A 57,671-nucleotide genomic window follows, 5' to 3' on the forward strand; every position below is an offset into this window, starting at 1 on the left:
GGGTGAGGACTGCCCACGTGCCGTCAGCAGCGAGGAAAAAGTGATGTCTCTTGCACGTGCTTGCCGTAAGGCTCTGGGCTTGATGGTGTTGGCGCTGCCCACCGTGGTGCTGGCGGCGCCCAGCGGCGTCAATGGTCACGTCGAGGCGGCCAATACCCATGCACCTGTCGCGGGTGCCCACATTGAACTGCGCGAAGCTCAGCGCACCGCCACCACCGACCGCAACGGCAATTTCAGCCTAGCCAATGTGGCGCCGGGTGTTTACACCTTGGTGATCAGCGTGCCGGGGCAGGGTGAGCTGGAACGGCAAGTCACCGTGCAGGAGCGCAAGCCGGCGGTCGAGAATTTTGTGGTCGGCAACGCCGTGACATCGCTCGGTCAGGTGAGTGTGTTTGCTGCGGCTACGCCCGACGAACAGGCGCGCGCGCAACAGCAGCAAGCGCCAAACATGATCTTCGTGCAGCCGCAGGCCGCCATCGAGCGTTTGCCGGACGTGAACGCGGGTGAAGCCGTACGCCGCTTGCCCGGTGTTTCGCTGGAAACCGACACCGGTGAAGGCCGCTTCGTCAACATCCGCGGCCTGGACGCCGACCTCAACAGCACCACCTTCGACGGCGTGCGCATGATGCCTACGAACGTCGCCACGCCATCAGGTGGTGGCCGTGCCGTGGCGTTCGATTCCATTCCCGCGGGTCTGGTTGGTTCGCTGACTGTGACCAATACCAATATGCCTGACCAGGACGCCGAGGCGCTTGGCGGCACCATCGAAATCACCTCCAAGCAGATGCCCAAGGACAAGGACCAGTTCATCGACCTGCAACTGGGCACCGGCCTTGAGAATCTGCGCGATACACCGATCCACAATTACGAAATGACCGGCGGCCTGCGCTTCGGCCCCAGCGCCAACTACAAGCCGTTCACGGTCATCGGTACGGTGAACTATTACCAGGATCATCGTGCCATCGACGATGTCGAAGCAGGCTATGTCGATCAGCAGGGCGCAGGGGTGCCGGACAAGGCGTTTTCAGCGCTGGACCAGCGTTACTACAACTATCAGCGCTCGCGCCTGGGCTATGGCGTGGAATTCGACTTCCAACCGGATGAAGACAACAAGTGGTTCGCGCGTTACTTCGATGCCGGCTATACCGAGCGCAAGAGCCGCGACAATCTGATTTTCAATTTTGCCGGCGCACCGGTGGTCGATCCCAACAATCCGAATGGCCTGATCGACGATGCCGCCTATCAACGCGGCAATGAGCACGAAAAGGAAACCATTGATTCGCGCGTCGCCATGATCGGCGGCCAGAACGATTTCCACAGCTGGCGCACGGATTATCACGTGGCGATGTCGATCGGCTCGTACAACAAGCCGTACGACTACAACTCAACCTTCGTCAGCGGCAGCCCGAACCCCGGCAATCCCGATGGCTCCGGCCAGGCGATCATCGCGTACGACAACATCACGCGGCCTAATTACCCGAGCTACAGCATCCTGCAGGGACAGAACCCGGCCAACCCGAGCGGCTACACCCTGAGCGACTTCAGCAACGGCAGCGAACACGATCACGACCAGGAATACAACCTTGGTGACAACGTCACCGTGCCTACGCATTGGTTTTCGACCAGCACGGACGAATTCATCAAGTTCGGCGTGAATGCACGTGTGCGCAGCCGCCACAACGCGCAAGACAACTTCGACTACAACCCGCCGGCCTTGCCATTGTCCGATGCCATACAGGGCGGTCCGATCACCTACTACGACGGCCACTACGACATCGGTCCGCTGATCAATCCGCAAACCATCATCAATCTGCTCACCAGCAACCCCGGCATTTTCACGGAAAATACGGCGAATGATTTTCTTGCCGACCTGCAATCGCGGGGTCGCGACCGCGAGAACATCTTTGCCGGCTACGCCGAATACCAGTTCCAGCCGGTCGACAAGTTGAGCATTCTCGGCGGCGTGCGCTACGAGGCGACGCGAGCGCGTTATGAAGGCATGAACGTCATCACCAACAATGGCAATCTGGTCAGCTACTCGCCGAACATCACCCAGCGCAATTACGGCAATGTGTTTCCTTCGCTGCAGCTGAAATACAGCTTCCAGCCGGACCTGATCGGCCGCGTGGTGTATTCGAAGACCATCGCTCGCCCGGGTTTCCAGCAGGTGACGCCCTCCACGCAGGTGGACGACGTCAACAATGTGGTGTCGCAGGGCAACCCGGCGCTCAAGCCCACCTACAGCGACAACATCGATGCCTCCTTCGAATACTACTTGCCCGAAGGTGGCCTGGCTTATGCGGGTTTCTTCGACAAGGAGCTGACCAATTACATCGTGCCGCTGGCGTCGGTCCAGACCATCAACAACCCGGTAGGCATCCTGGACGTATTCACGCCGGGCACATTGGTCACGTTCAGCAGCTATGAAAATATCTCTTCGGCATTCGCACGCGGTCTCCAGCTGGTCTATGTCGACCGCTTCCGCGGGTTGCCCGGTGCGCTCAGCGGCCTTGGCGTGAATACCAACTTCACCTACGTCGATTCCCGTATTCAGATCCATCCCGGCTTGTATTCGATGCTGCCGTCCACGTCGCGCGATACGGCCAACTTCTCGTTGACCTACGAGTATCAGGGCCTGCGTTTGGATCTTGGCGCTTATCACGAAAGCAAGAACATCTTTGCGCTGGGCGGGCCGCTGTACACCAACGCGGATGGCACGCCGTCGAGTGTTTATGCCGATCAGTATTCGTCAGCGCGCACGTCGCTGGATTTCGGCGCCAGTTATGCCTTCAACGACACTCTGTCGGTGTACTTTGGCGCAAAGAACCTCACCAACACCAAGCTGCGGTTTACGGAAACTTCCAACGACAACCGCCCGATTCAGCGCGAGTTCTACGATCAAACCTTTACGGCCGGTGTGCGCATCCACCTCTGATGCGCACGCCGCGCAGGTTGGGTGCGAACCCTGATATCTCCACGGTTTTTTCCGTCCACCGCGGCACATTCCGCATTGGCCGAAATGAGAGTCGTAGGGGAAGCGTATTTTCATCGCGTGGCCGCCGGCACGCTGATCTACGCGTGCCAAACCCATGCAACAATACGCGGATCCTCGCAGGAGTCCCGCATGACCACCAAGCCCAACGCCGACACCAGCATCAACAAGGAAGGCGGCACGGATGCAGTCAACCCGCCGGGTGGCATGCATGGTCCGCATCACAGTGCCTTGGATATGGAAGAAATCGCCGCTCACGACGAAGCGCAGCACGAAGACGCGCTGCGCAACTCTTCCTTGCGAGTGCCGCGTTAGTTGATCGCCGTGTTGTCGGACAGCTGATCCGGCAGCACGAATTGAAAGCCACGCTGCTCGAGCTGGGTGAGCATGTCATCGAGCACGGCGGCAGTGAGAGGCGTTTCGTGCATCAGCAGAATGGACTGGTCTTCCGTCTGCGTAAGGCTGAAATACATCATTTGTTCGGGCTGTTTGACCCAGCTGTCTTCACTGTTGGCGTTCCATAGCACCTGTTGCATGCCGAGCGACTTCACCACGGTGGTAATCGCTGGCGTGGTCGAGCCGAACGGCGGCCGGAAATAGTTGGGGCGTTTGCCGGTTACGTCGGCGATGCGCTGGTTGCAGCTTTCGATCTGATTCCTGATGTCGGGCTGCGAAAGCTGCGCAAGATTCGGGTGATCGTACGTGTGGTTGCCGATCACATCGCCGGCGCTCTCGAACTTGGCAAGCTCGCCGCGCGTATCGTTATTGATGTGGCTGCATACCAGGAAAAACACGGCATGGGCATGATGCTTCTGCAGCGTTGCCAGGATCTGCTCATCCAGGCCGTGGCCGTAAGGGCCGTCATCGAAGGTCAGCACCGCATATTTGCGGCCGGCCAGCATGTCGCTGACCTTGCGCAAGCTGAAGCTGCTCGCGTGCTTGATGCCGTTCATTTCCGGATCGAGCACGAAACGCGGCGTCGCCATGTGATACGCGGTCAGCAACATCGCGTAAAGCACGAACGTCATCAATATTCCGCAAAGTGCGACATAACGGCGGTAGATATACAACGCCAACATCATGGCAGCTTACTCATCAGGTAGAGTCGTCACTCACCGCGCCTGCGCGAAAAGCCGGCGCCGGGAGTCCTGCCAAAGGTCGTAGTGTCCGTGCCCCTGATTCATCGTCTTACGTCGTTGGCAACGGCGTTGATGCACGTGCCATGCCAAGGCATGTTAACCCTGCCTCCAGGATGTCAGGAGCGGCCTTCACATCGCGAAGACGTGACGAATTTGACAAGAAGATCTTCGAAGGCAATCGGCGCTCGGCACCGTCCTTCACATAGCTGACTGCGGTGGCCTGCTGTGACTTGTGTAGAAGACGTGAAGATGTGACACGCCGTGTCTGTTAGTGCCCAACACGCCCCAGCCGCAGATCCGCCTGCAGCATGAATTCCCGCCCATAAATGTTGTAGTTCAGGTCGTTGAAATAGGGATATTGCACGTAGCCCATATCGTTGGGCGGCATCTTGTTGGCGAGGTTATTGATCAGCAGGGATAGCGCAAGGTTGCGAGTGGGGTGATAAGTGGCGCTGGCATTGAGGGTGATCCACGGGGATACGCGGGCTGCGCCAAGCGAGCCGATGCCCACGTTGGTGGCGACATAATTGGGCGATGGCCCGTAGCGGTGTCCATACACCGTGCTGCTCCATCGCCCACCCGGGCTGGTCCATGTGATGCTCCCGCTGGTGATGCTCTTGAATTCCGTGCTGTACAGCGCGTTGGCAAGCTGGTTGATCGGTGCCTGGCCCGGTGCAAGCTGATAGGTGTGGTGCAGCATGTCGTTGTAATCGAACTGCAGCGTGACCATGCCGAGATGAAAGAGGGCAAAGCGGTAGCGTGCATTGCCCAGGATGGATTTCGTCACTTCATTGGCGAGATTCGCGTAATACGTAGTGACACTGTCAATCGAGCCATGGCTGCCTTGGCGCTGCACCTGGTTGAGCGCAGCACGGCATGCGGCCGAGGTGGCGTCAAGCTGGCCGAGCAGGCATTGCGCATCCGTGCGCAGCAGCAGATCCACATCCTGCTGCACCACTTCATTCTGAATGGCGATGTGCAGGTAATCGAGGCTGAGATCGACGCCATCCATCGGTGACCACACCACGCCGGTGGTCCAGCTTTGTGCCGATGTGGGCTGCAGCTTCGGATTGGCCAGCGTCGTGCCTTGGATGTTGTATTGATAAGCCGTACCGCAGGTCGCGCTGTGCGCTTGGGCGCAGAAGTAGTAGTCGGTGGCGGTCGTGTAGAAATCCGTCGGCCCCAGGAAGATGGAAGAAAGATCCGGCGCCTTGAACGAGGTGGTGTAGTTGGCTCGCAACAGCAAGCTATCCACGGGTCGGTATTCCACCCCCATCTTGTACGTGAACTTCCGGCTGTCGCCGCTTCGGTCGACCGAGTAATAGTCGTAACGGCCGGACAGATCCAAGGTCAGTGACTTCAACAGCGGCAAGTTCAATTCAAAGGCGGTCGCCGCGTGGAACCGCTGTCCGCCACCACCGGTGGCCGCATGCTCGAAGATGTCGCCTTGTGTGAATAGCGGATTGAGCGGCTCGTACCACGCTTCGCTACCGCCCTCGGCCAGCACGGCAAACCCCGCGTCGCCGCCCGGCAGCGCAAACAGCGATGCATTGCTGAGCGTGGCGCGCGTATCGTTGATCCAGGTATTGCTGAATTCATCGACGCCGCGTGCGAAGCTTGCATATTGCGCGGGCGTGATGGGCCGAAAGAAGGCCGCATAATCAGGGTTATACATGTTCACACCGCTTTGCGGATCGACACCTACCAGCGGCCCGAGCATGTTTCCGAAGACCGCATCGATCTTCGATTTGATCCACAAGGGTTCGACCACTTCGGTGCGGTCGCCAGTGCGCAGGTAATAGATATCCCAATCCCAGCCCGAATCGCCCCAGCGTCCGTTGGCGCCGATATCGGCCTGGTAGAGCAGATCATTCTGCCGATCCATCTGTCCCACCACGCCACCAGGCATTTCTTCCGGCGCAAAGGATTTTTCGAAATACAAGTAATGGCCAGTGGTGGCGTCTTCGACCAATTGGTGCGGAAAATCGTCAGTCGCCCAATCGGAAACACCCGGGAACCAACGCTGCTCCTGCCAATTCACCATCGCGTCGCCATAAAGCCGGACGTGGTCGGAGACCTTGTAGGCAAGCTTCAGCATGCCATCCACATTGCGCAGCTGATTGCTGTATGTCGTGTAGCCATCGACCTTGCGAGAGCCGCAATACGTACCTGGAGGGCTAGGCGGCTGCGCGGGGAAAGGCATCGTGCTGCCACCAAAAAGCTGACTGGCACAACCGTTCGGTGGCGTTAGATTGCCAAGCGCGTTACCCGTAAACGTATGAGCCGTGCCGTAGTCGAGAACGGCAGCCTGCAGCCCCGGCACGCTATCGTTGGCCGTCAAGGAACGCTGATAACCCCAAATCGGCGATGCGCTGTCGAATTCGAGCGCGCCGAGCACGCGCCACTTTCCGAAATCATGGCCATACACGCCGCTGATGCGTTGATTGGCGCCGCCGCTGTTGGAGTAACCGCCGGCGCGCACCGATATTTCCCCACCATCCAGGTGCGATTTGGTGACGATGTTGATCACGCCGCCGATCGCTTGCGAGCCATAGATCGATGAAGCACCGCCCGGCATCACATCGATATGGTCGATGAGGCCCACGGGAAAATTCGCCACGCTGGCGAAGTTGATGCTGCCGTTGTAGAGGCGTCCAAAGTTCGCCACCGGTTTGCCGTCCAGCAGAATCAGCGTGAACTGCGGCCCCAGTCCGAACAGGCTCACCGGCTGGGCGCCCTGCGTGAATGTTCGTGCCGCTTGTGGCCCTTGCACCGAACCGGTCGCCAGCACCAGGTTCTGCAGCACGTCGGACAAGTTGTTGAAACCGCGCGCACGGATGTCGGCAGCGGTAATGGTGATCGTGGGTGTTGCCGTCTGGATGTCGGCGTTGCTGATCAATGAGCCGCTAACGGTGACGGTGTTGAGCGTCTTGGGTTGTTCGACAACGGCGTGCTTGGCCGCCGCCGCTTCGGACGGTTGATGAAGCGCCGCGACGGGCTCCAGCACGAAGGTGGCGGCATTGATGGATTTCCAGCTCAGGCCCGTGCCGGCCAGCAATTGCTTCAACGCATCGGCCGGCAGCAGGCGCCCGGATACGCCGTGCGTGATCTTGCCAGCGACCAAGGCCGGATCGTAGACGAGCTGGATATCGCCTTGGGCGGCGAGCGCGTCCAGTGCATTGCGCAAAGGTCCGGCGGTGACGGTATAGGTTTGTGCCTTGGCCGTGGATTCGCCGGCAAGCGCCGGAGGCGGCATGGACATCACGGCAATGCCGCCAAACAGCAGCGGACGCAAGCATGCGACGCCGCGACGAAGCAGGGAGGCGGGCGCTCCAACGTGATCCCTGATGCGCGGCAAACGAATCCGCGGCATCCATCCCCCACTGCTCCCGCGCATTCCGCTCTTCAGCCTCCCCGTCCCATCCCCGCAAAGGGACATGTCCCCGCCCGCATGTCCGGGCAGTTCGATAATAGGGCAAGGCGGGACGTTCGTGCGGTCTCATCGCCATAAGCTAAGAGCCGGTCCGCGCGACGCGCACGGACCGGCTCAGGGCAGCCGCAGATGACAACCTCAGCGATGGATCGATAGAAAAAAGCTGAGCTTGCCGTCCCAGCCACATGGCCAAGCTTGGCACGCGTCCCTGCGTGCCCAAACTCAAGATCAGAACGTCAGGGTCCAGCTGTTGAGCGTGCCGTAGTCGCCGTAGTACTGCGGATCGTTGTCGATCACCTTCAGCTTCCACGTGCCATTGGCCGGTACCGACGAGGCATTTACCGTCCAGGTAGTATTGATGTTGCCGTCATCGCCGTAGTCGGGGTTCTGCAGCACGGCGTAGGCGCCGTTCGGTGCCACCAGCTCGATGGTCAGGTCGCCCGACCAGTTGTGCGTGATGTTGGCGTGCACCTTCAGCGCGGACGGTGCACTGCCGGACAGACCGCTCACCGCGATGCTGCTGGTAATGGTGGCGTTGTCGTTGATCACCACTTGCTTGGTGTTGCTGAACACGCCGCTGGTGCCACCACTGCTGCTGCTCACCGTCACCGACGTGGACTTGGTATTGGTCGCGCCGGTGCTGTCCGTGACGGTCAGTGTGACGGTGTAGGTGCCGGCAGCCGTATAGGTGTGGCTGGGGCTGGCCGATGTGGACGTGCTGTTATCGCCGAAGTTCCAGGCATACGAGCTGATCGTGGCACCAGTGTCGGTGGAGCTGTTGGTGAAGCTCACCGTCAGCCCGTTCACCGTATCGGTGAAGTTCGCCACCGGCGTGCCGGTGCTGCCGCCACCGCCGCTGCTCGTGCCGCCCCAATATTTGGTGACGTAAGCGTTGAACTTGGCGATGTCGAGGCTGCCCCAGCCGGTGGTGTTGTCGTAACCCGCGGCGGCGTTGTAGCCATAGCCGTTGTAACCGTTGTTGCCCGAGGTCACGTCATGCAGCGGCGTGGCGTCCTTCGGGAAGTAGGTGTACATGTTCTGCGTCGGCAGGCCGAGCGTGTTGTTGTTGGCCGATTCGACACGTGCCCACAAACCCACGAACAGCGGCGAGGCAAGGCTGGTGCCACCAACCTGCTGGTTGGCCTGGCCGTTGATCACGATCAACGCGCCCGAACTGGATGCGGCGTCGAACGCCACGTCAGGAAGCTCGCGCTTGGTGACCGATGCGCCGAGCGCCGTGCTCTGCCATGCGGGTGCGCTTTCGAACAAGCTCACGCCGCCACCGGTGGCCCACAGGCGTTGGTTGTTGTCGTTGTTGTTGGGATCGACGGCGGCCAGGCCTTCGTTCCACACCGTTTCACCGGACCACGTGGTGGTGCCGCTGGTACTCAGGGTGGTGCCGCCGACAGCGACCACGTTCGGCGACGTCGCCGGTTCGCTGACGCCATAGTGGCTGAGATCGATCTCTACCGTGCCGCTCGAATTGGCGATGTAGCCCGGTGCGCCTTCGGTCGGATCGCTCGACCACTGATACACGCCTGCGTCGCCCGCGGCGATCGAGAACACCTGACCCTGTGCAACCGCTTGCGCGAACACCTTGTCGTCCGCGGCCTGCGTGCCGGAGTTGTTGGCGGCGGTTTCGTCTTCGCCCAGCGATACGTTGATCACCTTCGCCACATTGTCGGTCACGGCCTTGTTGTAGGCGGCAGTGATGGCGGCATCGGTCAGCTGGCTGTCCTGGCTGTCGCCGTTGATCGCCGCATAAAAAATCAGCTGCTTCACGCCGCCGGACATGGCCACGATGTCCTGGCTGTCCAGATCCCATTCCGAGGGATCGCCGTCGTTGGCCAACGTGCCGCTGCCGCCTGCAACGGTGGCCGTGTTCACCGTCGCCAAGCCTGCGCTCTGGGTGAAGCTGTTCAAGTCGCTGATCGTCTGGGTCATGTCGCCCCAGGTGATGATGCCGACCACGGTGTCGGAAGCGGTCGGCGTGCTGCCGGCGTCATAGATCTTGGGAAAATCCGTGGGGTTGTGGCCCACGACGCCAGCGGCAGCTTGTGCCTTGGCGACATCGCTGCTGATGCGATGCGACATCACGTGCGGCTTGGCGTAATCCTGTAAGCCCAGCACGCCATCCACGATACCGCCGAGCGACTGCGGAACCGTCACGTCGGTGCTGTTGGCGAAATGCTGCTTGCCCTTGAAGCTGAAGGTCTTCATGTTGGCGTTGAACGCGGCATTCGCGTTTGCAGCGGTGCCGTCTGCAGAGACCAGCAAGTTGTTCGCCGCAACCTTGATGTTCTTGAAGCCGGAACTCTTCAGGTGCGTGACTACGGCCTGCACCTGTGCATCCGTCGGTGCGTATTGCGCCTTGAACTGCGCCGGCGTCAGAAAGTGATGGTAGTTGCTGCTGCCGGGCTGGTTCACCGACGCGAGAAAATTCTGCAGCTGATCAACATTGCGCAGATTGAGGCTGACTTCCACGTGCATCGCCTTGCTGGCTTCCAGCGGCGCGATTTGCGTGGCGTCGATGGAAGGATGTCCGGTCATCACCAGCGTGGAAAGGTTGTTGCCAACGTTTTGAATGCCGGCATGCGTGCGCGTGGCCACCCGCATGTCGGTGGCGTGCGCCGTCGACAGCAAGGCCAGCGACAAGGCTGCCGGCAACAGCAGTGGACGAATCCCCAAAAGCCCGAAATGTTTCGACATGTATGAACTCCCTCGATTTTTTAAGGGCGAACGAAGCCGATGCGGCTCGCAAGCCCCATGCGATAGTTGTTGCCGCACGTGCGGCAGGTCGATTCACAGCGATGCCCGGCGACGTTGAATGCACTGCACGACGGCTGCGTCCCCTCGATCCCTCCACGCAAGCCGTGTTGTAGCGTCGCCGGTTTTTAAGACGTGGGTGGAGAAGACAACCCTACCTGACAGGTGCAAGCTTGCTAGGAGTTTGCGTGATATGTCATGGACTGATACGCATGAAGCGCGAGCGATGTCGTGCGCAGGCATTAACATGATTCGCTGTCATATTTGCGAAAAAGGCGACACTCACATCGATGCTGTTTCAGCGCGAATCGTCATTCCGGCGAAGGCCGGAATCCATCGCCAGTACGAAGCATGGATTCCGGCCTTCGCCGGAATGACGTACGGTGATGAAATGCTTTGCGGCGGACTCTTAGGTGCGCGGCATTCGCGCTAGGTGAACCTTCAACGCAACAACACAACTTGCGTTTCACTCACCCGCTTCGCGCGAATCGCCCAACCCTGCTGCAGCAGCTGCAAGAACGTCTGCTGATCGTTGGTGCGGAAAATACCGCTGACATGGATGTTCTGCAGCGATGGATCGCCAATCGAAAGCTTCGTATGGCTATAGCGATTCATCTCGAGCACCAAGCGCGACAGCCGCCAGTCGTGCACGAACAGCTTGCCTTGCGTCCAGCCTTGCGCCTGCTGCAGATCGAGCGGATACACCGGCGTGATGCGTCCGTCTTCATCGAATGCCAGGCCTTGTCCACCGATCAGCGACGCGCTTTGCATCGCGCCGTCCGGTGCCCGCGTGGCAATGGCCAGCTTGCCTTGCAGTAGCGCCACATCGGTGGAGCCATCGTTGAGGCGCACCTGGAATTGCGTGCCGACGGCGGTGACGGTGCCGCTACCCGCATGCACCACGAATGGCCAGGCATGATTCCCATGCACGCTGAATTGCGCCTGCCCGTGCAGCAGATCCACGCGCCGCGTGCTTGAGCTATAGCTCACCGTGATCTGGGTATCGGTGTCGAGCAGGATCGACGAGCCGTCCTCCAACTGCACCGTGCGCTGCTGGCCTGCTGTGGTCGCATAGGCGGTGCTGGCCACGGCAGCGGGTGCCGCAAGCCAGCGGGGCAGGGCAATCACTGCAATGAGTATGGCCAGGCCGGCGGCCATGGCAGGGAGCAGCCAACGACGCGGCGCGCGCGTATCTGGCTCGGTACGCAGGGCGCGCCATGCTGCCGCCATGACGGCGGGATCCTTGACCGCCGCCTCGCTGCGCTTCCATAGCTGTTCCAGCTCGCGGTACGCCGCCGCATGCGCGGGATCGGCGTTGCGCCAACGCTCGAATGCGGCGCGTTCTTCCGCCGGGCAGTTCCTGTCGAGCAGGCGCGCGAACCACTGTTCCGCCTCGTCTTGCGAGCCGGTTGGTATCCGCCCGTTGGCATTTTCCCTGTCCATGCTCATTAAAACGTTTCCGTCGAAGAATCACCTACCTTGCGCCGCAAATGCGCAAGGGCAGTGGCCAGGTGTTTCTCGACCATCTTCACCGAGATGCCGCACCGGCTGGCGATCTCCGCATGGCTCATGTCGTGCACGCGCTTGAGCAGGTACACGCGCTGGCATTTGGGTGGCAGCTCCAGAATCGCCTTGGAAAGGCGCGCTACCTGCTGGTCGTAAAGCGCGCGCTGCTCGGGGGTGTGCTCGCCCGCGGCGATATCCAGGCCATCCAGCGCGACGTGGTCTTTGTTGTGATGGCTCAGGGCAACGCGGTACTGGTCGTGGGCCACGTTCACCGCGATCCTGTACAAAAGCTGTTTCCAGGCTGACGGCGGCTCCGACTCGCGATACCGCAGCAGTTTGGCCATGCTTTCCTGCGCCGCATCTTCCGCATCCTGCTCGCTGGCCGTGCGCGCACGCAGGAACTGCAGCAGGCCACGGAACTGGCCGCGCAGGAACGTTTCGAAACTATGCGTGTTGTCATGTGCTCCGATAGCCGGCATACCCGGCCCCCCGATCGGCGCACTCTCCCGCTTGTCTTTCATCCCCGTCTTCTTACCTGCCCCACTCAGCGTGGGACGAATGTGGCGCAAAACGGGGTGGTATGCAAATCGGGTGGTTGCCGTGGCCGCTGCTTCAAACGCTTGATTCCCTGCCTGGGAAGCACCTGAAGTACTCCCGTTGGCACCACTTCGGTTTCACAAGCCGGGGAGGATTTTGTCACACATGCCGATGCAAGCTTGATCCATCCAAGGTTGCGAGACGATGCCTCCGTGAACGTGGCAATACAGCTTGAAAAACATGAAGTGTCAGGCCTGGAAAGCGTGGCGGAAGGGCGCACGTCGGCCGTATCCGAATCGATCGCCTCGCGTTTGCTTGCCATGGGTTTGGTACAGGAACTGGGTGAAGCAGGACGTGGCGTGAGACTTCAACTCACATCCAAAGGTTTGTCCTTCATTCGTTCCAGCGACCAGTGACATCCGCTCAACTCAGAATCACGATTCCGCCAGGCAACGACGTGACTTTCGCACCGTACGCATCCTGGATCAGCGCAGCCACGTCGGCGAGTTGATTGAGCGAAAACCGCGCCTGTACTTTGCGCGCGGCAAGATCATCGTTGGCAAGGATGATCTTGCCCGGACGGTAGCGATTGATTTCACGCACCACGTCAGCCAACGACTGACCGTCGAAAATCAATACGCGCCGCCGCCAGGCCATCGTGACTTCAAGATCCGCCGGCATCACTTGGCCGACGCTTCCGTTCCCGAACTCGGCGCGTTGCGCCGTCTTGAGCACGGCGGTTTGTCCTTGATAGCGCAACGTGGTGGTGCCGTCCAATCCGGTGACTTGCACACCGGCGTCATCACAACGCACGTTGCACTTGCCCATGGTGCTGACATCGATGCGGCCGCCGCCGGCAAACACGCTCATCGGGCGCGTGTCCGGTGCAGTGGCCTTTATCTGGATTTCGCCGCTCAACAGATCGATGCCGGTGACCTGGCCGTTCGACTTGCGCAAGTTCATGGTGGTTTGCGTATTCATCTGCACCACGATGCCCTGGCCCAGATCCACTTCGCGCTGTTCACCCGTCGCGGTGCGATAGTCGGCCGCCATGTCGGACAGCGAGGGCCACAGCTGCAGCGGTGGATGCACCACCACCAGCGCAGCCGATGCGGCAACGGCCGCACCGAGAAAGGCGCGGCGACTCATCCGCGGCCGGCCTGCCGCGCGTTGGGCTTCGACCGCGCTGCGTGTCCGTTCGCTGGCCAGCCAGGCCTGCGTGGCCGGTCCCAGGTTTTCCCACAGACGACGGGTTTCCGCGAACGCTTCCACATGCGCGGCGCTTTGTCCGCACCAGTGCTCAAAGGCGCGCGCATCCTGCGCCGTGGCCGCACCCGACGTCAGGCGCAGCAACCAATGCTGCGCTTCCTTGTGCAGCGCGGCACGACGATGGGCCATGTGATCGAGTATCGGCATACCTCTATGACTCTTTTCCCGCGCCAGGACCGAACCGCTGAATCACTTTGCGATCGAGACGCTTGCCGCAATGTTCCAATGCTTTTTTCAGCTCCTTGCCCACCATGCGCACAGAGATACCGAACCGGCGGGCGATGTCCTCCTGCGATACATCCTCGACGCGGGCGGCAATCAGGATGGCGCGCTGGCGTTCGGTCAACTCGTCCAGTGCCCGTTCCAGTACGTGCACTTCCTGCTGGGCATGCACCACCCTGGCCGGATCCAGCATATCCGCGCCGACGTTCAACAGATCTTCCACCTCGGTGCCGGTGAGGTAGCGTGCTTCGGCGTGACGCTGGTCCGACGCGACGTTGATGGCCATGCGGAACAGATAGCCGGCCGGATTGCTCGATACGCAGGAACTGTCACCCATGCGTTCGATGCGCAGATACGTTTCCTGCAAGGCATCGTTGGCCAGTTCGTCGGAGCCCAGCCGGTTTTTCAGGCGCCGCCGCAGTTCCTGACGGCGCTCCATGAACAGGCGAAGCAGCGGTAATGACGAGGTTTCCATGGCTAAAGCCTCAATGCGCAGCCGGTAGCGCCGTGGCGCATACCGAAGCATCGTTCGCGTGTTCGGGCAGCAGCAGCAAGGTCATCGGTTGCGGCATGCCTGGCGGCGGCGGCTCGAGCACGAGCCGGTTCAACGCATGATGCAAGGCATAGTCACGCTGGCTGTCGATGGGGCTGAGCAACTTGGCTTTTTCGATGTGACCCGACGAAGCGATCCATATCTGCATGGCAAGCCGATACGTGCCTGGGCGCGTATCGTCGGATTGGCACAGCGCCGCTTCGATGGGTTTCTGGATTTTTCCTGCGTAGTGTTCGATCACGACTTCGCTTTCCTCCACCCCAAGGCTCTCCGGTATGTCACGCACCGTTCTGCCGACGGTTGCGTCCGGCTCCGCGCGCTTCAACGTGAACGCCTGGTCGCTGGAATACATCGCGACCAGCCCGGTCCCTGCGAGCAGCTTTTGTAATGCGTCGGTCTTGTTGAAACTCCCGTGCACGCCGGGAGATTGCCTGTCCTCCGCCAGCGTGTTGTCGACGAGCACCGCCTGTCCGGTGATCTCGCTATAGGTTCGCAATGCCGTCAGCAGCGGCTGCGGCGGTATGTCGAACGCGATGCTGTCATCGATGCGGAGCGGGCCGGCCCAGCCAGTCGAGGGCAAAGTTGCCTGAGACGCAGGGGAAGCTGTTTCCGCGGGAGATGCCAAGGGCAGCGTCAAACACCACACCCCACATAGAAGCCGCACACATGTAAACCGCACGCACGCAAACCGTGGGAATACGTAATCAAAACCCTTTGCTACGAAAGCGCTGCACGTTGTGTGGCCTCCTTGGACAAGTCATAGAGACTATGCGCGCAATATGACAGTGAATCGCGCGAAAACGTTTTTATCCCTCTCCCAAGGGGGAGGGTACCCGATGGTCTGTCGTGTGTCCGGACACATGACATCCACATGTCGAAAAACCCTGTCTACGCCCGCTCCATGAATTTTTCGTGACAAGGTTCAGTCCCGAAGTGAGAAGCGGGTCTATTCGGGCATGGATGTCGTGGACGGGCAGGGACGCCGCCTCAAATTTTTTGTTTCACGCGCAGCGCCCGGCGTTCGCGCGAGGGGACATTTTGACTCTTGCAAATGGACGGCCAAATGCCGTCGCGATCAGGATGTGCATGGCGTGATCAGGCAAACGAGACATCGGCTGCAAGGACCGCGAATGCCACAAGGACGTGGCAGGGGGACATCAAACACGCATCTGCCACGTGTTGTAGAGCCGACACGCTGCTGTCGTGATTCGGTTATCTGCGGCGCGGAAGCTTCGTGGCGCCGATCGGGAACATATCGGCGGCGCCTTAGGTCGACGCAAGCACGGGGCAGCGAATGAGCATGCGGCAAGGGGGAAGGATTCCGGCGCGCCTGGCGCGTCCGCTGACGGCACTGATCGGCCTTGCGCTGGCATGTCCGCTGGCCGCGCAAACGCATAATCAAACCGCGCCGGCCCCTGCGTCCGCGCCGGCCAAATTCCAGGTCAACGAATACCTCGTACGCGGCAATACGCTGCTGCAACCGGACGACATAGAAAACACGGTTGATCCCTATCTTGGCCCCGGGCGCAGCATGGATGACGTGCATGGCGCGCGCGACGCGCTGCAGAAGCTGTATCAGTCCAAGGGCTACCAGTCGGTGGTGATTGAGATTCCGCCGCAGCAAGTCAAGAACGGCGTGATCCTGCTGCAGGTGGCGGAAAACAGCATCGGCCGCCTGCGTGTAGAAGGCGCGAAGTATCACTCGCCGCAGGAAATCCGCGATGCGGTGCCATCGCTCGCGCAGGGCACCGTGCCTAACTTCAACCAGGTGCAGAAAGAGCTCACGGATCTGAACCGTCAGCCCGGCCAGCAGGTGGTGCCGTTGCTCAGTCCCGGCAGCATGCCGCAAACGATGGATGTGACGCTGAAGGTCAACGACACCTATCCGCTGCACGCCAGTGTCGAAGTCAACAACGACCATAGTGCCTACACGCCAGATTTACGCACCATCGCCACGGTCCGCTACGACAACCTGTGGCAGCTGGGGCAGAGCATTTCAGCCACCTATATCGTGGCGCCGCAGGACCGGCACGCCACCGAGGTTTATGCGCTGTCATACCTCGCGCCTTTGAGCAAGAACTGGAGCCTGCTCGGCTCCGCTTACAAATCCAACAGCAACGCCAACACGCTAGGTGGCACCACGGTGCTCGGCAAGGGCAATGCGGTAAGCCTGCAAGCGACCGATCAACTGCCGGTGCTGGGCGGGGATTACACGCAGATGGTGTCCTTCGGCGTCAGCCGCAAGCATTTTGAACAGAACATCACGCTCGGTGGAAACACCTTGCAAGCGCCACTGACGTACTACCCGCTGTCGGCCGCTTATACCGGTCAGCGCACGACGGACAAATCCACCACCAGCCTCACCTTCACCGGCACCTTCGGCTGGCGTGGCGTAGGCAGCAGCAATCAGGCGTTCGATAACCAGCGTTACAACGCGCGCGACAACTTTGCGGACCTGCGGTTTGATTTCAACTACGTGCACAGTTTTGCCGGCGATTTTGCCGTCGCGACGCGAGCCAGCGCGCAAGCCAGCGACCAGCCGCTGATTTCCAGCGAGCAATTCGCGGCCGGCGGCATGAGCAGCGTGCGCGGTTATCTGTCGGCGGAAGAAACCGCCGACAACGGTGCCATCGCGTCCGTCGAGTTGCGTACGCCATCGATCCACGCGTGGGTCGGATCGTTCGCTGACGACTGGCGTTTCCACCTGTTCGTCGACAGTGCGCGCCTGATGTTGATCGATCCGCTGGCCGAGCAGCGCGGACGCTTCACCTTGCTCAGCACTGGCGTCGGTACGTCGTTCACCGTTTTCCACGACCTGAGCGGTGACGTCGAATACGCCTACCCGTTGCGGGCCGGCGTGCAGACCAGGGCGCACGACGGACATCTGCTTTTCAGCGTGAAAGCGGGCTTGTAACCAGTTTGCTGTAACCACTTTGCATCATCCGGATAGAGGCTCAACGACCATGCGGTACTTCATCCTTCTCTGCACGCTGTGCCTGCTGCTGGCGCCACGATTGAGCATGGCCAGCGAGGCTTCCTGGTGGAACGACGACTGGTCGTACCGCAAACCCATCACGCTGGATACGACGCCGAAGGGCGGCAATCTTGCGCAGCCGGCCGGTCGCATGCCGTTGTTGATCCGCCTGCATCCCGGCAATTTCCAGTTCGACGGCGTTGCCAAGACCGGCGCCGATCTGCGCTTTGTCGGTCCTGACGGCAAGACGCCGCTGAATTACCAGATCGAAAACTTCGATCCGGTGATGGGCGTGGCGCAGATCTGGCTCGACGTGACGGACCTGCCGGCCAACGGCCAGCAAACCATCTGGATGTACTACGGCAACACCAAGGCACCCATGTTCAGTGATGGCGCCGCTACGTTCGATGCGGATTACACCCTGGTCTATCACTTCGACGAACAGAGTGGCCAGCCGCCGAAAGATGCGACCGCTTACGGCAACAATGCGCAAAGCGGTGCACTGCGCACGATGGATGACGGCATCGCCGGCAATGCCGGACGCTTCGATGGCTCCAGTGTCGTCGCCTTACCGGCAAGCTCGTCGCTCGATATCAAGGATGGTGGCAGCTTTACCTTCAGCGCATGGATCAAGCTGGATGCGATGCCGGCCACGGCCACGTTGATCTACGGTCATCGCCAGGACAACAAAGCCCTGCTGATCGGCATCGACAACGGTGCACCATTCGTGGAAGTGGATGGTGGCAGTGCGCCGCAGCGTGCCAATGCCACGGCGCCGTTGAAGGCGGGCCAGTGGACGCATCTGGCGGTGACGGCCGGCAACGGGCAGGTGACGTTGTATGTGAATGGGCAGCCCGCTGCCAATCTCGCCGCTGCGCTGCCTGCCTTGAGCGGTTCGGCCACGCTCGGCGGTGATATCGCCAGCGCCGGCAATACGCCGGTGCCATTCGCCGCATTCGTCGGCCAGATGGATGAACTGCGTCTTTCGCGTGTGGCGCGCCCGGCAACGGTGATGGCCGCCGATGTGCTGACACAAGGCGCGGAGTCGAAGCTGGTGTCGTACGGCGAGGATGAAAAGAAATCCGGATTCGGCTTCGGCTACTTCGGCATCATCGTCAAGTCGGTGACGGTGGATGCATGGGTGGTCATCGCATTGCTGGGAATCATGGCGGTGATCTCCTGGCTGGTGATGTGGCAGCGCGGCAGCTACGTATCACGAGTCACGAACGCGAATGAACGTTTTCTGCATCGCTATCGCGAACTCGGCAGCAATTTGCTTGGCCTTGCCGGCAACCACGTATCGCCGGCGATCAAGGGTGAACTTACCGGTTCGTCGCTGTATCGCCTCTACGAAACCGGCACCAAGGAAGTATGGCGCCGCCGCGACGACGAAGGCCGGCTGGTGATCGCCTCCGAATCCATCGAAGCCATTCGCGCCGTGATGGATTCCACCCTGGTACGCGAGAACCAGGCGCTGTCACGCTCGATGGTGATGCTCACCATTGCGATTTCGGGCGGCCCGTTCCTCGGTCTGCTCGGCACGGTGGTCGGCGTGATGATCACCTTCGCCGCCATCGCCGCCGCGGGCGACGTGAACATCAACGCGATCGCGCCGGGCATTTCCGCTGCGCTGCTGGCGACGGTAGCCGGCCTGTTCGTCGCGATTCCTGCGCTGTTTGGCTACAACTACTTGCTGACGCGCAACAAGGCGGTCACCGCGAACATGCAGGTGTTCGTCGACGAATTCGTGACGCGCCTGGCCGAACTGCATCGCGCCGCCGATCTCTCTACGGTGGAAAGCTGAGGAGCGCGCCATGCAAGTCCAGGACGAAGACAAACCCTACGACGACATCAACATCACGCCGATGTTGGACTTGGCGTACGTGCTGCTGGTGATCTTCATCATCATGACCACCGCGGCGGTGCAGGGCATCAAGGTGAACCTGCCCAAGGCCAGTTCATCGGTGAGCCTGGCCAAGCCGCAGACCAAGGCGATCACCGTGTCCGACACCGGGCAGGTTTTTCTCGACGCCTTTCCGGTGACGATGGGCGAGCTCGAACAGCGCCTGCGCGAACAGAAAGCGCTCACGCCGGATTTCCCGGTGATCGTAAAGGGCGACTCCAACGTGCAGTACCAGAAAGTGGTCGACGTGCTCGACCTGCTGCGCCGTCTTGAACTCACGCAAGTCGGTCTGGTGACCGGCAAGCAATCCAGCTGACGAGCGCGCGCCATGTTCGAGCCCGGTTACCCAAAGCGGACACGATGGCAGCGATGGCGCGGACGCATCATCGCCATCGTGCTGTTGCTTGCTGCGGCATGGCTGGTGTGGATGCTGGCGGGCCACGAAGTGGGTGTGCGCCGTTCTGCACCGCGCATCGCCACCATCACGCCCTTGCCACCACCACCTCCGCCGCCGAAGGAAAAGCCACCGGAGCCGAAGAAGGTGGAAGAGATCAAGCAGGAAGTGCCCAAGCCCGAACCGGCCAAACCGGTGCAGGCGCCTAAAGCGCCCGATCTCGCCAAGCAAATCACCATCAACGGTCCCGCCCAGGCTGGCAACGATGCCTTCAACATCGGTGCGGGCGAGGGTGGCGGCATGGTCGGCAGCGGTGGCGGCACCGGCGTGGGCGGTTCGTCCTACGAGCAATACCTGAGCTACGCGTTGCAGGAAGCTGTCCAGCGCGACGACCGCACGCGCCGCCTGGTGTTCGACGTGCGCGTGAATCTGTGGCTCTCGCCCGATGGCGGCGTGACGCGCGTGGAACTGATCAAGCCCAGCGGTGTTGCGAAGACCGATAGCGCGCTGCTCGAAGTATTGCGCGGCGTGCGCATCGATACGCCACCACCCCCGAATTTGAGCATGCCGGTGCGCGTTGCCATGCGCGGCTATCGGCCTGGTTGAGGTTTTTTATGGAGAACATGATGAAGTCTCTCGCGCAGAAGCAAAATTTACTCTGCCGTCATTCCCACGGAAGTGGGAATCCATCTCGCTCCTGGCGGGAGGCAAACATGGATTCCCGCCTTCGCGGGAATGACGGCAAGGGAAAACCGACTCCCATGCACAAAAAGGCGCTATGCCTTGTTGTCGGCGTGTTGCTGGCAGGGCCGGCCGTCACGGCTTTCGCGCAGGACGCGGCACCATCAACCAACGCCACGATCAACCTGATCCACTTGATGGTGAAGAAGGGCTTGCTCACCCAAGGCGAAGCCGACGGTTTGCTCAAGCAAGCCAACGACGAAGCCATGCAGGCGCAAAAAGCCGCTGTTGCCGCGCCGACTGCTGTACCGGCGGACGGCGCGCAGCCGGGCGACGTGCGCGCCGTCTACGTGCCGCAGAACGTGCGCAACGAAATCCGCGAGCAGGTGAAGCAGGAAGTGATCGCGCAGGCCAAGAGCGAACACTGGGCCGAGCCGAATGCGATACCGGATTGGCTGGATCGCATCAGCTGGTATGGCGACGTGCACGTGCGCGATGAATCCTGGCTCTACAGTCGCAACAATGCGAATGACTTCATCGATTACGCTGCGCTCAATCGCAACGGACCGTTCGATATCAACACCAGCACGGCAAATGTGTACCCGCCGCTTCTCAATTCCACCCAGAACCGCACCAACATGCTGCGCCTGCAGGCGCATATCGGCATGAACGTAAAGCTCGGCGACACCATCACCGCGGGCGTGCGCATCGGTTCCGGCGGCGACAACAATCCTGTGTCGACCACCCAGACGCTGGGCGGCGGCTTGATCAAGAAAGACATCTGGCTGGATCAGGCCTGGATCCGCTGGCAGCCGAACAAGGATCTGTCGGTGACGGCCGGCCGCATGCCTGATCCGTTCATGGTCACCGACCTGATCTATTCCACCGAACTCAATTTCGACGGTGTCGCCGGGCATGGCGAACTGCCGTTCTCCGATGACCTGACGGCCTTTGCGACCTTGGGTGCGTTCCCGATCCAGTACACCGGCGGTACTACCGGTAACGAAGCGCCTGCCGAGGCAAGCAGCAACAGCAAATATTCGGACAACCGATGGATGAGCGCGGCACAGTTCGGCTTCAAATGGAAGTTTGCCGATGAAGCAAGCTGGAAGATGGCGCTGGCGTATTACTACTTCGATCGCATGCGAGGGCAACTGTCCGCACCCTGCTATCTCTACACCGGTATCAATTACTGCAGCACCGACGATACCGCTCCGGACTATATGCAGTGGGGCAATACCGTGTTCTTGCTGCGCGACATCGTACCTAGCACGTCGTCGCCGACCAACTACGCGCAACCGCAGTTCGTGGGCCTGTCGTACAACTATCACATCGCCGATTTGACCAATAAGATCGACTTCAAAGTCGGCGAAACGCCGATCGAGATCCAGGCCGAATACGAGCGCAACCTGGCCTATCACGCACGCGATGCCTTCGACCGCTATCCGGATGGGCTGGGCGTGCCGGTAAACAACTACCAGGGCAGCGCCACCTCGGGTGAAAACGGCCCGTACAAGAGCGGTCCGGTAGGCTGGCTGGTGCGCGGCATCATCGGTACGCCGCAGCCGATGGCCTTGAACGAATGGAATATCGCGCTGGGTTACAAGTACCTGCAGCCCGACGCGATGCTCGACGGCCTCACCGACCAGAACTTCCACCTCGGCGGCACCAATGCCAAGGGCTTCATCCTCACCGCGGATTACGGCATCGCGCCGCGTACCTGGTTGTCCGCTCGCTACTACGGCGCCAAGCAGGTGTACGGTCCGCCATTCACCATCGATGTGGTGCAGTTTGAAATCAGCACGAAGTTCTAAGGAATAACTGATGAAACGTGCAGCGACTTTCGTCATCTTCCTCTGCGCCGCGTTGGCCGGCAGCGTCCACGCACAAACGCTGGAGGAGCAATTGCGTTCGCAGCTTGCCGACGCACGCAACCAATTGCAGGACTTGCAAGGCCAGCAAGCGCAATGGCAGACGGAGAAAGCCAAGCTTGAACAGGAGCGCGACGCGGCGCGCAAGGAGGCCGATGCGGCGAAGGCGGAAGCGGGCAAGCATCAAGGCATGTCATCGCAGGATGCTGCGGCATTGGCTACCGAGCGCACCGCACGCGAACAGGCCGAGGCGCAGGTGCAGCAACTGCAAAAAGAGGTGGCTGACGCCAATGCCAAGGAGCATGCGCAGGAACAGCATGGCAGCGACCTCGGCGGGCAATTGAGCGAAGCGCAGCAGCAAGTCACCACCTGCACGGCGAAGAACCAGCAGCTGTACAAGATCGGCAACGAGATCCTGGATGCGTACAGCCATATGAGCCTGGGCAAGATGATTGCCGGCCGTGAGCCGTTTGCGGCGTCGGAGCGGGTGAAGTTGGACAATGCGGCGCAGGCTTACGGGGACCGGTTGTACGAGCAGCGTTACGATCCGCGCATGACGACGCCTTCCGGTAAGACTGGCAGCACGGCGCATTGACTCCCTCTACCCCTGGCCCTCCCCCGAAGGAGAGAAGGGGACTCGTAGCTGCAATCGCAACGCAATTGGCGTACGTTGATACCTTTTCAACCGCCAATTCCCACTGAAGGACCAACCATGCGCATTGTTCGAACGCTTCCCGCTCTTGCCGCCATGCTTCTCGCCGTGGTGCCGGCCGCTGCCGTACAAGCCCAATCCAGCGGCGACAGCAACCCGCCACTCGGCGGCCCGGCGATATCCGGGGTCTGCTATCTGTCGCGCGAGGCGATCTTCGCCAACGCCAAGGTCGGCAAGGCCGCTTCCGTGCGCTTGAAGCAGCTGACCGAACAGGCACAGAGCGAGATCGATGCGGAGCGCAAGCCGATCGATGCCGACGTGCAGACCTATCGCTCGCAGGCGGCATCGCTGTCCGCCGATCAGCGCCAGTCGCGTGAGCAGGCACTGGGCCAGCGCATGCAGAAAGTTCAGGAAGACCAGGCCCTGCGCAGCCGTGAGCTGGAAGCCACGCGCGTCAAGGCCATGGGCCAGATCGCGCAATATGCGCAGCCGGTGATCACCGACGTGTACCGCAGCAAGAGCTGTGGCTTGCTGCTGGATCGCAACGCCGTGCTCGGCGGCAACATGGCCAACGATTTGACGCCGGCGGTCGTGCAAGGTCTGGACAGCAAGGTCACGACCATTTCATTCAACCTGGAGCAACTTCCCGCCAACAGCGGCGCGCCGAGCGGTGCGCAACAGTAATCGGTGATGAAACCATGCGCGTGGTGCATTCCGTTTTATGGCTAGGCACGTTGTGCCTCGTATCCGCGTCTGCGATGGCGCAGACGGATGCACCCGCGCAAGCTCAAGCGTCCTCGTCGTGTGTGGACGTCAGCGTCAACGACCATGCCGCGTTGTCATACGCGTGCCTCAACCAACGCTTGGCCGCGTCCACGCGTCCCGCGCCTCAACCGCAAATACAGCTTGATGCCGTCACGCAGCTGCCCAGCAACCAGCAGGTGGGGCAGTTCAATTTTTCGGCTTTCAGTCATCAGATGGGCAGCAATCTCGGTAAATCCGTGACGCCATGGCGGCCACCGCCGTTGCAGCCGCTGCCGTTGTTTGGTGTTCCGGTTGGGGCGCATTGACGTGCGCGGTGAGTGTTTCAGTCTTGCGTGATATCTGATCGTCCCTCGACGTCATTCCGGCGAAAGCCGGAATCCAGTTCAAATACGTCGTGCGAAGCACTCAACCTAAAAAGATTAATGTGTCCTTCGGACGCGTAATTACACTGGATTCCGGCTTTCGCCGGAATGACGTCGAGGCAAGGAAAGACGCTCTGGATAGGGCGCAAACAGAGACGCGCCAACGAACGACGGCATTTGTTTTCATCGTGTGAAATCCCCACGACATGCCCCATGAAATTTTGATGACACGGTTCAGTCCGTCATCCACGCGGCGGTCTACTTAACGGTGAAGTGCCGATTAAAGACGTCCAGGGGAAGAGTTTCGTGATCACACCGGTCGGTTCAGGCAAACGTTTCCGTTCCACGCGTGCAGTAACGCTCAGACACCCCCTGGCCTATGCCATTGCTACCGTGCTGGCGATGGCCGCCTTGCCGGTGCATGCCGGCAGCAATCCGCCGCCGCTGAGTCAGGCATGGCTGCAGCAGCAGGCGTTGAATCGCAATACCACACAGCCTGCCGGCAGCACCTCGCCGGCCACGGCCGGCATTGTCCCGCAGTCGCCGCAACAACTGCTGCAACAGCAACAGGTCCAGCAATCACTCGCCAATCTCAGTCGCACTGTGCAAGCCGTCGCCGCACAGATCGCCGCGCAACAATCAGCACAACAAGCGGCGCAGAAACAAACATCACCGGTACCAAATGGTTTGACGCCCGGCGGCCTGGTCGTCGCATCCGGCATATCCAGCAATCCGTCGCTATGGCAGAACGCCAACCTGCCCACGCAAACGACGTCGAACGGACAAACCACCGTCCAGGTAAAACAGACGGCGCAAAAAGCCATCCTCACCTGGAACAGCTTCAACGTCGGCAGCAACACCACGCTGTATTTCAATCAAAGCGGCGGCAACCAGACCAACGGCAGCAACAACAACTGGATTGCGCTCAATCGTGTGATCGATCCGAGTGGCGTGCCGAGTCAGATCTTTGGGCAGATCAAAGCCGAAGGCACGGTCTACATCCTCAATCACAACGGCATTCTGTTTGGTGCCGGCAGCCAGGTGAATACGCAGTCGTTGATTGCCAGTTCGCTGGATCTGTTGAGCAGCGATGTCGCTACCAGCAACAGCGAGTTTCTCAACGGGGGCATCGCTTCCACTAACTCCGCTCTACCGTTCCTGGTCAACGGCGCGTTTAGCGATGGCAAGAACCACGACGTGGTGGTGCAAAACGGTGCCTCCATCACCGGCGGAACACAAGGCTTCGTGCTGTTGGCCGCACCCAGCGTCTCCAATGCCGGCAGTGTCGTGGATGACCAGGGTCAGGTCATCCTGGCGGCGGGTACGCAATTCATCAATGCGTCGTCGAGTACGCAGCCGTTGACCGTGCTGGATACGGGAACTGGCGGCAACGCTATCAATACCGGTCTGCTGCAATCACGGCGAGGCCACGTGGAAATGGATGGCTACAGCGTTACCCAGGATGGCGTGGCGTTGGCCTCCACCAGTATCAATTACCCGGGCAGCATCGTGCTGAACGCTCAGGATGAGGGGGTCGCGAGTGGTTCCTATCAGCGTGGTGGAGCCCTGACGCTCGGTCCCAATTCCGTTACCGCTGTGCTGCCGGAAGAGGACGGTGCGACCACGACCTCCACGGCTGCGGCTACTGCTGCCTTCGTCAGTAGCAGCCTTACCCTCACTGGCAAAACGGTCACCTTCCAGCCTGGATCGTTGCTGGAGGCGCCCAATGCCAAGCTCAGCATCAATGCCGTACTGGATAACGCGACAGACCATACCGATCCATTGGCCGGTCGTATCTATGTCGATAACAGCGCAGTGATCGACGTGTCGGGCTTGGCTGACGTGGAGCTCCCCATGTCGGCCTTGCTGGTGACAATTCCGCGCATCGGCCAGAACGAACTGGCGAATTCGCCGCTATTGCGCAACAGCTTCCTGTACACGCAGAAGAACGTCGTCGTCGACAGCACCCAAAGTGGCGTGACGACCGATGGCCTTGCCTGGGTTGGCAGCCCCATCCTCAACGTTTCCGGCTACGTGGATGATGTGCCGCGCACCGTCGATCAGCTGATGACCAACGGCGGCAGCATCAATCTCACCGGTACTCAGGTGATCGTGCGCAGCGGCGCGCAACTTAACCTGGGTGGCGGCTATATCGCCTACCAGGCCGGTTGGGTCACCACGCCCAACCTGCTGGCTTCCAACGGCCGCATCTACAACATTGCCGATGCAGACCCCAACCTCACCTATGTCGGTTTTGCCGGCGAATACGACGTTGTCGACAACCGTTGGGGTGTCACCACCAACTACAGCAATCCGCTGCTGGCTGGCACTACGCGCTGGGATAGCGGTTTTGCAGTAGGCGGTAATGCAGGCACGCTCAATATCGCTACAGGCGATGCTCTGGTGCTGGATGGCCAGATCAGTGCTCAGGCGTTTGCCGGCCGCAATCAAGTGACGCAGAGTACCCAACCCAGCGGGGGCACGCTGGAGATCACTGTTGCCGGCGCGGCCAATACGGTTGGTGTAAATGTCTCGCCCAGCATCCTGTTGCAGCAATCCGTAGCGCCGCTCGAGCAGCTTGATCCCAATTTCAAGGCCGATACGCCGTGGTCGACCGTGCTCAGCGCGGACGATCCCACGGGTAGCAATACGTATGACCTGTCGCGCTGGGTGCCGGTTTCAGCCAACCTGGCGCAGCAGGGCGGCTTCAGTACCGTCAACCTGACTTCCACCGCACCCATCGGTGGCGAGATCCTTGAGCAGGCAGGCACCGTACTCGGCGTGCAGCCTGGCGGTTCGATCCAGCTTACGGCGGACGCCATTCATATTCTCGGTGAACTCAGCGCCCCGTCTGGTGCAATCACCTTGGCGGGATCAGGTGGCGGCTATTTGCCCGATCCCACCAGCCTTGCGGGTGCGCTCCTGCCCGGCGACATCATCATCGGCAACGACACGGTGCTCAGCACTCGCGGGCTATGGGTAAACGACACCGGCGCTTCCACAGACAATTACATCGGCGATCGCTACATCAATGGCGGCACGATCAAGCTGATCAACAATCAAGCGGATATTGTTGTCAACAATGCCGGCACCCCCACCTCTACCGATGAAACCGGCTCAATCGTGCTTCAATCGGGCAGCTTGCTGGATGTGTCCAGCGGCGGCTACGTCAACAGCAGCGGCCAGTTGCAGTTGAACAATGGCGTGCCCATTGGGAGTGGTGGAAGCATCAGCCTGATCGATTACGCCGACCAGGGCCAAAATAAATTCGACAACGCCAATTGGGCGCCGCCTTCCTCCCTCGGCCAGGGCAAGCTCGTACTGGATGGCACCTTGCGCGCCTACGGCTTCAGCGGTGGCGGCACGCTCAGTTTGCAGGTGGACGATATCCAGATCGGTGGGAGTGCCAGCGATCTGGCGCTGAGCAACGGCCTGTATCTGTCCCCTTCCTTCTTTGCGGGCCAGGGTTTCGACAACTACGCGCTTACTTCGCTTGCAGACGCGAACATCGCGCCGGGCGCCATCGTGCGGATCAGCCGCGATAACTTGCTGCCCAATGTCACCGCCTTGCAGGCGGCTCCCACCGGTACGGACATCTATGGCCAGAGTTCGTTGACCGATAGCGCCTATGTCAGCGTTGGGCAGTTGGCGCCCTACCTGCGCTATATCACCCGTGGTGCGAATGGCCCAGGTTTTTCGCTAAACGCGGGTCAATATTTGAATTACTCGGCAACGTCGATCCTTGTCAATGGATTCTCGATTCCTGCACCACCGGCGTACCCCGGCGTCACAGGTTCGTTGACGCTGGGAGTGGGGGCGCTGATTTCCGCGGATGCAGGGGCCAATATCGCGCTGACGGGCACACAGTCCACGATTTTGGACGGCACCATCGACGCACCGGGCGGCACCATCACTACGCCCAGCAATTCCCTGGCCAGTGGCAACTTCCTCACTAGCGTGCCGGAACTCGTGCTGGGGCCGTCGGCAGTCCTGGATGTCGCCGGCGTATCGCTGGTCAATCCCTTGGCGGAGGCAGTGTCCGGCAGCTTGACGGGCCTGGGCGTTGCCCCGCGATATATCCCTCGCACAGGTGTGGTGCTGGATGGCGGCAGCGTAAGTCTGACGTCCGACTACGGCTATGTGCTTACCGCGCAAGGCAGCGTGATCGACGTGTCGGGCAGCTCCGATGTCTACGATCTGCCCAGCGCAAATGGCGCGTCCGGCGGAGCCGGGACGAGCTACACACCCACCCCGGTATGGAGCAATGCCGGTTCGATCGTGCTGGGCGCCGCCGCGGGCCTGTATGCGGACGGCAAGCTGTTGGGACAGGCAGGCAACGCTCAGGGTGAAGGCGGCAGCTTGCAGATTGTCGGCATGAAGCCCTTCAACAATCCCTGGGAACCAAAGTCCACCGCTATCGTATTGCAGTCATCCGGTCTGCTGGTGCCTGGTTCCAGCCTGCAACTGGATGGTGGCGACCCGACACACGTTACGATTGTCAATCCTGCTACGGGCGCAGTCACATATAGCCGTGCCACGGGGGTGCTGTACTTCGCGCTGGATCACCTGGACGACTCCGGTATCACCAGCCTTGTCCTCGGTCCAGACGCATCGGTCAGCAGCACCATCAACAGCGCAGACAACTACGGCATCTTGCCGATCGGTTTCGCCGGCAACATCAATCTTTCGCTCGGCAAAAGCTTCGCGGCGTATGCGAGCACATTGACCGCCTTGCCGGCAGGCAGCAAGGATTTGTCCGGGGTCAGCGCCAGCGCCTACAACACGGGCGATGGCATCGTGCAGATCAGTGCCCCCTATGTGGAAATTACCGGTGCCTCGGGCAATACGACGGCACAGCGGAGTCCGGTGGCGGGCAGCGGCACCTTGGATATCCAAGCCGACTTCATGGACCTGGGCGGCTTAATCAATTTGCAGGGCTGGGGCAACACCCATTTCGCCGCTGGCGACGCTATCCGCTTCTACGAACCCGTCGACCTCGAATACGCCAACGCCAACGGCAGCATGATTCCTGGAATGCTGTTCAGCACCGGCAACATCACCTTGAAGGCGGCCGAGCTTTACCCGGTCAGCAACTACTACTTCGCGATTGATGCCAATCCTTCCGGTCTGACAAGCGCACAAGGCCAGGCGCTCACTACCACGCTTACCATCCAGGGCAATGGCGCCGCCAGCGTGCCGCTGTCGGCAGGTGGCGGCCTGCTTCTGGATGCCGACACGATCGTGCAGGACGGTACGGTATGGGTGCCGTCCGGCAATCTCGTCATCGGCGTACAGAATCCCAGTACTGCGATGACCGCCTTCGGCCTTGCTGGGACCAATGTCCTTTATCCGAATCTGGTCGCCACGCAAACTGTCACGCTCGGTGCCGGAAGTCTTACGTCGGTTTCACTCGGTGGCGAAACCGTGCCCTATGGCAGCACCACCGATGGTCAGGAGTGGAATTATGCTGGCGCGGGCGGTAGTTATACCGTTTCCCCGCTGACGGCACCGCCCGCCAAATCCATCACCATTGCCGGCTCCAATGTTTCGCTGGATAGCGGCGCTACCATCGATATTCGCGGTGGTGGCAGCTTGCAGGCCTCGGAATGGGTGCCGGGTACGGGCGGCACCGTCAATGTGCTCACCCAATACGAAACCAGCTACGCCAACAGCACTACCGGCGAGCAGGTACCGCAATACACCGATGGCCGCGCCATTTACGCCATCCTGCCGGGCTATACCGCGCCGGTCAGCGCGCAGGATGCGGCCATGAGCAATGCCGCTGGCGCCGGTGCCGGCCCAGCCGTGGGCCAATCGATCTACCTGTCCGGCATCGCCGGACTGCCCGCCGGCTACTACACCCTGCTGCCCGCCGGCTATGCGACGCTGCCAGGTGCGTACCGCGTGGTGCAGGACACCAGCACACAGAACGTCGCGCTGGGTCAGAACGTGGTCCTGCCAGATGGCACGCTCAGCGTTACGGGATATTTCGCCAATGCACTGGACGGCGCGCATCAATCCACCAACACCACCTTCCTCGTGCAATCGGCGCCGGTATGGCAGCAGTATTCGCAGTACAGGTTCACCGACGCGAACAGTTATTTCACCGCTCAGGCTGCCAGCAGCGGCACGGTTGCGCCGCTGCTGCCCGAAGATGGCGGTCATCTGACGTTGAGCGCCACCCAGCAATTGCTGGTGGATGCCACGCTGGACAACGCGCCTGCCAGCGGTGGTCGTCCGGGCTTGGTGGATATCGCGGCGCAGGCGATCCAGGTGGTGGACGCCAATTCCACGCCGCTGGCCGGCTATCTGCAGATCTCTGCCGATCAATTGACTGCCTTTGACGCGGGCAGCCTGCTGCTCGGCGGGACCCGCCAGCTCACCAACAACGGCTATCAAGTCACCAGCATCGCCGATAGCGTGGTGCTGTCCAACGATAGCGCCGACCCGCTGCAAGGGCAGGAGATTCTGCTCGTTGCCAATGGCAATGGCGATCCCGGTGCGCAAGGCGTCGTGTTGCAGCCAGGCAGTTATCTTGCCGCCACCGGTAGCAGCACACCCAATACCACGCCACTGCTGTTCGGTAGCAATGCAAGCAGCAACGGCAGTGCTGCGGTCAGTGGTAACGGAGCCTTGCTGCGCGTTTCACAAGATGGCGTTGCCCCGGTCACCCGCTACGACGTTTCCGGCACCACGCTGGGCAATCTCACCATTGATGCCGGCGCCACCGTGCAGGGCGGCGGCTCGCTCACTATGGATACCACCGGCGCCACCAGCGTGGATCCAAACGCAGTATTTACCGCACAGAACATCCAAGCCACCGCCAACCAGATCAACTTTATCGGCGCCGGCATGGCGACCGGTGCTGGCACTGGCGGCCTGGTCATCGGCCCAAGCACCTTGAACCTGTTCAACAATGCGCAGCAGATCACGCTGAACAGTCGAGGTGCGATCGACTTCCTTGGCAATGTCAGCATCGATCTGCCGCAGGCCCTCAATCTCAACGCCAACGCCTATGTCAGCAATGGCGGTACGGTCAGTATCAAGGCAGGCACACTTGGTCTGGGCAATGCGGCCGGCACTAGTGCCGCCACCGCGGCAGCGGGCACGGGCCAGTTGATACTCAACGCGAACGAGCTGGATTTCACCGCCGGCAACAGTGTCACCCAGGGCTTTGCCAGCATTACTGGCAACGCCAGCCAGGGCATGAGAGGCGAAGGCACCGGCGGCATGGATTTCGGTGAGGCCAACGTCAGCTTCAATACGCCGATCCTGCTGGCTGAAAGCAGTGGCGATACCGCGCTGACTACGACCGGCAGCTTCGCCGTCAACCATGCCGGCGGTACGCCGTTGGCCGATGACAATCTGGGCGGCGCCTTGGCGCTCAGCGGCGGTACGCTGATCGTGGGCTCGCAAGTGGATGCGCTGGCCGGCAAGCTCAATCTGACCGCCACCAGTGGCGATCTCACCCTTACCGGCAATGCCAACGTCGACACCGCGGGCGTCAACAAAACCTTCTATGACGTCACCACCTATGCGGCGGGTGGCAATCTTGCACTCACATCGAACCAAGGTTCGGTGATCGTGAACTCTGGCGCGGTGGTGAACTTCGCCGGTGCGCCGTTGGGTGGCACGGCAGGCAGCCTCACCATTGCTGCAAACAATCTCGCTACGTTGAATGGCACGTTTGAAGGCGGCGCTGCCAGCGGCTATCAGGGTGGTGACTTCACGCTGAGCAGCGGTGGTGCGCTGAATCTGGATCAACTGGCGCAACTGATCCGCAACGCAGGCATCACCGGTGGCGTCGCCATCACCAGCGACGCGGGCAACCTTTTGCTCTCCGCTGGACAAAGCTTGTCGGCGCAGGATGTGTACCTCACCGCCAACGGTGGCAGCGGTACGGTCAACGGCAGTGCCGGCGTGGTGGATATCGAAGGCACACTGAATGTTTCCGGTGACGCCGCCGGAGAAATCCAGCTCTTCGGCCGCAACGGCGTCACCGTCAACGGCAGCCTGCTGGCCACTAGCAGCATGCCGGGACAATACGGCGGCATCGTGGAAATCGGCACCAAGGGCACGCCGGACGGTAGTCTCAACGCAACTTATGGTTACGAGAACATGCAGCCCGGCAGTGCCGGCAGCATCGTGTTCGGGCCGAATGCCATGGTGAATGTTTCGGGCGGCTCCGCTGGCGTGGGCGGCGTAGTCAACCTGCGCGCGCCGTTGCTGGCCAATGGCGACGTACCGATCAGCTTCGCCACTACGGCACCGATCACCGGCGCCAGCCGTATCACTCTCGTGCCGTATGCGGTGTGGAGTACGGCTGACGCCCAATACAAGGGTACAGCCAAGTCCTTTGATGGCCTGATCGATCCTGCAGGCTGGTACACCGCCGGCGCTGGCGGCACGCCGCAGCTGGTAGGCGGTACCTGGTACGACGAGGCAGGTGATCCGCTGGCCGCGCCTACCACGGCCGCGATGCTGCAAACCTATCTCAGCAACGATTACTTCGTGCCGACGTCGGCCAATGCGGCGCATCAGGATTTCTACGGTTATGTCGGCGGCAACACCGGCGATCCGGGCACCTTGATGAGCTATGTGGAGCAACCGGGCTACACCTTCGGCAATCGCTATGCGGGCATTGCCAATTTGCAGATCAGCCCCGGCATCGAGCTGATCAATCCGGACGCAAGCACCAATGGCGGCGATATTTCGATACTTACCAACTGGAACCTCGGTGCTGGCGTTACCGCCGCCGATGGCACCATCCAGTTGGCATATCGTTATGGCGCCAATCCTTCCGTCTCTGCCTCGGGCATTGCACCCACACTGACCGTGCTGGCCCTGCACAACGTGAATGTCGATGCCAGCATTACCGATGGCTTCTACCAGCAGAATGATGGCGCTTCGCTTACGGCGCCCGTATTTCAGACCTTGTCGTCGGAGGATCCTCTCTACTCCCCGGATTACCAGGCGTATCTAAATGCCGTCGGTTATCTACTAAACGGCAATTCGGAATATACAAGTCAATGTTGCACATCCCCATCAGGTGGGCAGTATGACCTGTGGAACGGTGGCTACACTTATTTCTATGCGTCCGATGATGCAACAGGCCCCTCCGTCGCCACCAACATCGTCAACGACACCAACAGCAATTTCTATTTTGCGGTGAAGGAGCCACAGCAATTTCAGTCCCATGCTTACTATCTGAACTATCAGGCATACATCGATACCGTGGGATATGGCCAGCCCGGAAGCTGGTCATACGCTTTCAACCAAGCGGACTTCAATGTCTTTCTTTACTACATTCCCCCGGGCGTGGCTCCGCCGCAGATCGGCGCCAGCTATGCCGCGTATGTACAAGCGTATGAAAACTATTTGACCACCAATTTCCAGGGCAATGTCCCGGAGACACAGATGCAGTCGCCGCCACCCATTCTGGCGCCGCTGCAATCGGAGGCGCTCAGCAACTACACGTTGTATTCGCAGGACTACGCCCAGTACATCACGGGTTTCAACACGTACTACAACTATGTCGTCAACAATTTGAATGGCATTACGCCCTCCGGCACCTCATGGGTATTGTTCTACGCCCCGTCTTACCCGTTCACTCAGTCGCTGCAGATACCCCGGGCAGCAAACAACTCGCCCTCGAACATGCCGAGCCTGGCCAATCCGGCGTCATTAGCCTCCGCCACCTTGCTGGGCGGATCAAGCAGCACGTATCAGCTGGTGGCAGGAGCCAATTTCGCCAGCGCCAACCCGCTCTCCGTTGTAGCGAATACCAGCGCCGGCAATATCAATCTCGACGGTCATTTCGCTGCGCAGTACACCGCGAACGGCGGCGACGACAAAACGCTGGAATTTCCCACTGTCGTGCGTACCGGCACAGGTTCCATCGATATTGCGGCGGCGGGCGATATTGACTGGCAGGATTCGACTGCACCCGCCACAGTCTATGCCGCGGGTGAGCCTGCGTTGGGGACGACGGCGGGCACCGGAGTGAATGTGGTCATGGCTGCTAGTGGTAGCGGACCCGTGCCCGATCTGCTGGTCACCGACCCGGTCAATCCCGTCAACGCAGGCAATGTTCTGCTCAGCGCAGGCGGCAATATCAACAGCATCGAACAGGTCTATGACACCACTGGGAGCATCACCGGCACGGCAGGTACGCTGATCAGCCAGTTCTGGTGGCCGTGGATGGAAACCGGCAACGTTTTCAACGCAAGCGGCTCCGTCGTCACCCGCAGCTCGATCAACTTTGCCAACTTCGATCAGGGCGTGATGAGCGCCGGCGGTAATGTCGCCGTTACAGCGGGTGACAATATCAGCGATCTTTCGATCTCGCTTCCCACCACTTGGTATGCCAATGCTGCAGGCACCGCCATCACCACTGTGGGCGGCGGCAATCTCACGGTCAGCGCGGGCGGCAATATTCTTAGCGGTAGTTATTTCGTCGCAAAGGGTACGGGCAGCCTCTCGGCGGGCGGGTTGATCGGTTCCGATTTCACGTATGTATTGCCGGCGGGTAGCACGGGTCCAAACAACGAGGCGATTGACGGTTCCATTACTCCTGTTTCCACGCTGCTTGCCTTGCAAGATGCGCAATGGAACGTGCAAGCCCGTGATGGCGTGAATATCGCAGACATTCTCGATCCATCCTACGACTCCGTGCTAGGAGTTAGCCAGGCGGATGCGCAAAGCTACAGCAGCAACTCGGCAGTCAACGTGAAAACCGCTGCTGGCGATGTGACGCTGGGCAGTCTCACCTGGGAAACACAGGTGCTTGGAGATGCTCCGGCTGGCGAACTCGGCGTATTGCCTTCGACGCTTGATTTCACGGCGCTGAATGGGAATGTCAATATCCTTACCGGAGGTGGGCTGTATCCATCGGCAACGGGGAATTTGAGTCTGCTCGCTGGCGGATCGATTCAATTTGGCCAGCAGAACTACGATCTTTTCACTACCAATGGCGCCTGGTATGGCTTTGGCCTCATCGATGCGAATGCCTCGGTGTTGCCTTCGCCCCTTTCGCCCAACGGTTCCGATCCGGTCGACCACTCAAATCTGTCCGGACAGGTTTATCTGGATGATGGAGGCGTAAATCCTCTTTACGCTCAGGTATTGCATCAGGCTGGGCTCCACAGCGATGACACCACGCCGGTGCGCATCTACGCGCTCAACGGCAGCATCATCAACGGCACGCCGGCACCCAACGGTACTTACGCGAATGCTTTGCTGATCGAGCCGGACAAGCCGGCGTTGATCCAGGCAGGTCAGGATATCGTCGACCTGTCGTTCGTCGGCCAGCAAACCCACGGCTCGGATGTCACGCGGATCGTGGCAGGTCATGATATCTACGATACGCAGTACAACCCCACTTCATTGGATTTGATTCAACCACTGGGGCTGAATTATCAATTGGTACCTGTCATTGAGTTGGGTGGCGTAGGCACGCTGGATGTCGAGGCGGGCCACAATGTTGGTCCGCTCACCAGCCACGCCGATCTTCTCAACGCGAACAATAATGGCATCAACGTTCCCACCGGCATCGAAAGCATCGGCAACTCGCTCAACCCCTACTTGCCCCATGATGGCGCCAGTGTCGACGTGCTGTTTGGCGTAGCGCCGGGTATCGACACCAGCAACTTCCTCACCCAATACCTGAGCAACCCGAATGGTGTAGATGGCTTTGGGAGTCTCGTGCCGGATCTGGTCACCTTCATGGAGCAACAAGAAGACGGCCAGGCGGTCTTCACGGGTTTCGCCAAGGATCAACTCAACGTGGTGTTGACGCCGCAGCAAGCTGAAACCGCCTTCCAGCAACTGCCTTCCTACAAACAGGAATTGTTCGTGCAGCAGGAGTTCTTCAAGCTGCTGGCGCAGGTCGGTGCGGATTACAACAATCCATCCAGTCCTTATTACAACCAGTACGCCCGCGGCTATGCGGCGATCGAAAGCCTGTTCCCCGCCTCGCTGGGCTACACCGATAACGGCAGCGGCGCAGGTGGCATCAATGGCGAAGCCAAGACCGTCGACACGGGCGACCTGGATATTCGCAGTTCCACCATCCAGACGCAGCAGGGCGGCAATATCAGCATTCTTGGACCTGGTGGTCAGGCACTGATCGGCAGTGCCGAAGCGCCACCTGTTATTACCAATTCCCGAGGCAACGTGGTTGCCGGCCCCAACAGCATGGGCGTGATCACCCTGGAGCAGGGCAATGTGGACATCTTTACCGACCGCAGCTTGTTGCTGGCGCAAAGTCGCGTGTTCACTGAGCAGGGCGGCAATATGGTGATCTGGAGTTCCAACGGCGATATCAACGCAGGCCAGGGTGCAAAAACTGTGGCCGTGATTCCGCCGCCCAGCTATCTGTGTGATCAGGATGCCTTCTGCATCCTCGACGCCAAGGGTGAAGTGAGCGGCGCCGGCATCGCCACTTTGCAAACGATACCCGGCGCGCCGACAGGCAACGTCTATTTGGTCGCGCCGCGCGGTACGGTAGATGCGGGCGATGCCGGCATCCGTGTCTCCGGCAACCTGGTGGTGGCCGCGGCGCAAGTATTGAATGCCGACAACATCCAGGTGCAGGGACAGAAGATTGGTGTGCCGGTGGCGCAAACGGTGAACGTCGGCGCACTTACCAATGCGGCCGCTGCAGCCGGTGCGGTAAGCAAGGTGGCGCAGGATATGGCCAAGCAGCAACAGAACGATGCGCTCGGCAAGCAGCCGTCGATCATCTCGGTGCAGGTGCTGGGCTTCGGCGACAACAGCACCAGCATTCAAGGTAGCGGCAGTTATTACGACCCGAACAGCCCCGTGCAAGTGCTCGGTGCCGGCCCTCTTAGCGATGCACGCAAAAAATCATTGACCGAAGCCGAGCGCAGGCAACTCAGCGAATAACGACATACCGGTAACCAGCATAGAACCGTAAGAACAATAAAGGCCGGCGGGGCAGGCACCGGCCTTAAGGCCCCCAGCATGAATCGAACATCCTCCTTGCGGAATCCGTCCCAGGGACGGGACGGGTTTTTTTTCCACGAAGCCCAAGACAAAGGATTGAGGCGAATCACAGTGAATCAGGGTGCGCTTGTCGAAACACTGATCCAGCTTTCCAATTTCCGTCAATACACCATGGCCGAATCGCTATTGCGGGCTTGCACGCGCGAACAGCTGCAGGCATTGCTTGAGGTGGCGGAGCGTGCTTTCAGCAAGCGGCTTACTTATTCGCTGGAGAAACAGCTCAAACGTATAGGCAATGCAACGGATAAAGTGAAAGGTGTCCTGCTCGCCGAGCTGATGAAGATCTTGAACACATGGTGCATGGAGGGGCATCGCAGTGCGATTCGATCCGTCATGATGGAACTGGCGTTGGATGAGATCACTGCGCTTGCGCGCATGTCGGAGCTGGACAGGGAGGTGTATTCCATGTTGCACGAATACGGATTGCCGTACGAATCGTCGCTGTGCCGATGACGGTTCTGGTGAGGCATTGGTGATTTCATTCGATCTGGCGTTCTAAAGAAAATTGCGCGCTTGTCCATGACGCCTGTTGGTAGATCGCATGCTTAGAAGATGAATATATAATCCCCGCCTCACTATAAAAATCAAGATGACTATAAATCGTGAAAATTCATGCAAAAGTATTCTGTGCACACATATAATGTGCGCTACCTCACACGAGGCGGTGAATTGTCAAATATGACATTAAATATTATTTCAATACGTCAATATTGTAATTTTCCTGGCATATTCAACGACACCAATACTTAATTTCCCCGTCATTGCATAGGCGTAAAAAGCCATGGCCTCCAATTCCGGAGGTAAAACCGCTATGGGGAAAAACCATGAGTTACGGAATGAATCGGTTTAGCACCCGCACCAAGTTGATCGCTGGTGCTCTCGCATTGGTCTTGGCCGGAGTTTCGCACGCATCCGGCACGCAAGTGGGCGGCGGTGCAACGCTGCCGTCGATTGGCTATGTTGGCGCAAATGCGGCTTCGAACCTGCAAGTGTTCGGCAGCGTTACCGGCACCGGTGTCGATCCGAATTCGCTGTTCGGCGTGTATGCGCAGCAGACGGGCAACCCCGGCGTCTCCTACTGCCTCACCGGCAGCGGCGCGGGCAAGGACATCCTCGCTGCGCCGATTACCTTGACTGTTAACGGTGTTTCGACCAGCTTCAGCGTGCAGAATGCTTGCACGAAGAACAGCGTGGGTACTGTCTCCGGCTTCGGCGCTGATGCAACGATCAGTGGCGTGTCGGTGGGCCGCTCGGATCTGACTCAGCCGAACTTCGCGGGTGCGGATGCGCCGCTGGCTGCTTCCGATTACGCCAACTACCAGACCGGCCACGGCAGTGCCGCCTTCCCCACTCAGTTCCCAGCCGTAGCGGGTGCGGTGGCGATTGCCTTCAACGTGCTGGACACCAACGGTGTTCAAGTGACGAGTTCGGCCACGGGCCTTTCCGACTCGATGATCTGCAAGATCTTCGCCGGTGTAGTTACCAATTGGAATGATCCCACCATCGCCAGTGCTTTCACGGTATCCAGTGGCGCCGCGATGCCGAACGCAGCGATCAACGTGCAGTATCGCTCTGACGGAAGCGGCACCTCCTTCGGCTTCAGCAACCATCTGTCGGCTGTTTGCCCCTCGTTTGTCAACAGCAGCGGTCAGACCGCATTCTTCCAGGCCAGCCAGAGCTTCACCAACGTCGTTACCGGTTTTCCGTCCGCAAGCCCTGTGGTCCCGGGTGTCCTGGTTTCCATCCCCAGCAACTGGACCGGCTCCAGCGGCAATGCGTCTGTAGCCAACGCCGTCAAAAACACGGCCAGCAGCCTCGGCTACGTGGAAACGGCCAATGCCTTGGCAATTGCTCCCAACCTGAAGTTCGCCAATGTAAACAGCGCCAGCCCGATCACCAACTTCGGCACCACGCTCAATCTTCTTTCCAGCGAGGTGGTTTATAACGAAGTGATCAGCGGCACCAACAACTCGAACGGCACCCCCGCCCTCGAGGCGATCAGCAGCATCTCGGGTGTGACGCCGCCGCCCACCGGTTCGACGTGCATCGCGCTGGTCAATCCGTCGGTCTATGCCAAGACAGCCAAGGGTGGCTTCCTCCCGCTGGGCACTTATCCGATCGTGGCTATTTCGTATCTGCTCTCGCACGCCCAGGGTGTAGAAGCGTCGGATCTGACCAACACGCAGAATCTGGTCAACGCTCCGTATAACACCACCATCACGGGCAGCGTAACGACCATCGGATCAGGCACGGGTCTTGCGTTCCTGAACCCGGCCCCGAGCACCGGCGGTGGTGCTTTCAGCGTGACCGCGGCCGGCGCCTGCGTTAACAGCGGCAACTAAGATTCGCGTTGCACATTGCAGGAAGCAAAATGGAGGGGATGCCTATGGCATCCCCTCTTTTCAAGTGTGAATGTAAACCCGTAACGGATGCCGGTTGGCTTTCCCCTTCGTTTTTGTGACTAAAGAACGCGTAACGCCGCTAGCACACTGAGTCATCAAACCGACACCTTTAATGACGCCGCCACTTCATAAGCACGTCACGCCACCGGCGTAACGGATGCCAAGCCTTCAATGGGAAGGCGAAGTACAACGAGGTGCGTCATGAACGGTAACTCCATCAGGATCGGCGCAAGCGCCAAATGGACAATGGGTGCGTTGGCGTTAGCGACAGCTTCGGTGTCGTATGCGAGCAGTAATACGCTCGTGGGCGGTGGTTCTACCTTGCCGGTGATCGCTTATGCCGGCGACAGCATAAACAACCCCGTGTACCCGGCGGGTGTGGGCTCAGTGTTCGGCGTCTTTAGCGCCCAAGCGGGAAATCCCAGCGTGTCGTACTGCAAGACGAGCGATGCCATCGCGCTGAACGTTCTTACAGGATCACCAGGTTTCAACGTGCAGGATGCTTGCCCGGCGAACGGTTTCGGTGCGGGAACCGTAGGCCGCGCTGACCTGACCCAACCGAACTATGTTGTCCTGGGCTCGCCGTTGAACGCCAGCGATTATCTTGATTACCAGAACAGCCATCCTGCGGGTGACTACCCCGTGGAGTTCCCGGCTATCGCGGGTGCGATTGCGATCGCGTTCAACCTGACGGACAGTCTTGGCAACCAGGTGACTTCTTCGGAAGTGAATTTCACTGACGGACAAATCTGCTCGATCTTCTCCGGTCAAGTCACCAACTGGAGCGATCCCCGCCTGACTAGCGCGTTTACTCTGACCGATGGCGCCTCGATTCCGGCAAACCCGATCAACGTACAGTACCGCTCTGATGGCAACGGTACCTCTTTCAGCTTCAGCAGCCATCTGGCGACTGTCTGCGGCACCATTAACAACGAGGTCTTTGAGACCAGCCGGGGGTTCACCAGCGTGGTCGCTAATTTCTTTCCCTTGGGTCTTCCACCCAACTGGGTTGGTTCCAGTAGCGACGCGACATTAATCCAAGGCATTGGAAGTACGTCCGGCAGCATTGGCTATGTGGAAACAGCTAACGCCTTGGCAACGATCCCCAGTCCGCAGCTTGCCGATGTGAACGGCAAGAGCCCGCTCATCAACTTCGGGAACCCGCTTACCATCACCGCCGTTTCCTTGCTCTACAACGAGGTGATCAGCAACGTTAATAACGCGAACGGCACCGCAGCCGTTGAGACGATAGGTGCGATCCCAGGCGTCACGAATCCCCCCACCACGCAGTGCATCGCGCTAGTGAAGCCGTCACTCTATGCCAAACCGGCCGTCCCGGGCGGTATCGTACCGTCGACCAGCTATCCGATCGTAGCGATTTCATATCTGCTGGCTAACTCCGAAGGCAATACATCAACGGACCTGATGGCAATACGGGGCTTACTGACGGCTCCGTACACCTCCAGCATCACCAGTCAAGTCACCACCGTCGGACCTGGTACGGGCCTGGCGTTCCTGACTCTTGGCAGCAATGCTTTCACCACCAATCAGATCAGGGGCTGCCTAGTCAACTGAGTCTCACCTCTCATTCCGTAGGAACCAGTAGGAAAGAGATGCAACTGCGCAAGCCGACCGTGCAGACCGCTGACGAATGACGCAGCTATCCGTCGTTGAAGCTTGATAGGCCCATATGGTTGCATTCGACACATGTAAAAACGGCCATCTCCTGAGAGATGGCCGTCTGCTTTGCTGCTGTAGTGATTGGAGCGCGATAGATTAAATCGCTTTCTCACCATTCCGGCTGGGTCGCCACGGCCATCGGGCCAGTGCCTACGGCTACCGTGGCCATCACTTGGTTGGTGAATGGGTTGATCACGGAAACGCTGCTGGAATTGGAGTTGGCCACGTACACGCGACCGCAAAGGCTTTCTGCGATGCCGTTAGGTGAGATGCCTACTGGCACGGTGGCGATCACTTTGTTGTTGAGCGGATTGATCACGGAAACGGTGTTGTCGTTGAAATTGGCCGAATACACCGGATAGCCAACCGGGCTGGTCGTTACGGCGGTGGCACCGTTTCCGGCCGTAAGAGTGGCGACCACGGTGTTTTTGGACTGGTCGATCACCGAGATATTGTTGGAACCGAAGTTGGCTACATACACAACCGCGCCAAAAGGATCGGAGGAAACGCCGAAAGGACTGTTGCCCACCGGCACCGTTGCGATGACGGCATTGGTGGACGTGTTGATCACGGAGACGGTGTTGTCAGCCGTGTTGGCCACGTACACATAGGTGCCCTGGGGATTGATCGCTACGCTATTGGGATTGCTGCCCACTGGTATTGTGGCGATCACAGCGTTGCTGGCCGCATCGATGACGGAAACGGTGTTGGCATTGGAGTTGGCGACATACACCTTTGTGTCGTCGGGGCTGACCACTGCGGCATCAGGGCTGCTTCCCACCGCTACCTTGGCGGTCACGGCATTGGTGGCTGCATCCATCACAGAAACATCGTTGTCGCTGAGATTGGTCACATACACTTTAGTGCCGTCGGGGCTGACCGCGACGCCGGAGGGATTGGTCCCCACGGTTACCGTGGCCGTCACGGCGTTGGTCTTCGTGTTGATCACGGAGACCGTGTTGTTGACGAAATTGACAACGTAAGCATTGTTGTTGTTGGCAGCGGCGGGGAGCGCCACCGATACCATCAGCAAGGGGAAAACACAGCGGGCAGCGCGAGTGAACCACTTGCGTGCCGCCGGACGGGTGAAGCTCGGTTGAACAGTTGTCATGGCATACCTCCAGCATAAGATCATGGGCGCCGTGATGCGCCCGGCATGAAACATCTCGTTGCGTTGGCACGCGAACGTGGGAGGATGCTTTTGCAGTGTCCCGGGTCGAAGGGGTTGATATCCCCTGCCACCCTGCCGTGCGTTCCGTAGGTGATGATTGAAACGCGGAGCATCCCCTTTTTGTGCGCTTACCGGCGCTCAACTTGTCCCACTTATAATCTGTGATCCCATTTCAGCACCGGTACTTGCGAACTGCGTCCTGTCGCCGCCCGGTCCTTCGAAAGCATGCGCCTGGGCTATGAAGCGCGTATGACCTAAAAAAACCGCGGTTGCCGCGATTTGTCACATTTTTGTCATTGCGATTGGCTTGGATGAATGATGTGTGCTTATACGGAATATAGGCATGGTCACGCGATCGACATGTTGATCGACGCGAAGCTTTCATAAGCACGTCATTGCAAATGCCTACAACAGGCAAGTCCTGCTTCGTAGGCATGCGTCAAGCGTTGTCGTCGTGTGCGGTGGACTCATGAGGTTCGGTCGCCCCTCATGCCACTGTAGATCTACGCTTGCTCAATTAATTGAATAATGGGTTTGTTCTGCAGGAAGCAGAAAGGGAGGAGATGCAGCTCCTCCCTGTTTTTTTGCTGAGATGGACGGCTATTTGGAAATCAGCCGTAGGTTGGGGTGCAAACCCCAACGTAGGCATGCCCATGCATCGCGATGTTGGGGTTTGCACCCCAACCTACGTATCGGACGTTACTTGGCAATCAGCAACAGTAGCGACTGCCCGCATTGGCCATAGGTGGCACCTGCACCACCGATCAAGGTCTCGTTACCCGGCGTCACGAAGGTATTGGGACCGTCGTTCCAGTCACAGGTATCCGTCACGCGATACCAGTTGGTGCCGGTGGGCGGTGCCGGTAGTGTGAACGTAACGCTGCCGGACCAGCCGTTGTAGGCGATGTACATGGAATTGCTGTCGCCGAACGAAGAGCCGTTGACCGTATACGCAATCGCGTAGTTGCTGGTGTTGTTCCAGTAGCTGCTATCGGCAACGGCGCCGCTCGGTTCGTACCACACCACCTGGCTGGAGGTGTACCAGGTGGCCGGGCGCAAGGCGGGATGGGCTTTGCGGAAGGCGATGAGGCGCTGGGCGAAGTTGTAGAAGTTCGACTGGTCCGTCGTCCAGCTGTAGTTGAGCCAGTTGGCGGTGGAGTCGAGGTTGTAGGCGTTGTTGTTGCACTTCAGTGAGCGCAAGTATTCGTCGCCACCTTGCATCATGGGTGTGCCGGCCGAGAGCATCACGAAGGCCAGTCCGGTGCGTGCGGCGCGGCGTTGGTCGACGGCGGTGCCTGTGCCGGCCGACATGCCTTGGTCCCAACTGTAGTTGTTGGAGATGCCGCCGTCGGATGGGCCATACGGCCAAGCCTGGCTGTTGTTGGGACCATTGCAGGAATACACGTCGTCCAGCGTGAGTCCGTCGTGGATGTCGATGAAGTTGGTGGAGTTCCATGGCGAGCGGCCGCTGGCCTGGAACAGATTGGAGGAGCCGGAGAAGTCGTTGGCGTCCTGCGTGATGTAGATCGTCATGTTGCCCAGTTCGTTCTGCGCCTGCCGCACGCTATCGCGGAAGAGGCCATTCCATTCGGACCAGCCTTTCGGAAATCCGCCCAGCTGATACTCGTTGCTGCCGCTTGCTGCCCACGGTTCGGCATACAAGTCCAGTCCGCTGCCACCTGCTGCGGGACGTACCGTGAACTCGCTGAGAATACGGTTGATGGCAACGTTCGGATCCGACGCGTCGAAGTTGAAGCCGCCGTTGGGACAGTTCGGCGCGCCGGACTCCGCGGCGCCGTTGAGGCAAGCGTTACCCAGGATGGGGCCTTCGTCGAAGCGGAAACCGTCGACGCCCATCGTATTGCTCCAATAGGCGAGCGAATCGATGATCAGGTTCTGGGCGACGGTGTTGTAGGTGTTGTAGTTACCGCCGACACCGGTGTTGTCGTAGAAATACTGGTTGCCGGAGGTGAGTTCGTAATAGGTGGTGTTGTCCAATCCACGCCAGGAATATTCGGTCGCCGTCGTGGGATCGGTGCTGCTCCAGGTGCCACCTTCGGCGGTGTGGTTGTAGACCACGTCCATGTAAACCTTGATGCCGGCGTTATGAAATGCCTGCACCATCTGCTGGAATTCCGCCGTGGGACCACCCGCCGATTTGTTGTATGCGTAGCGGCGATCCGGCGCGAAGAAGTCTTCGGTCATGTAGCCCCAGTAGTTCTGGTTGGCATCCGAATTGGGCACTACATCGTTCGCGTCGTTCTGTGTTTCCTGCAGCGGCAGGAATTCCACCGCGGTGACACCCAGGGTGGCGAGGTAACTGGCCTTCAATCCTGCGCCGTAGTAGGTACCCTGGTATTGCGAAGCGATGCTGGAATCCTGCTTGGTAAAGCCGCGCACGTTCACTTCATAGATCACATCGTCTTTCTGTGCGCGTGTCGGCTTGGTGCCGGTACTCTGCGTGCCGGGCGCAAGCACAATGCCCTTGGGTGCATACGTGCCGCTATCGATCAGGCGGTACGCCACGCCAAAAGCGGAATCGACCGTACCGCCCGTCGCAAAGATGTCGGCGTCCTGGTTGTTTGTATTGAGCGGATCCTGGCTGATTTCCTTCGCATACGGATCGAGCAACAGCTTGTTGGGATCGAAGCGATTGCCGCTGCTGTCGACGTCGGAAACGAAGCCGGCCGATGAGCCTTTCGTCCAGCTCGAGTTATAGGGCCAGTTTGGCCCCCAGGCGCGGTAACCGTAATACACGGAACCGGTAATGCCGGCGTTCTGGATGGCCGATACCGGCACCACCACTTGCCACACGCCACCGCTTTCATTGGTCAAGGCATAGGTGGCCGATTCCTGTACACCATAGCCGGCGCTGTACAAATAAAGCACCATGCGTGTGGCTTGCGAGGAATAAACACGAAAGGTGATCTGCGTTTGCTGCGCGTTGTAACTCGCGCCAAGGCTCATGCTGTTGATCGCTGCATGGGCAGGCATGGCGGGAATTGCCGCGAGACTGGCGCATGCCAGCAAGACGGCAAGCATCTTCGGACACTTCATACGGGTGCCTCCTGGTTGAACAGGTTTCTTTGCGTATTTCCCTGAAGTGCACGCAGGTGTCGACCCGCGTGGCCGCAGCTCGCCGTACGCCGAATCGATCTCCCCATCGATTGCGTAGGTCGCTAACGCGTTGGTTGGCTATGCGGAAAGCTGGTGCGCTGGATGTTAGGAAGCATCGCGGTGCAACAACCAGAGTATGCATACGTATTCATTGAGAATAGTTGTTGTGTTTTCACACAACGCATACGCGAGCGATCACAGTAGGTTGGGTTAGCGCAGTGTAATCCTGCGATGTCGCGCCGAATGCATTGGGTTGCGCGTGGATCAAGAGACAGGGATCAAGTCCGGACCAACCCAACTTACGAACGACATGCAAAGCGGTAAGTATCTGGTAAGTCGCCCAGCCCGAGAGTCAGGTCCCCACCCTCGACCCTCAGGACTTCCGCGATATGCGATTCCAACGCAACCGCTTGCAGTACCTTGCCTTGCTCGGTGCACTTCCGTGGCTGCCAATCGTCCATGCACAAAGCACGGCGGAAGGGACGCCGCCCAACAATGCGCAGGCCGTTCCAGGTGCCACCGGTTTTGATGGACAGGAAGGCGCTTCCTACTGGGGGCTGGGTGCAGGCATCGCCGCGCGTGGCTTGCCGTACAAAGGTTTTGGCACACGGGTTTCTCCGGTGCCTTTTGCGTTCTACGACAGCCGCTGGATCAGCTTTGTCGGCACGGCGTTGGACTTCAAGGCATGGCAAGGTGACGGGTTTACCGTTTCCTTGCGGACCAAGTTTTCGCTATTCGACGGCTATACCCATTCCGACGCCGCGATCTTTCACGGCATGGCCGACCGCAATGGTGCGCTTTGGTATGGTCCGCACGTGGGCTGGCGCTATGGCCAATTCAGCATTTCGACCGATTACTTGTTCAGCAGCCGTGGCCAGCAGGGCTCCCTGTCGTTCGAAAGAGGTTTCGACTTTGGCCGCTGGCGCATCGCACCGCATGTCGGTTTCCAATATATGAATCGCAAATACGTCGATTACTATTACGGTGTGCGGCCCAGCGAAGCCACGTCCACGCGTCCCGTTTACGATGGCAAATCGACGGTCAACGCGACTGCCGGCGTCAGCGCGACGTGGCGCCTGGATGCACGCCAGTCCATCCGTGGCGACGTGGGCATCACGCAATTCGGTTCAGGTATTACCGATAGTCCGCTGGTTGGGAAAAAGACGGCGCCCAGCGTCATGGTCGGCTACATTTATCGATTCAAGTGATGTGATGGCATGCATCGTGTAGCACTAGTCGAGGATCACGAGCGCCTTGCCGAGATGATCAAGGCGGCGCTCGCGCGCAGCGGTATTGAAACGGACATCTTCCCCGACGCCGCCGCTGCGCTGTATGCGCTGGCGCGATTCGAATTCGCGCTGCTGGTGCTGGATCGTGGTTTGCCGGACGGCGATGGCATCAAACTGCTGCGCCGATTGCGCGCCAGCGGCGCGACCCTTCCATGCCTGATGCTGACTGCCAGGGACGCGATCCATGATCGCATTGAAGGACTCGAAAGCGGAGCCGACGATTATTTGACCAAGCCCTTTTCCATGGAAGAACTGGTGGCGCGCGTCCGTTCCCTGATGCGTCGCCCTTCGGCCATGGCGCCACTTACGCCGGATTTTGCTGGGCTGACCGTCGATCCGGAACGCGCCTGCATGGGTTGCGAGGGCGAGTGGGTATCGCTATCGCCGTCCGAGCTGCAGATCATTCTGCGCATGGTGTCGGCGGGCGGAAACGTCGTCCGTCACGCGCAGCTGGAGCACGCCGCCTGGGGTTTGCATGACGACGTTACGCCGAATGCCCTTGATGTGGCGCTTCATCGCTTGCGCAAGAAATTGTCCGCCATCGATGCCGGCATCAAGATCGTGAATGTGCGCGGCATTGGCTACCAATTGCAGAAAGACGTCTAAAAATCTCCGATATCAAGCCGGCAACATCATGACCATCTCACTCGATGCACCCCAGGCACACGTTAACGAACCGCCGCTATCGGTGATGCGTCAACGCTCGCTGTTCGATAGCCTTTCCTCGCGGCTGCTAGCGACGTGCCTGCTGGCCTTGGCGCTGAGTCTCGCTGTCGTTCTGACGGGCATCGAGTACGTGTTTGCACACTATTCTGCCGAAGTGTTTGCGAGCGAACTGATCGGGGAGGCGGCCCATCGCTTGGCCAAGTCCGTGCAGTTCGATGCGCAAGGGCGGCCTGTCTCGGTCCCGATATCGCCGAAAATCGAACAGTTTCGTGCGGCGTTTGCGGAGCAGACGGGGTATCAAGTCGTGGACGAGTTCGGCGATGTGGCGCTGGCGTCGATGCCCATGATCGTTTCCGTGCCGCATGAGGGCGACTGGATGACGACGCAGCGCTCGCGCTTTGAAAGCGCCGGCAAGGTGTTTTATGTGGAAACCGTGCCTATCCCTGGTGCACGCAGACCCTATTTCCTGCAGGTTGTCACCAGCGAGGTGTTTGATACGGCGCTTATCCGGCTCAGGCTGGGGACGGTTCCCAAAGTGATCGGGATCAGTTTTCTGGTGGCTGCGCTGATCTTCGGCGTCACCATGCTGGTGACGCTGCGACGCCTGGTGAAACCGATCCGGGAAGCTTCGCAAGCCGCTGCCGGCATCACGCCACAGAATCTGACGGCGCGGTTGTCGCTGCAAAGCATTCCCAGCGAGATGCGTCCGCTGGTTGATTCGTTCAACGATGCACTGGGCAGGTTGGAAGAAGGCTATCTCGCGCAACAAACCTTTCTCGCTGCGGCTGCCCATGAATTGCAGACGCCATTGACTCTGATTCGCGGCCAGATAGAAATGCAGCCGGTTTCACCTGACACCCATCAGATCCTGCATGACGTCGATACGATGTCCAGGCAGGTTCGCCAGCTGTTGCATCTGATGGAAGCCAGTGTGCTGCAAAACTACGAGTTTTCGCAGGTCGATCTGGAGCATGTGGTGTGCGATGTCACGTCCCATCTGGCGCGCAGTGCAGCGGCGCGCGGCGTGACGATGGAAACCAGCCTGCGCGCCCCCGGCATGCAGATCAGAGCGGACGAGGGCGGGTTGTTCATCCTTCTGAAAAACCTACTGGAGAACGCGCTGGCTTTTGCGCCCAGGGGTTCTACCGTCGTGATCATGGCCGATACATCCTCGATCTCGGTAAGCGACGAAGGGCCCGGCATCGATGAAGCGCATCTGCCTTTCATCTTCAGCCGGTTCTGGCGTTCACCGAACAACAAGACCGAAGGGTCCGGGCTGGGTTTGGCCATCTGCAAAGAAATCGTGCTCGCGCATGGATGGAAGCTGGCCGCCGAGCGCACCCAGCCGGGCACACTGTTCACCATCCACTTGTTGAGATCGTGATCGGCCAAAACAAAACCGCCGCGATGCTTCCATCGCAGCGGTCCTCAGCTTTTACGTAGGTTGGGTTAGCGTAGCGTAACCCAACGATGCCATTTGGTTCGGGAATGTTGGGTTACGCTGCGCTAACCCAACCTACGCGGGATGCGCCTTACCAAGGCGCTGCCACCAGTGAAATGGGTTCCCAGAACACCGGCGCTTTCGAGCCACCGTGCGTATCAGCGGAAGCCACTGCTTCCTGATGGTGCGGCACCGTCCAACCGGCCGAACGCAGTACCGCCATGGCGACCATCAGGTCGCCGCGCAGTGTGGGAATAGCGTCGTGGGCAAAACCTATCAGTGCGGCATTGGTTGAACTGATCTTCACGGCCTCATAGGCGGAGATCATGCGGCAATGGCTGCGTACTGCGGTGCTGGCGAAGGTCTTGTCGAACGCGTCGCCGCTGAGCGCCTGCATGCGATCCATCGTCGGGCTGTTCTCCGCTGTCTGGCTGGCATGCTCGTTGCTGCCTGCCAGTAATTGCGTCATGCGTGCGCTGAGCGCGGTGCGTTCCTGAATGATCGTGTTGGCCAGTTGCAGCACCCGCGGGTTGGTGGACTTGGCCAGGGCCAGCTTGGCCATCGCGACCTGGCTGTCGTTGTCGTTCATGGCGCGGGTGAGGAAGGCCTGCTCATCGGCGTTCAACGGCTGGGTGGCATCAGCGGCTTGTGCAAGTCCCGCTGCCAGCGTCATCCATACCAGCACCAGCGAGATGGGAACGAACCGGTAGAAACGTACAACGCGCATGACGTATCGCCTTTATGGCTGAGCTGGACCCCTTACGGTTCTCAATCTGAACTTAGAGAAGTTCAAAAGGTGTTTAGAATTCGTCAGACTATTATGGGACTGCGCGAACAAGCACTTTTTGCTTCAGCCAATGCTCTCTTAAGTGTCTAGGCGTGCACTGGGCGGCGATGGCGCATTAACAACTGCCAGGCGGCGAACTCCGCAGCAATCACCATCATGCAACTCACCGGCGGCCACCATAGATAGCCGCCGCGCAGCAGGACGATGCTCAGTACCAGCACCAGCGTCATGCTGATCCATAACAGCAGCCAGTTCCGCCCGATGCCGGGCAATCCGTAGAGCAGCAAAGGAAGCGTCAGCATGGCGGCGGCCAGCGCGAACTCGCGCAGAAAGCCGAGCGGCGTGACGAGCATGCCGCGTTCCAGCGATTCCAATACGTTCGCCTGATATTCCACACCCGGCATGGGTGAGTCGGGTGTCTGCAGAATGTCGCCAAGGCCTTCGGCGGTGGCGCCGATCAGCACCCAGCGATCCTTGAGCAAGCTCGCCGGCACGCGGTTGTTGAGTACGTCCGCGTACGACAGCCGCCCGAACGTGCCGGCAGGGCCGGCGTAGCGCAGCAACACGTAGTCGTCGCGCATCCACAAATAGGGCGATGCGTCGTTGCGCTCGGGATCATGCAAACCGGGCAGTGCACTATTGGACGTGGTATGACCAAGCTGCAGCAGCGCCAAGGCCAGCGAGGGCCAGTAAGGACTGCCCAGGCCGGCTTTGAGGTACGCACCACGCACCCGCTCGTCGTTGTCCTTGGCGACATCCACTTGTCCCAACGCTGCCACGCTCTGCGCGATGCCGCTGACCGGCAACGCTTCCTGCAGCGGGCCGCCAAGTGTCACGGCTTCCGCAAACACCGGCAGCACCACCTTGCCGCTGCGGTGAATGGCAGCGGCGACTTGTGCGTCGTCGTTGGGATCATTGGAAGGCGTGGACATGGTGATGTCCATGCCGATGCCGCGCACGCCATCGGCGGCAAGGCGGTCGATCAGTTGCGCGTGTACCGAACGCGGCCAAGGGAAGCGCCCGACTTCGTCCAGGCTCTTGGGGTCGATCGCGACGATGACGACGTGGTCGTCCGGCGTGTAGCGCCAGTAGCGTGCATTCAAGTCGTAGAGCGCGTTGTCCAGCGGTACGGTGACACCGCTGACGATCAACAGTACGAGCAGGCCGACGCCGGCCATCCAGAGCATGCCGCGGACGAGCCAGGCGAAGGTGGTGGGCATCAGCGGTGCTCCCTCTCCCCTTCGGGGTTAACGGCTGATCTTGCTGCGGCGGTTAAAAGTGGCATGCGTCAGTCTGAGCCTGGCGGAATACGTAACCTTGCCTCGCCGTCATTCCGGCGAAGGCCGGAATCCAGTACAAACACGCTGTGCGAAGCACTCAACATCTTATGTGTGCCGTGTCCTTCGGACGCGTATTTAAACTGGATTCCGGCTTTCGCCGGAATGACGAGCGCTTCGATTTGAGCTTGAGGACTTATGTTGTCCTCATAACAACAACCACAACACCACGCCGCCACCCGCAGCAGCGACACCAATCCGGCACGTCAAACAACCTCCCAATCGAATCTTCTGCACCGCGCCCCAAGGCCCGGCGTAACCATCGGTATCGATCGTCTGCACCCGCACATACCACGTGCCGGACCCAGGCTTCTTGGTTTGCAGCAGCGGCTGATCCAGCGTCTGGTCGATCTGCGGATGCGCAAAGTCGGGATGGCGGTCGAGCTGGATGTGATAGCGCTGTCCCGCTGTGCCGGCTGGCCAGCCGAGGCTCACGGCGTTCTTCGACGACTTCGGCTTGCCGACTTCCGGTGCAAGGGGTTGCGGCACCAGGTCGAACGGCATCGGGTCGGTGAAGGGGCCAAGCTTGCCCGTCTTGCTGCGCGTGGCGATGCGCCAGTAGTAGTGGCCGTACGGCAACGTATTGGGTGCACGTACGTTGTCGCCGGTGAGCTGTGTTTCGCTGGCCAGCGGTTGGGCGAATGAGTCATCGCCGGCGAGCTGCCATACGTACGAGGCAGCTTCCAGGCTTTCCGTCCAATGAAAGCGCGGACGCGTATCGCGCACCTTGCTGCCGGGCAGCGGCTCGATCACCAGCGGCGGCTGGGGATGGGCGTTGATGTGCAGCAGGCACACACCATCGTCGCCTTCCAGTTGTTGTGCATCGATGCCGCGCACGCGCACGGCGTAATCGCCATCCGGCACGTCGGGCAGACTCAGTTGCGCGGCGCTGGTGACGTGATCGAGCAGCAGCACGGCGAATTGGTCGTTCGGCGCCAACTGCACGCGATAGTGCGCGGCGCCATCAAGCGGCGCCCAAGCGAGCACGAACGGCAGTTTGTTTACGGCTTGCACGGGACAGTGGAGCGTTGGTGCGGACAGCAGACGTTGCGCTTGGGTGGGCTTGGCGCCATCGCTCACGGCAACGCCGTGCTCCTTGGGCACCAGCACATGCGCTTGATCGCCGCCTACGTCCACACGGCCGGTCAACACTTCGGTGCGCGACTGGCCTTGGTCGGCGGTGACGCGGAAGTGCGTACCGCGCACGCTGGAAATCGTTCCCGGCGTTTCCACGCTGAAATGCGCACCCACGCCGGTCATCGGCGTCACCGCATTGGTGACGCGGCCGTGCTGCAGGCGCAGGCGCGTGTCGACCATGCCGGTGCGGCCGTAAGCGCTCATCTGGTCCAGATCCAGCGCGCTGTTTTCTTCCATCAGCACCCGCGAGCCGTCGGCAAACTGCAGAGTGAGGCTGGTGTTGGCATCGGTGCTCAGATGGGCGCCGTAGCCGAGCGTCATGCCGGGTGTGACGTTTTCCGCCTGCGTTTCACCGGGCTGTTGCACGTGGGCGCTACCCATCACCGCCACCACCGTGGCGCTCGCCGGCTGCACGCGCAGCCAGGCGATCGGCACGCGCAGTGTCATGCCCGGCGGCAAGTGATACGGATCGGCCACCTTGTTGTACGCCTGCAGTTTCTGCCAGGGCACGTCAGGTTTGAGATAGCGGCTGGAAAGATCCCAGATGTTGTCCTGCGGCCGGACGCGGTAAGTCCAGTCAGCAGCAAAAAGCATGGGTGCGATCGAGACAAGCAAGAGCAGCGCGGCCAGCCGTGGCAGCAACCTGTTACGGGTGGGATACATCATTCCCCCTGAGAACCATCAAGACGCCCCCTGTTCGTCATGGGCCGGCAACAGCGTGCAACCTTGGTCCTAAGGTTTGCTAGCGGTGCCGAATGGTGGGGGAATTGTGCGGGATGTGGGGGCGGGGTGCTACCGCTTTGTAAGTTCAGGGAGGTATTGCAGAAACAGACTTGCAATTACTTGCATCTTGGGCAAGGACAGTGTGCTTGCGTGATGACTCGTATCGTCATTCCGGCGAAAGCCGGAATCCAGTTCAATAAACCGTGCGAAGCACACCGAAAGTTTTTATGTTGAGTGCTGCGCACAGCGTATTTGCACTGGATTCCGGCTTTCGCCGGAATGACGGCAGAGTGTGATGGGGGCTTTTCCCTGGAGAGCGCCCCTTCACCCCTGAGGGGAAAGGGCGCTGTTGGCGGGATGGGTTTGAGCTGCCAGTTCCGACAGCATCTGCTGCAAGCTTTGCAGATAACCAGGCAATCGTCGCAGCGCGTCGTCGGCCGAGTCGCCGCCAAGCGCCGCCATCAATTCGCGCCCTTCCGCAACCACTCCCCCGTTCGTAAAAAGCTGCAACGCACCCAGCATCCGGTGCAAGGTGCGCTGCGCCTGCGCGCCGTCACCTTGTGCCATGGCACGCTCCAGTTTCTCGATATCCGGGCCGCTGGTCCTAAGCATCGCCTGCAGCATTTCCGCACGCAGGTCTTCCATGCCCGGCGCGGCGAATACGTCGTCGAACAACGATGCTTCTGTCTTGGCTGCATCGACCACGCGCGGCGCCCACATGCCCAGCTTTTCCTCCAGCTGGCGCAGTTGCACGGGCTTGCTCAGGTAATCGTCCATGCCTGCTTCGTGGCAGCGTTCGATTTCGCCGTCGAGCGCGTTGGCGGTCATGGCGATCACGGGCAGGCGGGTGGCGCGCTGGATGGACGATTCGTGCTGGCGCCAGGCCGCGGCCAATTCGTAGCCATTCATCAACGGCATCTGGCAGTCGGTGAGCAGCATGGCGTAATCGCGCTGGCGCAAGGCATCCAGCGCAGCGCGGCCGTCGCCGACGACATCGCAGGACCAACCCAGGAGCGCAAGCTGGCGGCGGATCAACGCTTGGCTGATCGGATGATCTTCCGCCACCAGAACACGGCCCGTGGCATGTGACGTGTCCACCGGCGTCGCCATCACGCGCGGAGCCATCTCGCGCGGAGCGGATGCCGGCGGCTTCAGCGTTTGCGCGCAAACCCGCGCCACGGACTGCCATTTCAGCGGATTGGTGTTGAGCCACAGGCGCTCGTCGCGGGGGCCGCTGATGCCGTTCGCACTGGCGTCGACCAGGACCGGCTGTGCAGCAATCATCGCCGCGCTGTCGTGATCATCGTGATGGATAAAGAGCAGATTGGCCGCCACGCCACGGCGCATGGGTTGCGTCGGCGGAATCTGCTCCACCGTCAAGCCCAGTGCGGTGAGGTGGGCGGCGAGGGCATTGGCCGTCCCGACCGAAGCGAGCCGCACGATCGCATGCCGGCCGGCCAACTCTGCAAGACGTTCGACCTCGCGTTGCGCTACTGGCAGACGCAGTTCCAGCGTCACCTTGGTGCCTTCGCCCAGCCGGCTGCTGAGCTCAATGCTGCCGCCCATCAATTGCACCAGGTGCCGGCAGATCGCCAGGCCCAGCCCGGTGCCGCCGTAGCGACGCGTGGTCCACGATTCGGCCTGCGAGAACGGCGTGAACAGGTTGGCCTGCTTGTCGGCGGCGATGCCGATACCCGTGTCTGTAACGCTGATGCGCACACGTTGCGCGTGGCCGTCGTCGCCCATCACGCGCAGGCTCACGGCAACATGGCCGCGCTCCGTGAACTTCACCGCGTTGTTCAGCAGGTTCATCAGCACCTGCCGGATGCGCACGCTGTCGCCCAGCAGCTTGCCGGCCAGCGTGGCATCCGCGCCGACATCGATGGCCAGGCCTTTCTTGTGTGCGGAGCCGGTCATCATGCCGGCCACGTTGTCGATCAGTGTGCGCAGGTCGAGCGGTGCGTCGTCCAGGCGCACGTTGCCGGCTTCCAGCTTGGAGAAATCCAGCACATCGTTGAGTACCTGCAGCAGTACGCCGGCGGAGTCTTCCACTGCATGGACCAGTTCATGCTGTTCTTCATTCAACGGCGTACGGCCGAGCAACTCGAGCATGCCGATCACGCCGTTCATCGGCGTGCGGATTTCGTGGCTCATGGTGGCAAGGAAGTCGGCCTTGGCCTTGGACGCGCGCTCGGCGGCATCACGCGCAGCGAGCAGGGTCTGGTTATGCGCATTGATGCTGGTGGTGTCGATGACGTAGCCGATCCACTCCAGTTGGTGGTCGGAGAGTTGGCGCGTGCCCATCACCAGGTGGATCCAGCGCAGGCCTTCCGCCCCATACGCGCGAAAATCCAGCGTGACGGTGCCGCGGTGGCGGGTCGCGCGCTGCATCAGGCGGCGCAGGGTAGGGGCATCCTCCGGGTGAATGCGGTCGTGGAACGGCCAGTCGCGCAGCACGTCGTCCTGTTCCAGCAGATCGGCTTGCTCCAAGCCGAATAGCGCGTGCAGATGGCCGGCGAGAAAGGCCAGCCGCGGCTGGTGGTCGTTACCGCGGCGCACGGCGAACACCACCACGGGAATACGCTGGGTGATGTCGCGCAGGCTTTGCTCGGTGGCGCGTGCGGCCAATTCGACCTGGCGGTACTCGGTGATGTCCAGCAGCATGGCGATGGAGCCGTTCACGCTGCCGTCCGGCGCGTGCGTGGGTGCTTCGAGCAACAGGCCGGTGCGCTGGCGGCCGTCGCTGCTGAGGTAATCCAGTTCGCAGCGCTGCACCTTGTTCTCGCGCAGCGCATCGAGGCTCGATTGCTGCAGGCGCTGGATGGCCGGCGTGCCGTCAGCCAGCGGCACCCAGCGCTGGGTTGGCAGTTCGAGACTGCTGTGCCCCACCATGTGTGCCGGTTCGATGCCAAGCCGCAGTTCGCACGCGCGGTTGAGTGCCAGGTAGGCGCCTGCTGCATCCTTGATCAAGACCGGAAACGGCACCGCATCCAGCTGCGCCTGCATCACCGCGGTCTGTCGTTGAAGCGCGCGTTCCGCTTGCGCCAGCTTCTCCCGTTGCACGAACAACATGCGCAGTACCGCCAGCGCGAGCAGGGCGGTAAGGCTGAGCAAGGCGGCAAGCACCACGACCGCCATGGCAATCGGGCTGGCATCGAACCAGCCGGTGGCCGCATCGCTGAGGAGTAGGGCTAGGGTCACGTGATAAAGGAAGGTTTTGTCCCTGAGTAGCCGGCATCGCTGGCGGCTGTGGGCGCATGATGCCATGTCGGCCGGGGGAGAGATGGCGCGTTCTTTCGGTAGAATCCTACTTATGACGGCTGGACATGCCGTCGATATGGGAATCAGAGCATCCCCGGCTATGCCCCCTAATGGCGAGATAACCCGGATCGTCGTTGCCGACGATCACCCCGTCGTGATGCTTGGCATCCGCGCGCTGCTGAAAGAACACGGCGGCATGCACGTGGTTGGCGAGGCAGGCAACGGCCGCGAACTGCTGGCCGTGCTGGCAAGCGAACCGTGCGACCTGCTGATCACCGACTTCTCGATGCCCTACGAAGACGGTTCCGGCGACGGCCTTCCCCTGCTCAAGCGCCTGCGCCGCGAGCATCCCCGGCTGCCCATCATCGTGTTGACCATGGTGCACAACGCCGCGCTTACCCGCGGCATGCTGGCGGCGGAGGTGAACGGCCTGGTCGCCAAGGTGGCCATGACGAAAGAGCTGCAGCTGGCGATCGGTGCAGTGATGAATGGGCGCACCTATATCTGTGAGTCCATGCGCGAGCATGTGATCGATTGGTCGCCATCGGAAGGGCTCGAGCGTGCGGCTGATCCCGCCTCGCTCTCCCAGCGCGAGGCTGAGGTGGTGCGCCTTTATGCGCAGGGGCTGTCGGTGACCCAGATCGCCGAGCAACTGCACCGCAGCGTGAAGACCGTCAGCCAGCAGAAGAACGATGCGATGCGCAAGCTGGGGATTACCAGCAATACGCAGTTGTTCGAGTACGCGCGCACGTATGGGCTGCTTTAACACCTGATCACTGCGAGAAACGTTTCCCTCCCGAGCGGGAGCGCACCTCGAGACCGTGTAGGTTGGGGTGCAAACCCCAACGCTGCCATGCACATCGCACCCGGATGTTGGGGTTTGCACCCCAACCTACGAAGCACGGCGATTCCATTTTAGGAATCGTCCGATACAGCCACCCCACCCCCGACGCGCAAGCTTTCCGCCCGTAAGCAACGCCATCGCCATGGCGTTCGTGATTTCCCGCACGCTCACGGATGGGTGTGTGTCGGCGAGTTAACGCCGGCGGCAGGCATGCATTACCCCCTGTGAGTACTGTCTGCCGGGATCTCCTGTTCCAAGCAACGTGTTCCACGCAAAGGGCGTGAGGTGTCGGCAATGTTCAAGGACATGCAAGGAGAGGCGCTCAACCGGCTGCACGCGACGATTCACTCGCATCCGCAGTGGCAGTGGGAAATCGATGAGCGCCATCGCTTCACCAAGGTGGCCGAAGGCCTGCTCGACTTGATGGGCCGCGAACGCGAGGCCGTGCTGGGTGCGCCGGTGAACACGTTCATGACACCCACCGAGGCGGTGCGCGCCAGACGTTTTTTCGCCTCCCGACCCAAGGCATTTTCCTGCGCCATCAGCCGCCATCTGCATGCGGACGGCAGCTTGGTCGCGCTCGAATCCGATGCGGTGGCGATCGAAGACGAAAACGGCGAATTTTCCGGCTACCGCGGCGTGGCGCATGGCGTGATGGATCTGACGCACGCCGAAAACGTGTACCGCATGATGGCCGTCTACGACACCGCACCGAGCGCGTTGTGCCTGATCGGCCGCGACGGCCGCTATCTGGCGGCCAATGCAGCGTAT

35 protein-coding genes (1 of these 35 only partly in view) are annotated in these 57,671 nt (G+C 60.3%); 21 read left to right on the forward strand and 14 right to left on the reverse strand.

Going from position 1 to position 57,671, the window contains the following annotated elements; genetic code table 11:
• The first annotated feature begins 43 nt into the window (after positions 1-43).
• Complete coding sequence (locus IEX75_RS10535) at positions 44-2,935, forward strand: TonB-dependent receptor (RefSeq protein WP_188794156.1); 2,892 nt, start codon at positions 44-46, stop codon at positions 2,933-2,935.
• A 189-nt stretch (positions 2,936-3,124) separates the two neighbouring features.
• Entirely contained in the window at positions 3,125-3,307 is a 183-nt protein-coding gene (locus tag IEX75_RS10540; RefSeq protein WP_188794157.1) for a hypothetical protein, read from the forward strand.
• Here the strand turns inward: IEX75_RS10540 and IEX75_RS10545 are convergent.
• From IEX75_RS10545 to IEX75_RS10555, 3 genes are all read right to left on the reverse strand, one after another.
• A complete protein-coding gene (locus tag IEX75_RS10545) occupies positions 3,304-4,074 on the reverse strand; it encodes a polysaccharide deacetylase family protein (RefSeq protein ID WP_188794158.1) in 771 nt (256 codons plus the stop codon). The two genes, IEX75_RS10540 and IEX75_RS10545, sit on opposite strands and share 4 nt — an antisense overlap.
• A gap of 325 nt (positions 4,075-4,399) precedes the next feature.
• Entirely contained in the window at positions 4,400-7,426 is a 3,027-nt protein-coding gene (locus tag IEX75_RS10550) for a TonB-dependent receptor (RefSeq protein ID WP_188794159.1), read from the reverse strand.
• A 366-nt stretch (positions 7,427-7,792) separates the two neighbouring features.
• A complete protein-coding gene (locus IEX75_RS10555) occupies positions 7,793-10,273 on the reverse strand; it encodes a protease pro-enzyme activation domain-containing protein (protein WP_188794160.1) in 2,481 nt (826 codons plus the stop codon).
• A 250-nt stretch (positions 10,274-10,523) separates the two neighbouring features.
• Here IEX75_RS10555 and IEX75_RS10560 point away from each other — a divergent pair, with 250 nt between their 5' ends.
• On the forward strand, positions 10,524-10,763 hold the full coding sequence (locus tag IEX75_RS10560; protein ID WP_188794161.1) for a hypothetical protein: 240 nt from the start codon (positions 10,524-10,526) through the stop codon (positions 10,761-10,763).
• An 8-nt stretch (positions 10,764-10,771) separates the two neighbouring features.
• On the opposite strand, the gene IEX75_RS10565 is transcribed toward IEX75_RS10560, so the two are convergent.
• Positions 10,772-11,779, reverse strand: a complete 1,008-nt coding sequence (locus tag IEX75_RS10565) for a FecR family protein (RefSeq protein WP_188794162.1) — start codon at positions 11,777-11,779, stop codon at positions 10,772-10,774.
• Positions 11,779-12,357, reverse strand: coding sequence for an RNA polymerase sigma factor (locus IEX75_RS10570; RefSeq protein ID WP_188794163.1), 579 nt, complete (start codon positions 12,355-12,357; stop codon positions 11,779-11,781). The genes IEX75_RS10565 and IEX75_RS10570 overlap by 1 nt, the downstream gene beginning before the upstream one ends.
• 228 nt (positions 12,358-12,585) lie before the next feature.
• Here IEX75_RS10570 and IEX75_RS10575 point away from each other — a divergent pair, with 228 nt between their 5' ends.
• Positions 12,586-12,789 (forward strand): hypothetical protein, encoded by a 204-nt coding sequence (locus tag IEX75_RS10575; RefSeq protein ID WP_188794164.1) that lies wholly within the window; start codon positions 12,586-12,588, stop codon positions 12,787-12,789.
• Between the two features lie 7 nt (positions 12,790-12,796).
• Here IEX75_RS10575 and IEX75_RS10580 read toward each other — a convergent pair whose 3' ends face one another.
• The 3 genes from IEX75_RS10580 to IEX75_RS10590 are packed head-to-tail and all read right to left on the reverse strand — an operon-like array spanning position 12,797 to position 15,054.
• Positions 12,797-13,789 carry a FecR family protein gene (locus IEX75_RS10580; protein ID WP_188794165.1) on the reverse strand — a complete coding sequence of 331 codons (993 nt, stop codon included), beginning with the start codon at positions 13,787-13,789 and terminating at the stop codon, positions 12,797-12,799.
• 4 nt (positions 13,790-13,793) lie between these two features.
• Positions 13,794-14,339, reverse strand: coding sequence for an RNA polymerase sigma factor (locus IEX75_RS10585; RefSeq protein WP_188794166.1), 546 nt, complete (start codon positions 14,337-14,339; stop codon positions 13,794-13,796).
• 10 nt (positions 14,340-14,349) lie between these two features.
• Positions 14,350-15,054, reverse strand: coding sequence for an STN domain-containing protein (locus tag IEX75_RS10590; RefSeq protein WP_229720734.1), 705 nt, complete (start codon positions 15,052-15,054; stop codon positions 14,350-14,352).
• A 657-nt stretch (positions 15,055-15,711) separates the two neighbouring features.
• Between IEX75_RS10590 and IEX75_RS10595 the strand changes: the two genes are divergently transcribed.
• The 12 genes from IEX75_RS10595 (at position 15,712) to IEX75_RS10650 (ending at position 41,022) form a co-directional block, all read left to right on the forward strand.
• Positions 15,712-17,331, forward strand: a complete 1,620-nt coding sequence (locus IEX75_RS10595; RefSeq protein WP_229720735.1) for a ShlB/FhaC/HecB family hemolysin secretion/activation protein — start codon at positions 15,712-15,714, stop codon at positions 17,329-17,331.
• Between the two features lie 49 nt (positions 17,332-17,380).
• A complete protein-coding gene (locus IEX75_RS10600) occupies positions 17,381-19,195 on the forward strand; it encodes a DUF2341 domain-containing protein (protein WP_188794168.1) in 1,815 nt (604 codons plus the stop codon).
• Positions 19,196-19,205: 10 nt separating this feature from the next.
• Complete coding sequence (locus tag IEX75_RS10605) at positions 19,206-19,610, forward strand: ExbD/TolR family protein (RefSeq protein WP_188794169.1); 405 nt, start codon at positions 19,206-19,208, stop codon at positions 19,608-19,610.
• A 12-nt stretch (positions 19,611-19,622) separates the two neighbouring features.
• Positions 19,623-20,294: an energy transducer TonB family protein gene (locus IEX75_RS10610; RefSeq protein WP_188794170.1), complete on the forward strand. Its 672-nt coding sequence runs from the start codon at positions 19,623-19,625 to the stop codon at positions 20,292-20,294.
• A gap of 107 nt (positions 20,295-20,401) precedes the next feature.
• Entirely contained in the window at positions 20,402-22,183 is a 1,782-nt protein-coding gene (locus tag IEX75_RS10615) for a putative porin (protein WP_188794171.1), read from the forward strand.
• A gap of 10 nt (positions 22,184-22,193) precedes the next feature.
• A complete protein-coding gene (locus IEX75_RS10620) occupies positions 22,194-22,835 on the forward strand; it encodes a hypothetical protein (protein ID WP_188794172.1) in 642 nt (213 codons plus the stop codon).
• A gap of 117 nt (positions 22,836-22,952) precedes the next feature.
• Positions 22,953-23,576, forward strand: coding sequence for an OmpH/Skp family outer membrane protein (locus tag IEX75_RS10625; protein WP_188794173.1), 624 nt, complete (start codon positions 22,953-22,955; stop codon positions 23,574-23,576).
• A gap of 14 nt (positions 23,577-23,590) precedes the next feature.
• On the forward strand, positions 23,591-23,962 hold the full coding sequence (locus IEX75_RS10630) for a hypothetical protein (protein WP_188794174.1): 372 nt from the start codon (positions 23,591-23,593) through the stop codon (positions 23,960-23,962).
• A 363-nt stretch (positions 23,963-24,325) separates the two neighbouring features.
• Positions 24,326-36,925: a filamentous haemagglutinin family protein gene (locus tag IEX75_RS10635; protein ID WP_188794175.1), complete on the forward strand. Its 12,600-nt coding sequence runs from the start codon at positions 24,326-24,328 to the stop codon at positions 36,923-36,925.
• A 171-nt stretch (positions 36,926-37,096) separates the two neighbouring features.
• Entirely contained in the window at positions 37,097-37,498 is a 402-nt protein-coding gene (locus IEX75_RS10640) for a hypothetical protein (RefSeq protein ID WP_188794176.1), read from the forward strand.
• Positions 37,499-37,881: 383 nt separating this feature from the next.
• On the forward strand, positions 37,882-39,387 hold the full coding sequence (locus tag IEX75_RS10645; protein WP_188794177.1) for a substrate-binding domain-containing protein: 1,506 nt from the start codon (positions 37,882-37,884) through the stop codon (positions 39,385-39,387).
• Between the two features lie 261 nt (positions 39,388-39,648).
• On the forward strand, positions 39,649-41,022 hold the full coding sequence (locus tag IEX75_RS10650) for a substrate-binding domain-containing protein (protein WP_188794178.1): 1,374 nt from the start codon (positions 39,649-39,651) through the stop codon (positions 41,020-41,022).
• Positions 41,023-41,236: 214 nt separating this feature from the next.
• Here the strand turns inward: IEX75_RS10650 and IEX75_RS10655 are convergent, their stop codons facing one another.
• Positions 41,237-42,238 (reverse strand): YVTN family beta-propeller repeat protein, encoded by a 1,002-nt coding sequence (locus IEX75_RS10655; RefSeq protein WP_188794179.1) that lies wholly within the window; start codon positions 42,236-42,238, stop codon positions 41,237-41,239.
• Between the two features lie 759 nt (positions 42,239-42,997).
• Complete coding sequence (locus tag IEX75_RS10660) at positions 42,998-45,355, reverse strand: isoamylase (RefSeq protein ID WP_188794180.1); 2,358 nt, start codon at positions 45,353-45,355, stop codon at positions 42,998-43,000.
• A gap of 449 nt (positions 45,356-45,804) precedes the next feature.
• Between IEX75_RS10660 and IEX75_RS10665 the strand changes: the two genes are divergently transcribed.
• From IEX75_RS10665 to IEX75_RS10675, 3 genes are read left to right on the forward strand one after another with little or no spacing between them, the layout of a single operon-like run.
• On the forward strand, positions 45,805-46,623 hold the full coding sequence (locus IEX75_RS10665; protein ID WP_188794181.1) for a MipA/OmpV family protein: 819 nt from the start codon (positions 45,805-45,807) through the stop codon (positions 46,621-46,623).
• A gap of 9 nt (positions 46,624-46,632) precedes the next feature.
• Complete coding sequence (locus IEX75_RS10670) at positions 46,633-47,310, forward strand: response regulator transcription factor (protein WP_188794182.1); 678 nt, start codon at positions 46,633-46,635, stop codon at positions 47,308-47,310.
• 28 nt (positions 47,311-47,338) lie between these two features.
• Positions 47,339-48,754, forward strand: a complete 1,416-nt coding sequence (locus IEX75_RS10675) for a sensor histidine kinase (protein WP_188794183.1) — start codon at positions 47,339-47,341, stop codon at positions 48,752-48,754.
• A gap of 148 nt (positions 48,755-48,902) precedes the next feature.
• On the opposite strand, the gene IEX75_RS10680 is transcribed toward IEX75_RS10675, so the two are convergent.
• The 4 genes from IEX75_RS10680 to IEX75_RS10695 form a co-directional block, all read right to left on the reverse strand.
• Positions 48,903-49,538, reverse strand: coding sequence for a DUF4142 domain-containing protein (locus IEX75_RS10680; protein WP_188794184.1), 636 nt, complete (start codon positions 49,536-49,538; stop codon positions 48,903-48,905).
• Positions 49,539-49,684: 146 nt separating this feature from the next.
• Entirely contained in the window at positions 49,685-50,818 is a 1,134-nt protein-coding gene (locus IEX75_RS10685) for a CHASE2 domain-containing protein (protein WP_229720736.1), read from the reverse strand.
• A 264-nt stretch (positions 50,819-51,082) separates the two neighbouring features.
• Positions 51,083-52,666: a FecR family protein gene (locus IEX75_RS10690; RefSeq protein ID WP_188794185.1), complete on the reverse strand. Its 1,584-nt coding sequence runs from the start codon at positions 52,664-52,666 to the stop codon at positions 51,083-51,085.
• A gap of 453 nt (positions 52,667-53,119) precedes the next feature.
• Positions 53,120-55,996 (reverse strand): ATP-binding protein, encoded by a 2,877-nt coding sequence (locus IEX75_RS10695; RefSeq protein ID WP_188794186.1) that lies wholly within the window; start codon positions 55,994-55,996, stop codon positions 53,120-53,122.
• 160 nt (positions 55,997-56,156) lie between these two features.
• Between IEX75_RS10695 and IEX75_RS10700 the strand changes: the two genes are divergently transcribed.
• Together IEX75_RS10700 and IEX75_RS10705 are read left to right on the forward strand one after the other, a co-directional pair.
• Positions 56,157-56,822 carry a response regulator gene (locus tag IEX75_RS10700; RefSeq protein WP_188794187.1) on the forward strand — a complete coding sequence of 222 codons (666 nt, stop codon included), beginning with the start codon at positions 56,157-56,159 and terminating at the stop codon, positions 56,820-56,822.
• A gap of 372 nt (positions 56,823-57,194) precedes the next feature.
• Positions 57,195-57,671, forward strand: the start of a protein-coding gene (locus IEX75_RS10705) for a sensor domain-containing diguanylate cyclase (protein ID WP_188794188.1). It continues 840 nt past the right edge of the window; the window shows 477 of its 1,317 coding nt (coding positions 1-477); the start codon lies at positions 57,195-57,197; its stop codon lies off the right edge, out of view.

The organism is Dyella nitratireducens (assembly GCF_014642835.1).
Taxonomy (GTDB): domain Bacteria; phylum Pseudomonadota; class Gammaproteobacteria; order Xanthomonadales; family Rhodanobacteraceae; genus Dyella_B; species Dyella_B nitratireducens.

What these genes read in the sequence shown, in the direction of transcription:
- IEX75_RS10595 (WP_229720735.1), top strand. Translation starts at nt 15,712, where the DNA reads ATGAGCATGCGGCAAGGGGGAAGGATTCCGGCGCGCCTGGCGCGTCCG.
- IEX75_RS10675 (WP_188794183.1), top strand. Translation starts at nt 47,339, where the DNA reads ATGACCATCTCACTCGATGCACCCCAGGCACACGTTAACGAACCGCCG.
- IEX75_RS10600 (WP_188794168.1), top strand. Translation starts at nt 17,381, where the DNA reads ATGCGGTACTTCATCCTTCTCTGCACGCTGTGCCTGCTGCTGGCGCCA.
- IEX75_RS10535 (WP_188794156.1), top strand. Translation starts at nt 44, where the DNA reads ATGTCTCTTGCACGTGCTTGCCGTAAGGCTCTGGGCTTGATGGTGTTG.
- IEX75_RS10625 (WP_188794173.1), top strand. Translation starts at nt 22,953, where the DNA reads ATGCGCATTGTTCGAACGCTTCCCGCTCTTGCCGCCATGCTTCTCGCC.
- IEX75_RS10685 (WP_229720736.1), bottom strand. Translation starts at nt 50,818, where the DNA reads ATGCCCACCACCTTCGCCTGGCTCGTCCGCGGCATGCTCTGGATGGCC.
- IEX75_RS10555 (WP_188794160.1), bottom strand. Translation starts at nt 10,273, where the DNA reads ATGTCGAAACATTTCGGGCTTTTGGGGATTCGTCCACTGCTGTTGCCG.
- IEX75_RS10650 (WP_188794178.1), top strand. Translation starts at nt 39,649, where the DNA reads ATGAACGGTAACTCCATCAGGATCGGCGCAAGCGCCAAATGGACAATG.
- IEX75_RS10540 (WP_188794157.1), top strand. Translation starts at nt 3,125, where the DNA reads ATGACCACCAAGCCCAACGCCGACACCAGCATCAACAAGGAAGGCGGC.
- IEX75_RS10565 (WP_188794162.1), bottom strand. Translation starts at nt 11,779, where the DNA reads ATGAGCATGGACAGGGAAAATGCCAACGGGCGGATACCAACCGGCTCG.
- IEX75_RS10670 (WP_188794182.1), top strand. Translation starts at nt 46,633, where the DNA reads ATGCATCGTGTAGCACTAGTCGAGGATCACGAGCGCCTTGCCGAGATG.
- IEX75_RS10560 (WP_188794161.1), top strand. Translation starts at nt 10,524, where the DNA reads ATGTCATGGACTGATACGCATGAAGCGCGAGCGATGTCGTGCGCAGGC.
- IEX75_RS10645 (WP_188794177.1), top strand. Translation starts at nt 37,882, where the DNA reads ATGAATCGGTTTAGCACCCGCACCAAGTTGATCGCTGGTGCTCTCGCA.
- IEX75_RS10620 (WP_188794172.1), top strand. Translation starts at nt 22,194, where the DNA reads ATGAAACGTGCAGCGACTTTCGTCATCTTCCTCTGCGCCGCGTTGGCC.
- IEX75_RS10570 (WP_188794163.1), bottom strand. Translation starts at nt 12,357, where the DNA reads ATGAAAGACAAGCGGGAGAGTGCGCCGATCGGGGGGCCGGGTATGCCG.
- IEX75_RS10665 (WP_188794181.1), top strand. Translation starts at nt 45,805, where the DNA reads ATGCGATTCCAACGCAACCGCTTGCAGTACCTTGCCTTGCTCGGTGCA.
- IEX75_RS10610 (WP_188794170.1), top strand. Translation starts at nt 19,623, where the DNA reads ATGTTCGAGCCCGGTTACCCAAAGCGGACACGATGGCAGCGATGGCGC.
- IEX75_RS10680 (WP_188794184.1), bottom strand. Translation starts at nt 49,538, where the DNA reads ATGCGCGTTGTACGTTTCTACCGGTTCGTTCCCATCTCGCTGGTGCTG.
- IEX75_RS10605 (WP_188794169.1), top strand. Translation starts at nt 19,206, where the DNA reads ATGCAAGTCCAGGACGAAGACAAACCCTACGACGACATCAACATCACG.
- IEX75_RS10655 (WP_188794179.1), bottom strand. Translation starts at nt 42,238, where the DNA reads ATGACAACTGTTCAACCGAGCTTCACCCGTCCGGCGGCACGCAAGTGG.
- IEX75_RS10545 (WP_188794158.1), bottom strand. Translation starts at nt 4,074, where the DNA reads ATGATGTTGGCGTTGTATATCTACCGCCGTTATGTCGCACTTTGCGGA.
- IEX75_RS10630 (WP_188794174.1), top strand. Translation starts at nt 23,591, where the DNA reads ATGCGCGTGGTGCATTCCGTTTTATGGCTAGGCACGTTGTGCCTCGTA.
- IEX75_RS10660 (WP_188794180.1), bottom strand. Translation starts at nt 45,355, where the DNA reads ATGAAGTGTCCGAAGATGCTTGCCGTCTTGCTGGCATGCGCCAGTCTC.
- IEX75_RS10615 (WP_188794171.1), top strand. Translation starts at nt 20,402, where the DNA reads ATGGATTCCCGCCTTCGCGGGAATGACGGCAAGGGAAAACCGACTCCC.
- IEX75_RS10690 (WP_188794185.1), bottom strand. Translation starts at nt 52,666, where the DNA reads ATGCTTTTTGCTGCTGACTGGACTTACCGCGTCCGGCCGCAGGACAAC.
- IEX75_RS10585 (WP_188794166.1), bottom strand. Translation starts at nt 14,339, where the DNA reads ATGGAAACCTCGTCATTACCGCTGCTTCGCCTGTTCATGGAGCGCCGT.
- IEX75_RS10580 (WP_188794165.1), bottom strand. Translation starts at nt 13,789, where the DNA reads ATGCCGATACTCGATCACATGGCCCATCGTCGTGCCGCGCTGCACAAG.
- IEX75_RS10700 (WP_188794187.1), top strand. Translation starts at nt 56,157, where the DNA reads ATGCCCCCTAATGGCGAGATAACCCGGATCGTCGTTGCCGACGATCAC.